Source organism: Microbacterium sp. Leaf320, from assembly GCF_001423485.1.
Classification (GTDB): Bacteria; Actinomycetota; Actinomycetes; order Actinomycetales; family Microbacteriaceae; genus Microbacterium.
Genome location: NZ_LMOD01000001.1, coordinates 740684 through 796264, shown reverse-complemented (window position 1 = coordinate 796264; position 55581 = coordinate 740684). Strand labels below are relative to the sequence as shown.

Genomic DNA, 55581 nt, shown 5'->3' with positions numbered 1-55581 from the left:
CACCTGCAACGTGAACTCGGCTCCCGGAGTGAAACGGCGCTCCGGGTTGTCGGTGTAGAGCTCCAGCTTGAGCGCGCCCTTGAGGCCATGGGCCTTGACGAGACGCCCTACGCGCAGCTGATTCTTGCCCTGGTTGCGATCTTTCGACACCACGTCAGTCGTCCGCGACGTCGACGCGGACGCGACGCCCATCAGCCAGCGCCGAGATGAGCGTACGCAGTGCCTTGGCGGTGCGGCCGCCGCGCCCGATCACGCGTCCACGATCATCGGGGTGCACACGCACCTCGAGGAGATCGCCTCTCGGCGAGGTGGACGAGTTGATACGCACATCCTCCGGGTGATCGACGATCCCCTTGACGATGTGTTCGAGCGCGGCGGCGAGCACGACGGATTACTCCGAGTCGGCGGCGGGAGCCTCAGCGGCCTCCGCGTCGGCCTTGGCGGGAGCCTCCTCTGCGGGAGCCTCCACCTTCTTCTCGGCCTTGGGCTTGACGACGGACTTCTTGGACGCGTCGATCTCGAACGGAACCTTGGGCTCCTTGACCTTGAGCGTGGACTTTGCGTCCTTGTCGCCCTTGAACTTGCCCCAGTCGCCCGTGATCTTGAGAAGGGCGGCGACCTGCTCGGTCGGCTGCGCACCGACGGAGAGCCAGTACTGCGCACGCTCGGAGTCGATCTCGATGAACGAGGGCTCCTCGGTGGGGTGGTACTTGCCGATCTCCTCGATCACGCGACCATCGCGCTTGGTCTTCGAGTCGGCGACGACGATGCGGTAGTACGGCGCACGGATCTTGCCCAGGCGCTTGAGACGAATCTTGACAGCCACGATTCTCCTGAATTGTGTGGAAGTTGACGAACCGATCGCCTGGAGAGTGGGGTGCACACCCGGCGGAAGCTCAAAGAGGGAGGACGAATGCTGGATAGAGGGTCGAGCACGTCGTCCGACCTTCTATTCTGCCAGATCCGCGGCCCAGGAGCGAAACGCGACGACACGGCGGTTGCCGTGTCGTCCACAGCGCGTGTCAGACTGTGCTCGTGAAGCTCGATTTCGCGCCCTCGGCGCGCTCCACCGTCGGCCTGGAGTGGGAGATCATGCTCGCCGATCCGGTGAGTGGTGATCTGGTCGGTCGTGCGCCCGAGCTGCTCTCAGCACTCGAGGTCGAGAGCGAGGATGAGCGGCACACCGTGACCGGCGAGCTGCTCACCAACACCATCGAGGTCACCAGCGGGATCGGCGACTCCGTCGCGCACGCCGTCGACGACATCGCCAATGCGATCGCAGCCGTGCGAACCGCGACCGACCCTGCGGGCATCGAACTGCTCTCTGCCGGGAGTCACCCGTTCGCCCAGTGGTACGACCAGCAGGTGACCGACAAGACGCGGTATCACACCCTCATCGAGCGGACCCAATGGTGGGGCCGGAACATGATGATCTGGGGCATCCACGTGCACATCGGGGTCGAGGACCAGCGCAAGGTGATCCCGATCATCAACGCCCTGTCTGGCTACCTCCCTCATCTCCAGGCGTTGGCAGCGTCGAGTCCGTTCTGGGCCGGGGAGCGCACCGGGTATGCCTCGAACCGCGCACTCGTCTTCCAGCAGCTGCCCACCGCCGGACTCCCCTGGCCGCTTCAGGACTGGTCCGAGTACGAGGCCTACCTCGACGACATGGTCCGCACCGGTGTCATGGCCGATGCCACGGAGGTGCGGTGGGACATCCGCCCGGCTCCGCGCTGGGGCACGATCGAGATCCGCGCATGCGACGGACTCTCCACTCTTCCGGAGCTCGCCGCCGTCGCGGCTCTGGTCCAGGTTCTCGTGGAGCACCTCTCACGAGAGCTGGACGAGGGCCGGACCCTGCCGCAGATGCCGGCCTGGTACCACCGCGAGAACAAGTGGCGTGCGGCGCGCTACGGCCTGGATGCTCGCGTGATCGTGGATGCCGCGGGCACGCAGCGCCCTGTCCGCGACCATCTCGCGCAGGTGATCGAAGACCTGGCCCCGGTCGCCGTGGAGCTCGGCTGCGTGCGCGAGTTCGGGAGCATCGGGACCATCCTGAACGACGGTGCCAGCTACGAGCGTCAGTTGACCATCGCGAATGCGACCGGTGGAGATCTGGGTGCCGTCGTGCAGCATCTGATCCGCGAGTTCCGCTCCGGCCCCGAGGCGTCGACGGAAGAGGGCTGAGCTCAGTCCTCGACGAGCCGCCGTGCCAGGCCCTCGTCGAGGACCACATCGGTGATGAGCTCGGCGGCGATCGCCGCGCGAAGGCTCACGAGCTTGGGCACGCCCGAAACCACGCACACGCGCCTGGGCACACGGCGCAGCCTGTCGAGTCCTGGCCCGGTCGCCCGCGCGTTCACCCGGATGTCCCTCCATGACCCGTCCGCCCGGAAGAACACCGTCGCCACGTCGCCGATCGCGTGATCCTCACGCAGGCTCCGGTAGTCGTCCCGGCCGAGGTAGCCGCCGACGTAGACCCGACTGGGAACCTCCGCGGCGGGCGAGCCGAGGCTGAACACAGCGATGTCCATCTTGGATTGCAGATCCAGCACACGCCGTGTGCTGCGTTCCCGCCACATCGCCTCACGCGTCGAGGGGTCATCGAAGAACGCCGGCACCGGGAACTGCTGCACCTGCGCACCGAACGCGCTGCCGAAGCGCTGCAGGATGTCGCTCGAGTACTCCACACCGCTGGTCTGCGTGTTGCCCGCGCCGTTGAGCTGCACGAATGTCGTGTTGTGCGTCTCCTTCTGCGTGAGACCGCGACTGACAGCACTGATCGTCGAGCCCCAGGCGACGCCGACGATCATGTTCGAGTCGACGAACTGCGACAGCAGCCGCCCGGCGGTCAGCGCGACGCGCTCGAGTCGCTCCACCTCGCTGACGATCTCCGGAATCGGCACGACGTGCGCGACCACGCGGTAGCGGTCCCTGATGTGCTGTTCCAGCATCCCGAGGCGTTCCAGCGGGGAGTTGATGCGGATGTCCACGAGGCCGCTCTCCCTGGCGAAGCTGAGAAGACGCGATACCGACGACCTCGAGGTCTTCAGCTCCTGCGCGATGACCTCCATCGTCTTGTCCTGCATGTAGTAGAGCTGGGCGGCGGTGAGCGCCGCGACCAGCTTCGAATCCCGAGATACTGCATCTGAATGGGTCACGACGACCTCCTCGCCTCGATCTTTGCACATATGTGCAACCGGCTTGCGCGCACTGGCCAGAAGGGTCGAAGCTGGGGGCACGCACAGAGAAGGGTCGAAGATGATCGAGTCGACACACTCATCACCGGAACGCGCCGAAGTCCGCGCGGTCCGTGAATCGGGACGCACGACCGTCCTTGTCATCGGAGCGGGGATCAATGGCATCTCCACATTCCGTGACCTCGCACTGCAGGGCGTGGACGTCCTGCTCGTCGAACGCGGAGACTTCGCCTCCGGCGCGTCGGCGGCGTCGAGCCACATGATCCACGGCGGCATCCGCTACCTCGAGAACGGCGAGTTCCGACTGGTCCGCGAGTCCGTCGAAGAGCGCAACGGTCTGCTCAAGATCGCACCTCACTACGTGAAGCCGCTCGAGACGACGATCCCGATCTACTCGACCTTCTCGGGCATCCTGTCCGCTCCCCTGCGCTTCCTCACACACAAGAGCGGCAAGCCCCAGGAGCGCGGCGCGTTCCTGATCAAGGTCGGCCTCACGATCTACGACACGTTCTCGCGCGACGGCGGCATGGTCCCCCGCCACCGGTTCCTCGGTCGCAAGCGCTCGCTGGCCGAGCTCCCCTCCCTCGACCCGAACATCAAGTACACCGCGACGTACTACGACGCCTCCATGCACGACCCCGAGCGTCTCGCGCTCGACGTCCTGCAGGACGGACGCGCCGCGCATCCGGGCGGTGCCATCGCCCTGAACTACGTCGAGGCCGTCGCACGCGACGGTGCCAACGTCGTGCTCCGCGACCGCGAGAGCGGCACCGAGTTCACCGTCGCGGCCGACGTCGTCGTCAACGCCTCCGGCCCCTGGACCGACCTCACGAACGACGCCCTCGGCACCGACACCCGTTTCATGGGCGGCACCAAGGGCTCGCACATCGTGCTCGACCACCCCGAACTGCTCGAGGCGACCCGTGGACGCGAGATCTTCTTCGAGCACTCCGACGGCCGCATCGTGCTGATCTACCCGCTCAAGGGACGCGTTCTCGTCGGCACGACCGACATCGACGCCGACCCGCGCGAGGTCCCGGTCTGCACGGAGGAGGAGATCGACTACTTCTTCGACCTCATCCACCACGTCTTCCCGCAGATCGATGTGACACGCGAGCAGATCGTCTACAACTTCTCCGGCATCCGTCCCCTTCCCCGCCACGAGGACACGGCTCCCGGGTTCGTCTCTCGCGACTACCGCATCGAGGTCGACGAGAAGGGTGCAGCGCCCCTCGTCAGCCTGGTCGGCGGCAAGTGGACGACCTTCCGCGCCCTCGGAGAGTCGCTCTCCGACGTCGTGCTCGGTCTGATCGGCCGAACCCGCACCGTGTCGACGGCCGGGCGCGCGATCGGCGGAGGCCGCGACTTCCCGCGCACCGAGAAGGCCCGTCGCATCTGGATCCAGGAGAACCTTCCCGGAGCCGGTGAGCGCGCCGAGCGCCTGCTCGCCCGTTACGGCACCCGCGCAGCGCAGGTGTGGGAGTACATCGAACAGGGCGACGACGCTCCCCTCGCCGGTGGCGACCTCTCAACGCGCGAGCTCGCCTGGATGGTGGAGAACGAGATGGTCGCGCGCCTGCAGGATGTCATCCTGCGTCGCACCAGCATCGCATTCACCGGACACGCCGACGCGGATGTGCTCGAAGAGCTTGCCGACGCACTGGCACCTCTGCTCGACTGGGATCGTGCGCGACACGACGCCGAGCTGGATCAGACGCGCACTCTGCTGAACGAGCGACATGGACTGAAGATCTCGTCCCGCACACGCGGCTGACGAGACATCCGAACACCGCCCTCCACGCGGTGTAACTCCCAACAAGTGCCAGGGCTAAGGGGCCCTGGCACTCAAGAAAGGTCAATGAAGACATGACTGATGTGAATCTCGGTCTCTACTTCCTCTCGGAGTTCGTCGGCACAGCGATGCTGATCCTCCTCGGATGTGGTGTGGTCGCCAACGTCGCCCTCGCGAAGAACAAGGGCTTCGGCGGCGGCTTCCTGATGGTCAACTGGGGATGGGGTCTCGCGGTCTTCGTGGGTGTCCTCGCCTCCGCATACTCCGGCGCGATCCTGAACCCGGCCGTCGGCATCGGCCTCCTGGTCGCCGGCAAGATCGACTTCTCGCAGTTCGCCGTTGCGACCGGTGCCGAGCTCCTCGGAGCGATCGTGGGTGCGATCCTCACCTGGCTCGCCTACAAGCAGCACTTCGACGAGGAGCCGGAAGCGGCGAACAAGCTCGGTGTGTTCTCGACCGGCCCCGCGATCCGCTCGTACGGCTGGAACCTCGTCACCGAGGTCATCGGCACGTTCGTGCTCGTCTTCGCGGTCTTCGCCTTTGCGGACTACGGCGTCGCCGACATCGGAACCCCCGGAGGCCTCGGACCGCTCAGCGCGCTCCCGGTCGCCCTGGTCGTCGTCGCCATTGGTGCTTCCCTCGGTGGACCGACCGGCTACGCGATCAACCCTGCACGTGACCTCGGCCCGCGTATCGCCCACGCCATCCTGCCGATCAAGGGCAAGGGTTCCAGCGACTGGTCCTACTCGTGGGTCCCGGTCGTGGGCCCGCTCATCGGTGGTGTCCTCGCCGCCGTCGCCGCACCCGTCCTGCTGAACCTCGCCTGAACCAGAACCTGACTTCAAAGGAGAACACAATGGCCGACTACATCATCGCCATCGATCAGGGCACCACCTCCAGCCGCGCGATCATCTTCGACAAGAAGGGCAGCATCGTCGCGACCGGTCAGAAGGAGCACGAGCAGATCCTGCCGAAGGCCGGTTGGGTCGAGCACGACCCCGCCGAGATCTGGCGCAACGTCCAGGAGGTCATCGGACTCGCCCTGAGCCGCGCCGACCTGACGCGTCACGACATCGCCGCCGTCGGCATCACCAACCAGCGTGAGACCGCCGTGGTCTGGGACAAGACGACCGGCAAGGCGGTATACAACGCCATCGTCTGGCAGGACACCCGCACGCAGGAGATCGTCGACCGCCTCGCGGCGGACGGCGGCGTCGAGCGGTTCAAGCCCGTCGTGGGCCTCCCCCTCGCGACCTACTTCTCAGGCACCAAGATCGCGTGGATCCTCGAGAACGTCGAGGGTGCGCGCGAGAAGGCCGAGGCGGGCGACCTCGTCTTCGGCACGACCGACAGCTGGGTGCTGTGGAACCTCACGGGTGGTGTCGACGGCGGCGTCCATGTGACCGACGTCACCAACGCCTCGCGCACCATGTTCATGGATCTCGAGACGCTCGAGTGGCGCGACGACATCCTCGAGGCTTTCGGCGTGCCGCGCTCGATGATGCCGGAGATCCGTTCCTCGTCCGAGGTGTACGGTGCTGCCGAAGACTCGTCGCTGCTGCGCGAGACGCCGATCGCAGGCATCCTGGGCGACCAGCAGGCCGCGACGTTCGGCCAGGCCGCCTTCAACCAGGGTGAGAGCAAGAACACCTACGGCACCGGTTGCTTCCTCATCTTCAACACGGGCGAGGAGATCGTCCACTCGAAGAACGGGCTGCTCACCACCGTCGGCTACAAGCTCGGCGACGGACCGACGCACTACGCTCTCGAGGGCTCGATCGCCGTCACCGGTTCGCTGATCCAGTGGCTCCGCGACCAGCTCGGGATCATCAGCTCCGCTCCCGAGGTCGAAGAGCTCGCCAAGCAGGTCGACGACAACGGCGGCGTGTACATCGTCCCCGCGTTCTCGGGTCTGTTCGCTCCGTACTGGCGTCCTGACGCACGCGGTGCGATCGTCGGTCTCACCCGCTACGCGAACAAGAACCACATCGCTCGCGCGGCGCTCGAGGCAGTCGCCTTCCAGACCCGCGACGTGCTCGACGCGGTCAACGCCGATGCAGGCGTCGACCTCACCGAGCTCAAGGTCGACGGCGGCATGGTCGCGAACGACGCGCTGATGCAGTTCCAGGCTGACGTCCTGGGCGTCCCGGTGGTTCGTCCGGTCGTCGCCGAGACCACGGCACTCGGTGCCGCGTACGCCGCAGGGCTCGCCGTGGGTTTCTGGAACGGTCTGGACGACCTGTCCGCCAACTGGCAGGAGGACCGCCGCTGGGAGCCCTCGATGGAGGACGCCGAGCGCGACCGCCAGCTGCGCCTGTGGCGCAAGGCCGTCAGCAAGTCGATGGACTGGGTCGACGAGGACGTGAAGTGACCTCAGCGTTCTGAGGAGACGGGCCCGGAGGATTCCTCCGGGCCCGTTTCGTCTCCCCCGAAACCTGTCACGGAGTCGAGGACGCGAAGGAAGGCAGTCGCGACGCTGCGCGGCGCGCGGTCGTCCCACGCGACGTACTGGACTCGAACGGGCCCATCGGCCAGATCGACGGCGATCGCATCCGTGGCTGACGCGGCGATCACGCCCGGCGCGAGCAGGGCGACCGCGAGGCCCTCAGAGACGAGCCCGAGGAGCATCTCCGACGAGTCAGCCTCGAATGCCACATCGCGCGAGATGCCGGATGCCGCGAACGCCGCGTCTCCCTGGGCGCGACCCGACGTGCCTGCCGGGAAATCCGCGAAGACCTCGTCCGTGAGGTCCGCGAGCCGGACTCGTGTCCGACCTGAGAGACGATGCGTCGGGGGCATCGCGACGACCAGGCGCTCGCGACCGAGTTCCCGCGAGGAGACCCCTCTCGGCACGGCTTCCTCGCGGAGGCCCAGCAACGCGACATCGAGGTCGCCCCGCCGCACCGCGTCGGCGAGTGTGTCGCTGTTGCCGACGGAGAGCTCGACGCGAGCATCGGGATGCGCCTCGCGGAAGCGAGAGATGACCCGCGGCACCGAGACCGCACTCGCCGTGGGTATGACGCCGAGTCGGAGCCTGCCCACGACACGGCCGGAAGCCGCAGCCGCGGCCTCACGGGCGTCGTCGGCAGCCATCACCGCCATCTTCGCGTGAATCAGGAAGGCGTCCCCCGCCTCGGTGGTCCGGACGCTGCGGCTCGAGCGGACGAAGAGACGCTGTCCGAGCTCTCGCTCGAGAGCGGCTATCTGATGGCTGAGGGCGGACTGTGTGACGAAGCACCGTTCGGCCGCTCGAGTGAAGCTCGACGCGGATGCCACTTCGACGACGTACTTCAGCTGCTGGAGATCCACACTTCCATGATCTCCCTTCATGAAAGAGGTGACAACTATGCCTTGGACTCATCATGACCAACGGATCAGGCTGAAGACATGAATCGCATCTCCGTTCTGCTCCTCACGGCTCTTGCTCCCCTCTCCTGGGGCACCACCTACCTCGTGACGACAGAGCTGCTCCCCGCAGGCCATCCCCTTCTGGCAGGTCTTCTCCGCGCACTCCCCGCGGGTCTCGTCGCGCTCGCGATCGGCAGGACGCTCCCGTCCGGCGGCTGGTGGCTGAAGTCCCTGGTGCTCGGAAGTCTCAACATCGGGGCGTTCTTCCCCCTGCTCTTCCTGGCCGCCGAGCGGCTGCCCGGTGGGGTCGCCGCTGCCGTCGCGGGAGCACAGCCGATGATCCTCCTCGGCATGAGCGCGCTCGTTCTCCGCGACCGGATCCGCCCGCTCACCGCCGCCGCTGCCGTCGCGGGAACGGGCGGCGTCGCTCTCGTCGTGCTGGGTCCGGCCGCGCAGCTCGACGCCCTCGGGATCCTCGCGGCACTCGGAGGCGTGACCGCCACCGCTCTCGGAATGATCCTCACCAAGCGCTGGGGCCGCCCTGCAGGCGTCGGACCGGTCGCCTACGCGGGGTGGCAGCTGACCGCGGGCGGTCTCGTCCTCCTTCCGCTCACGCTGCTCCTCGAAGGTGTTCCTGCCACCATCGATGGCGGAGCGGTGCTCGGATACGTGTGGCTGGGCTCGGTGGGAGGACTGCTCGCCTACACGCTGTGGTTCCGAGGCATCCAGTTGCTGCCGGTCGTCGCCCCCGGGCTGCTCGCTCTGCTCTCCCCAGTGGTCGCGACGCTGTTGGGCACACTCGTGGCCGGCGAGTCGTTCACACCGCTTCAGGCGCTCGGAATCGCTCTGGTACTCGTCGCCCTCGTCGTGGGACAGCTGGCGGCACTCAGACCGCCGCGTCGGTCATCGACCCCTGCTCGGGAGCCAGCGCTCCCGGCATCCCGAACCTGACGACCGTCAGTTCTTGCCGAAGAGCTTCTGGATCTCGGCGAGGTCGGCCTCGCTGGGCGCCTTCGCCCCGCCCAGCCCGAATCCTGACCCGGTCGGGGTGGACGCGGTCGCGATCCCCGCATTCTCGGCCGCTCGCTTCGCCGGGTTGCCCGAGCGCGAGCCGCCAGACGACTTGCCCTTCTTGCCACGCTTCGACGAAGCCCCGGGCTTGCCCATGCCGGGCATCGATCCCATACCTGGGATGTTCGGGGTGCCACCGCGGGCGACCGTCTTCATCATCTTCGCGGCCTGGTCGAAGCGCTGCACGAGCTGGTTGACGTCGGTCACGGTCATACCGGAACCACGCGCGATGCGCAGACGGCGCGATCCGTTGAGGACCTTGGGGTTGCGGCGCTCGCCGGGGGTCATCGAGCGGATGATCGCCTCGGTGCGATCGATCTCCCGCTCGTCGAAGTCCTCGAGCTGCTGCTTCATCTGGCCCATGCCGGGGAGCATCCCCAGCATCTTCTTCATCGACCCCATCTTCTTCATCTGCTGAAGCTGGTCGAGGAAGTCCTCGAGCGTGAACTGCTCTGTGGCGAGCTTCTCGGCCATCTTGATGGCCTCGTCCTCGTCGAAGGCCTGCTGGGCCTGCTCGATGAGGGTGAGGATGTCGCCGAGGTCGAGGATCCGACTGGCCATCCGGTCGGGGTGGAAGGGTTCGAGATCTTCGAGGCGCTCTCCGGTCGACGCGAAGATGATGGGCCGACCGGTGACCGACGCCACAGACAGCGCGGCTCCACCGCGCGCGTCACCGTCGAGCTTCGACAGGACGACACCGGTGAAGTCGACGCCCTCCTGGAATGCCTTGGCCGTGTTGACCGCGTCCTGACCGATCATGGCGTCGATGACGAACAGGACCTCATCAGGGTCGGTCGCCTTGCGGATGTCGGACGCCTGCTTCATAAGCTCGGCGTCGACTCCGAGGCGACCGGCGGTGTCGATGATGACCACGTCGTGCTGCTGGCGGCGGGCGTACTCGACGCCGTCGCGGGAGACCTTGACCGGGTCGCCGACGCCGTTGCCCGGCTCGGGAGCATAGACGGTGGCGCCGGCCTGCTCAGCCACGACCTGGAGCTGATTGACGGCGTTCGGGCGCTGGAGGTCGGCGGCGACGAGGAGGGGCGTGTGCCCTTCGCCCTCCAGCTGCTTCGCGAGCTTGCCCGCGAACGTGGTCTTTCCCGAACCCTGGAGGCCGGCGAGCATGATCACGGTCGGCGCAGTCTTGGCGAACTGGAGTCGACGCTGCTCGCCGCCGAGGATCTGGACCAGCTCCTCGTTGACGATCTGCACGACCTGCTGCGCCGGGTTCAGCGCCTTGTTGACCTCGTCGCCGAGCGCACGCTCGCGCACCTTGGCGGTGAACTCCTTCACGACGGAGAGCGCGACGTCGGCGTCGAGCAGTGCGCGACGGATCTCGCGCACGGTGCCGTCGACATCGGCCGCAGTGAGCTTTCCCTTCGTGCGCAGATTGCGGAAGGTCTCGGTGAGCCGATCGGAGAGCGTGCCAAAGGTAGCCATGGTGAGACCGAGTTTACGCGAATCTCGCAGGTTCTCCGCGCTCTCGGCGCACTCAGGCGGTTTCGGCTGCACTGTCGATCAGGCGGGTGCGGAACCCCAGGGCAGCCGGTCGATCATGCGCACGGCGTCGGCGAACCTGTCTCCGACCGATCCGCGCCCCGCTCCGCCCTCCGCCCATGCCCGCACGGCGGCGATCACAGCGGCAGACCAGGTCGCAGCCACGATGTCGGCCGGAAGAGGAGCGACGCCCGATCGGCGTGCGAGATCCGCAAGCGCCGCCGCGAGTCGCGCCTGGCGCAGCGCGGCATCCTGTTCGAGCTCGTCGTCGAGTCCCATCGCCGAGGAATTCGTCATCGCGAGCGCGAGGCTGTCGGGAGCGAAGCCGTCGACGAGGCCGGTCAGGATTCGCCGGACCTCAGCCCCATCGCGATCGGCGGGCACCGTGACGAGGTCCTCGACCGCGCTCGAGATGCGGTCGTCCAGCCCGGACCACAGCACGTCGCTCTTGGACGAGAAGTAGTTGAAGAAGCTCGAGCGGCTCACACCCGCGCGCTGAGTGATGTCGGCGACGGATGTCGCGTCATACCCTCGCTCGAGGAACAGCTCGCAGGCAGCCTCGGCGAGGGTCTCTCGCGAAGACGCCTTGGGGCGCCCGGCTCGGCTCGTGCTGTTCATGCTCACACGCTACCGCGCGTCGCTGCGGCGCGCCCCGGATCACGAGGAGGAGTATTCTTAGACGCAATCCATTTATTGAATGAGAGCGACCTGATCATGCTCGACATCCTGACCCCCGGACTCGCTCCGGCCTACGTCCCCTATACGGACGGGTGGGATCTGCAGCGCCGCACCCACGCCGATGTGGTCGACGGCACGCGGCCGGACACCCTCATCCTCCTCGAACACGAAGCCGTGTACACCGCAGGCAAGCGCACGGAGCCCCAGGAGAGACCGCAGGACGGCACACCGGTGATCGACGTCGACCGCGGCGGCAAGATCACCTGGCACGGCCCGGGCCAGCTGGTCGGGTATCCGATAGTCCGGCTGCCGGAGCCGATGGACGTCGTCGCGCACGTCCGCCGACTCGAGCGCATCCTCATCGAGGTGCTTCGACCGCTCGGCGTCGACGGATACCAGGTCGATGGGCGCAGCGGCGTGTGGGTGCGCCGACCGCTCTCCGAAGACAAGGTCGCGGCCATCGGCGTTCGCGTGCAGCAGGGAGTCACGATGCACGGGTTCGCGATCAACTGCGACAACAGCCTGTCGGGATTCCGCGGCATCATCCCGTGCGGCATCACCGACGCCGGAGTGACGACCGTCAGCGAGGTCGTCGGCGCCGACGTCTCCCCCGCGGACATCGTCGACGCAGTCGCCGCCGCCTTCCTCACCGAATACTCGTCCGCCGACCACGCAGGAGTACCCGCATGACCGCCGCACCCGAGGGGCGCAAGCTCCTCCGCCTCGAGATCCGCAATGCCGAGACTCCCATCGAGCGCAAGCCCGAATGGATCAAGACGAAGGCGAAGATGGGGCCCGAGTACACGGCTCTGCACTCTCTCGTGAAGAGCGAGGATCTCCACACGGTCTGCCAGGAGGCCGGCTGTCCCAACATCTTCGAGTGCTGGGAGGACCGGGAGGCGACATTCCTCATCGGCGGCTCGCAATGCACTCGGCGTTGCGACTTCTGCCAGATCGACACCGGCAAGCCCGACGCCTACGACACCGACGAACCGCGACGTGTCGCCGAGAGCGTCGTGCGCATGAACCTGCGCTACGCCACGGTCACGAGCGTCGCGCGGGACGACCTGCCGGACACGGGCGCGTGGCTCAACGCCGAGACGGTCCGCAAGATCCACGAGCTCAACCCGAACACCGGCGTCGAACTGCTCGCCAACGAGCACAACGCCGACCCTGCTTTCCTCGGGCAGATCTTCGATGCCCGCCCCGAGGTGTTCGCCCACAACGTCGAGACCGTGCCCCGCATCTTCAAGCGCATCCGTCCGGCCTTCCGCTACGAGCGCTCGCTCGACGTGATCACGCAGGGACGGAACGCCGGACTCATCACCAAGTCGAACCTGATCCTCGGAATGGGCGAAGAGCCCGAAGAGGTCGTCCAGGCTCTCAACGACCTGCACGACGCAGGCTGCGACATCATCACGATCACGCAGTACCTGAGGCCGTCCCCTCGCCATCTCCCGGTCGCCCGCTGGGTCAAGCCGACGGAGTTCGTGGAGTTCAAGGAAGAGGCCGAACGGATCGGCTTCCTCGGCGTCCTCGCGGGGCCCCTTGTGCGCTCGTCCTACCGCGCAGGACGGCTCTGGGCGCAGTCGATGGTGTCGAAGGGGCGCGAGATCCCCGCGCACCTGGCCCACATCGCGGACAGCGCCGACCTCGGCTTCGCTCAGGCGGTCTGAACCGCCCCATCGGTCATGGGCGTCAGTCGGCGCTCATGACCGATTGCACGCTGCCGTCGGAACCGAGGTTCACGAGCAGCACATCATCGGTGGTGCCGGCGTCGAGCGCGTACTCGAGGACGGCGAAAGGCTCTGATCCTCCGTGCTCATCAGCCAGGATGGTCATACTCATGAGCCGCAGCGAGCGGATGATGTCGACGGCGGCGTCGCCGCTCACATCGACCAGGACGTCTTCGAGCTCGTCTCCGTAGGCCTCCTGCTGCTGCAGGATGTACTCGGTCACCTCGCTCGTGCGATCGTCGACCTCCGAGAGCATGCCACGCCGTGACGTCGCATCGACGTTCTCAAGCCCGGCGATGAGGGACGCCGCGATGTCGAGAGCGTCAGCGGAGACGTCGTCCTGGTCAGGAGCCGTGAGATCGACGGTGACGCTCTGGTCGCCGAGCTCCACCGTCTCAGACCAGAAGATCGAGCCGTCCGGTCCCGAGGACAGGAGTCCGAAGTAGTCGTGTTCGATCGCCATAACGCTATGAAACCAGCCTCGTGCTCGCGGCGGTAGTCCTGTACTCAGCCGACGAGCGACTGGACGAAGACATGGGGGGTGAATCCGGTGAGGTCGTCGATTCCTTCGCCCTGCCCGAGGAGCTTGACGGGGATGCCGGTGCGCTCCTGCACTGCCAGCACGAAGCCGCCCTTCGCGGAGCCGTCGAGCTTGGTCAGGACGAGGCCGGTGACCCCCGCGTGCTCGAGGAACGCCTCCGCCTGCATCACGCCGTTCTGGCCCGTTGTGGCGTCGAGGACGAGCAGCACCTCGCTGATCGGCGCCTGCTTCTCGATGACGCGGCGGATCTTGGTGAGCTCGTCCATCAGGCCGCCCTTGGTGTGCAGCCGGCCGGCCGTGTCGATGATCGCGATCTCGATGCCTTCACGCTGCGCGTATTCGATGGTCTGATACGCGACGGAGGCCGGATCCTGGCCTTCCTGCTGGGGGCGGACGATGGCCGCTCCCCCGCGCTGCGCCCACGTGGCGAGCTGGTCGACGGCGGCCGCACGGAACGTGTCAGCGGCTCCGACGACGACGCTGCGCTGGAAGCCGCGCAGGAACTTGGTGAACTTGCCGATGGTGGTGGTCTTGCCGACCCCGTTCACGCCGACGACCAGCACGACGGCGGGGCGTTCGGTGAGCTTCAGGGTCGTGTCGAACTTGGCGAAGTGCTCCTCGAGGGTCTCGCGAAGCATTCGCTGCAGGTCCTGCGGGTCGGTCGTGCGGAAACGCTCCACCTTCTCGCGGAGCTCGTCGACGACGCGCTCGCTGATGTCGGGGCCGAAGTCGGCGGTGATGAGCGCCGTCTCGAGGTCCTCCCACGTCGTCTCGTCGATCGTGGGCTTGACGAACATCCCGCGCAGCGCACGGGTGAGGGACCAGGACTTCTCCGCCATGACTCCAGCCTACGGGTAGCGCCTCGACCGCTTGCGGCCCACGCCTACGCTCTGAGCACAACTTCGGAGCTCTGCGGAGATTGCCCGCTTCTCGGTTCAGCGGGAGGCCGCGGCGCGGTCCCCGACACGCTGACCGACGACAGCGGATACGCCGTCCTGTCGCATCGAGACACCGTAGAGGGCGTCCGCGATCTCCATCGTGCGCTTCTGATGCGTGATCACGAGCAGTTGCGAACTCTCGCGGAGCTGCTCGAAGACAGTGAGCAGTCGGCCGAGATTCGCGTCGTCGAGCGCAGCCTCCACCTCGTCGAGGATGTAGAACGGGCTCGGACGGGCCTTGAAGATGGCGACCAGCAGGGCGACGGCCGCGAGCGAGCGCTCGCCACCAGAGAGCAGCGACAGACGCTCGATCTTCTTGCCGACGGGACGGACCGAGACCTCGATGCCCGTCGTGAGCATGTTGTCGGGATCGGTGAGCGAGATGCTTCCCGATCCACCGGGGAACAGCAACGGGAAGACCTCTCCGAAGGCGACCCTGGTGTCCTCGAACGCGCTCGCGAAGATCGTCTGCATGCGCTCGTCGAGGTCTGCGATGATCGTCAGCAGATCCTGCCGGGTCTGCGTCAGGTCGGCGAGCTGCTCGGTGAGGAACGCGTGACGCTGTTCGAGCGCCGCGAACTCCTCCAACGCCAGCGGGTTCACGCGTCCGAGCTGTGCGAGCTTGCGCTCGGCATCGGCGAGTCGGCGTTGCTGAATGCGTCGATCGAACGGGATCGCGGTGTCGTCTGCGAGCTCATCTTCGGTGTGCTCTACGCCAGGATCGCGGGGAACCAGCTGGTCGGGACCATATTCCGCAACGAGAATATCTTCGTCGAGCGCGAGCTCAGACGCGACCCGCTCGAGCAGGCTGTTGAGGTGGAGCTTCTTCTCGTGGATCTGCAGTTCGAGTCCGTGCACGCTCTCGGTGAGCCCGGCGAGCCTTTCTCGAAGAGAGGTCTCCTGCGCGCGCAGAGCGGTGAGTTCCTGGTTCTGTGCGGATCGCGCGGACTCTGCCTCGGCCAGGGCGACCCGCGCCTCGGTGACCGATCGGTCGATCGAGTCCAGGATGCGCGGAAGCTCATCGGCGACACCGGATGCCGCTTCTCGTTGTGCACGCCGGATCACCGCGCGGCGGGCGGCCTCGGCGGCCGCATCGCGCTCCTGTTCCCGTTGACGTTCGAGGCTCGCGACACGCGCCTGCGCAGCGCGCACCCGCTCGCGCAGCGTCTCGATCTCGAGTCGTGCTCGGACCTCACCCTCGCGTGCGACTTCGAGGGCGTCGAGCAGCCCGTCACGCGCCGATGCGTCCAGCACCGGTCGCGGCGCCGACACCGCAGCCTCGAGCCCGACCTTCGCTGCCTCGGCCTTCGTCTCAGCGTCCTCGACCGCGGACTGCGCCTGAACGAGGCCGGCTTCCAGACGCTCGCATTCGGCGACGGCGGACTCGTGCATCACCGTGATGCGGTTGACCTGCTCGGCGTGGCTCGCAAGGGCAGCGTCGTGTTCGCGAAGCGATCGAAGTGCATCCTTGGCGTTGCGGCGGGTGCTCTCGACGGCCTCGTTCGCATCCTCACGCGCTTCACGCAGCGAATCGACGATGACCTGCACCTCTGCGAGACGATCGTTCGCGGCATCGCGCTCGGCCGCGAGCTCGAGACGCGATCGCTCTCCTCCGGAGCCGGTGCGCAGCGTCTGGGCCGTGACCACATCGCCCCCGGTCGTGACGATCGTCGTCGTGGTATCGCCGATCGCGTCGAGAGCCTCGCGGGCTGTGCGCGCAGCGTCCAGCCCCTCGGCGATCAGGACGTGCGACAGGATCCCGAGCACTCCGTCGGGAGCGCTCACCGTGTCGATCGCGGGTGTCACTCCTTCGAGCGAGGGCAGATCGACATCGGGTCGCAGGGCACCGGCGACCACGAAGTCGACGACGCCCCTGCGCTGCTCCGCAGCCTCGTTCGCGAGAGCGAACGCATCGGACGCCCTGTCGACGAGCACTCCTTCAGCGAGAGAGCCGAGCACTGCCGCGATCGCTGCTTCGAACCCCGTTCTGACCTGGACGGAGTCACCGACGAGTCCCCGGATGCCTGCACCGCCGGTCTTCACGATCTCGGCCGCGCCGCCCGAGATCGCGAGCGCGCTTCCGAGTGCCGCCGACTTCGCCGTGAGCGAGTCGACCTCGCGCTCGGCCGCATGCAGTCGCTCGCGAAGCGTTTCGCGCTCGGTCTCCGCGGCTGTCGCCGCCCGCTGCGCGGTCTCGTATGCGGCCGAGTGCTCCGCCGCCGTACCCTCGGGGGCCTCGGCCTCATCGATCGACTCGAGTGCCTCAGCGGCCTCGCGGCGACGCGCGTTCGCGGCCTCGAGAGCGTTCTCCTGGCGCAGCACAGCGCCACGCACCGCGGCGAGGGCGGACGCTGCAGCATCGGCCGTCCCGCGGAGCGCGCTGAGCCGCATGTCGTACTCGGACACCAGGGCGCTCTGCTCGGCGATGTCCACATCGAGGGTGTCGAGTTCGGCTCGGGCGTTCACGACCTCGCGGCTCGCGACCGACGCCGCGTCCTGGGCGTCGCCGAGGCCGGCCGAGATCTCGGTGATCTCGTCCTTCGCCTCGTCGATCGTGCTCTGCGTCACCGTGACGGCGGTCACCGCCGCGTCGTCCTCTTCGGATCCGAGGAGCGCGAGCCGCTGGTTCGCGAGGGTGTAGAGCCCGCGCATCCGCTCCTGCACCTGCTCCAAGCCGAAGGCCACTCCCCTCGCCTGGTCGACGGCGACCGAGTTCTGGTCCTGCTCGAGGCGCGCGATGCTCCCGCGCACCGCCTCCGCCTGGTCCGACAGCACCAGACGCTCCGTGTGCCGTTCATGCTCGGTGCGCGTGTGATCGGCGAGAGCAGTGCGAAGCGCCACGACGTCGTCGGCGAAGATTCGCGCCTTGGCGTCGCGAACCACCGCCGCGATGGTCTGCGCTTCGCGCGCGATCTCGGCCTGTCTGCCGAGCGGCTTCAGCTGACGCCGGATCTCTCCGGCGAGGTCGCTCAGACGTGTGAGATTCGTCTCCATCGCATCGAGCTTGCGGAGGGTCTTCTCCTTGCGGCGCCGGTGCTTGAGGATTCCGGCCGCCTCCTCGATGAAGCCCCGACGGTCCTCCGGCGATGCCTGGAGCACGGTGTCGAGACGTCCCTGACCGACGATGACGTGCATCTCGCGACCGAGTCCTGAGTCGCTGAGCAGCTCCTGCAGATCGAGCAGTCGACAGTTCTCTCCGTTGATCGCGTACTCGCTCGCCCCGTTGCGGAACAGCGTCCTGCTGATCGTCACCTCGGCGAACTCGATGGGCAGCGCCCCGTCACTGTTGTCGATCGTGAGCTGCACCTCTGCGCGGCCGAGCGGTCCTCTGGTCGAGGTACCGGCGAAGATGACGTCTTCCATCTTGCCGCCGCGGAGGGTCTTGGCGCCCTGTTCGCCCATGACCCATGCCAGGGCGTCGACGACGTTGGACTTGCCCGACCCGTTGGGTCCGACGATGCAGGTGACACCCGGTTCGAACACGAAACTCGTGGGCTGCGCGAAGGACTTGAACCCCTTGAGGGTCAGGCTCTTCAGGTGCATGCGCGTGCCGCGCTTCGGGGGTGAATCACGCCCATACGCTACCGGAATGACGGCTCAGAACCGGCATCCCGCGCGGGTCCCGATCGAACCGGGACAGGGCGCGACACGCCGATCCACGCCGAAGGTGCTTGACGGACACGCCCGGGCTTCGCTACCGTAACCTCCGGATCGCCACACGAAAGGAGGTTACCGATGATGATCACACTCAACGCACAGGCCACTGGCCTCGCCGCGCCATTCGCGCCGCGTCTTGCGCACTCGGTAACCGCCGGCGTCCGCACCACTGCGCTCTCGTAGAACCGCAGCCCGAGGACTCTGCCCTGCGCCAGCCGCAGGTCGCCGCCCCATGAGGGGCCTCCCTCAGGCGCGTGTCACGGCGCCCACCCTCTGATCCGCCCTCGGATCACGGATTCCCGCCGACCCCGGCGATCGCCTTCTCGCGACCCGGGCTCTCGACTCTCCGCACCCGTCCGGACACCGCTCGGTGGTCTGCGCAGGTGCTCGCTTCACCCATCCACACCACTCTTCTCGAAGGATCATCGTGAATACCACGCTGTACCGCAACATCACCCACCCCCCGGATACCGAGGGCCAGCAGGTCCTCCACATCCCCGCACCCGACGAACTGCGGCGCCTCGCGCTCGCGGACCGTCTCTCCCTCCGGATCGGCCTGTGGCTGCTTCAGAGGGCTCAGCGTCCCCGCCGGGGACGTCGCACCGCGTCTCCTGCCTATTCGGACGGCTCGCCTCTCGAACGCCGAGACCGCGCGGCCGGCGAGACGCTCGCACTGCTCACGTACGACCTGCAGCGTCAGCTGCGCTGACCTGGAGATCACCATGGGCATCCCCCTCACCGATGATGCATCGCTGCATCCGCTCGTGCTGCCAGCACGGGCGGATGCAGCGGACGCGGGCGAGTTCCGCGAACTCGCCCGCGTCCGCAACGCCGTCTACCGGGAACTCACCGGCCGCACCGAGCAGGACCTCACACCTGAGGCGCTGCTGCCTCTGCTGCGTTCCCGCAAGGAGCGCACCACCGTGGTGTGGGCCGTCAGAGTCGGTGACGAGATGGTCGGCCGCGCCGTCGTCGACATTCCCCATGAAGAGGGATCCCGGGTGGCGATCGCGTCGATCGAGATCCATCCGCGGGTCTGGGGGCGCGGGATCGGCACGGCCACCTTGCCTCACATCGAGGCCGTCGCGCGGAAGCACGGCCGCACCGTCATCCAGAACTGGACGGAGCAGCCGGCGAGCGACGGTCCACGGCTCGAGGCGCGGACCGGCTTCGGCAGTGTGCCGGACGACCACGTCGCACGATTCCTCACACGTCACGGCTTCACCCTCGAGCAGGTGTACCGCGTGAGTCGTCTCGATATCACCGCGTCGACTCTCGATCGCGCGCGAGCACTGTACGAGGAGGCCCGCGCGTTCTCGACGGACTACCGCGTGCTCCAGTGGGGGCTTCCCACCCCGGCCGAGCACATCGACGGCTACGCGTGGCTGAAATCGCGCATGTCGACGGACGCCCCGTCCGGCGATCTGGAGACAGACGAGGAGGCCTGGGACGCACAGCGTCTGATCGACGGCGAGAAGCGCATCGAGGAGATGGGCCAGACCATGCAGGTCACGGTCGCCCAGCACATCCCCACCGGTGCACTGACCGCCTTCACCGAACTCGGAATCGGCCCGGTGCTCACCGCGACCACGCACCAGCACGACACTCTCGTGCTGGTCGAGCATCGAGGGCACCGTCTCGGGCAGCTCGTGAAGTGCGCCGCCCTGCTCGCCTGGGGCGACGTCGCTCCGGAGTCCGGCGACGTGATCACGTACAACGCCGAGGAGAACCGTCCCATGCTCTCCATCAACGAAGCCATGGGCTTCACCGCCATCGCCTATGAAGGCGCCTGGAAGAAGGAACTGACATGACGACCATCGCGCTGACGATCTCTGCGCTGACCGTCCCGAAATCACTGGACGATGCCGACGGCGCCGACTTCCGCGCCTACGGAGACCTCAATCGCCAGATCTGCGATGAACTGGTCGGCCTGCCCGATATCGCGCCTGACGCCGCGCAGCTGCTCGCCGGGTGGCAGGACACCACCGACACTCTGCACACCGGGTTTGTCGCCCGCCTCGGAGACGAGATCGTGGGGATGATCACGATCGACTACGCGCAGGAGGAGGACGCCCATGCGGCGGAGGTCGACCTGATGGTGCCGGAGCGCCACTGGGGACGCGGCGTCGAGGATGCGCTGCTCTCGCTCGCGGAGACCGAGGCGCGCGCGCACGGTCGCTCACTTGTGCAGACCTGGACGCTTCACCGCCCGGTCGAGGCCGAGCGGATGATCGTTCCGCGAACCGGATGGGGCCGCATCCCGGCGATCCCGCTCTCCGACGCCCTCGAGGCCCGTGGTTACGAGTTCGAGCAGGTCGAGCGCAACAGCGAGTTCGATCTGCGCTCAGACTCGGCTCCCCTGCGCGAGGCGATGGAGACGGCGCAGGCCGCGGCAGGGCCCGACTATCGCGTTCTGCAGTGGCTTGCTCCGACGCCGACCGAGCACCGCGAGGGCTACGCGGCGATCCTCGCCCGTCTCTCGACGGATGCGCCGAGCGGCGAGATGGATTTCGTCGCCGAAGTCTGGGACGCCGATCGCGTCGTCCGACGGGAGAAGCGTCTCACCGGCGCCGGTCAGGCGCTGTCGGTCGTCGCGGTGCAGCACATCCCCTCCGGTGACCTCGTCGCCTACAACGAGCTCCTGATCGCGTCGGACCGCACAGGGGTGACGCATCAGCTCGGCACTCTCGTCTCTAGCGAGCACCGGGGACACCGCCTCGGCGCGCTCGTCAAGTGCGCCAATCTGCTGCACTGGCGCGAGCTGATGCCCCACTCCCCTGTGGTCTCCACATTCAACGCAGAAGAGAACCGTCCGATGCTCGGCATCAACGAGGCGATCGGTTTCACCGCGGTCTCCTATGCGGGAGCGTGGCAGAAGCGGATCTGACCGAGATCATCCGATCGGTGTATGCGGTTCGACGCGGATCATCCGCCGGGCCGATGCACCGATCGGGGCCGGTCGCGAGGCTGGAAACATGAACTTATCCGTCCTCGAAGCCCGATCCCTCACGAAGTCCTACGGCACCACCCGCGCACTCGCCGGGGTGGATCTCGCCATCCATCGTGGCGAGTCCGTGGCGATCATGGGCGCATCCGGATCCGGGAAGACGACACTCCTCCATGTGCTCGCCGGGATCATCACCCCCGACACCGGCACGGTGAGCTTCCAGCCCTCTACCGGCAGTCCGGTCGAGCTCGCCGGCCTCGGCGAATCGGCACGGTCGCGACTGCGAGGCGAGCGGTTCGGGTTCGTCTTCCAGCAGGGCCTGCTGATCCCCGAGCTCACCGCCGTGGAGAACGTGGCGCTGGCCTCGATGATCAACGGAGTGAAACGGGCGGATGCCGTGGCGCACGCGACGTCATGGCTCGCCGCTCTCGGGCTCGCGGGGATGGAGGACCGACGGATCGGTGAGCTGTCGGGCGGGCAGGCGCAGCGCGTCGCGATCGCTCGTGCCCAGGCCACCGGCGCCGACCTCGTGTTCGCCGACGAGCCGACCGGCGCGCTGGACTCGCGCACGTCGCAGGAGGTGATGAATGCGCTGCTCTGGTCGACCACCGGACAGGGGCGGACGCTGCTCGTCGTGACTCATGATCCGGAGGTCGCCGCGCGCTGCTCGAGGATCGTCTCTGTCCGCGACGGCCAGATCACGGCATCGGCGGTGAAAGCATGAACCCGTCCGTGCTCGGTCTCCTGCTGCGGCCTGCCAAGGGCCAGAACGCCGTGATCGCCCTTCCCGCCACTGCGTTCGCGATCGTCACCGCTCTGGTGCTCACCGTCGTGGGTGGAGCCCAGTCCTTCTGGACGTGGACCGACGGCTACGGTCCTCTGTATCAAGCCCTCGCCGCCATCGCACTGGTGCTACTCGTCGTCCCCCTCGCGAACCTCGGCGGTGCTGCGGCCCGGCTCTCCGCACGGCGACGGGACGAGCGGCTCTCGACCCTCCGCCTTCTCGGTGTCACTGGGCTGGGCGTGAGCGTGGCCACTGTGATCGAGTCCGTCCTCGTCGCAGCCGCCGGTGCGCTCGTGGGTATCATCGCCTACCTCGCGATCTCCCCCCTCATCGGGCTCATCCCGTTCCGTGGAGCGGCGCTGGGCCTCGACGCGGTGCTGCTGCCACCGGTCGGTGTCGTCGCGGTCGTCGGCGGCATACTGCTCGTCGCCGCCGGCAGCGCTGCTCTCGGACTCCGGCGGGTGATCATCTCGCCCCTCGGCGTGCGGCTTCGCACGAGCACCTCGTCCGTGCACTGGTTCCGTGCGATCATCGGCGTCTCGGTGATCGCACTCGTCTTCGTCCTCGTGAAGATCTTCCCCACGATCGCGGGCTTCACCACCACGATCGTCGTGCTCGCGGCCCTGTTCGCGGTCGCACTGGCGATCCTCAATGTGATCGGCCCGTGGGTGCTCAAGGTCACCGCATCTCGTCAGCTGCGGCGCGCTGAGAGGGCGGATCGGCTGATCGCAGCGCGGATGGTGCTCGACTCGCCGAAAGCCGCATGGCGCCAGGTGAGTGGAATCGCGATGGCCAGCTTCATGGCGGTGTTCGCCGGGACCGGCGTCTCCCTGATGAACGTGATGGGAAGCGAGGGGCTCGACGGCGCGGATGCCGCTCTCGCGGCCGACATGCGCACCGGCCTTCTCATCACTCTCGTGGCCTCGTTCCTCATGGTCGCGGCATCGGTCGGAGTGAACCAAGCAGCATCAGTGCTGGACCAGCGTGACCTGCACAGGAGCCTTCACCACCTCGGGATGCCGCTGGAGACCGTCGACAGCGCACGGAGAACAGCGATCATGTCACCTCTGCTGGTCACCGCACTCGGTTCGGCGCTCTGCGCTGCCGTGCTGGTCTTCCCGCTGCTCGGCATCGCTCTCATCACCGCACCCGAGTCGTTGCTGACGATCGCCGTCGTCGTGAGCGTGGGTATAGCCGTGGTCTGGACGAGCACTCGCGTCACCAGGCCGCTGCTCGCGCAGTCCTTCCATGCGGCCTGACAGTACGGTCGGTCAGCGTCGGCGCTGACACCGGGGGCAGTAGTGACTCGATCGGTTCATGAACGCCTCACGCCTGATGAGTCCACCGCACCGAGGGCACGGCTGCCCGCCACGACCGTAGGCGTTGAGCGAGTGCGCGAAGTAGCCCGCCTGACCGTTCACGTTCACGTACTGCGAGTCGAAGCTGGTACCGCCCTCCGCGAGGGCCTTGGCGAGGACTGTTCGAACCTCGGCGAGGAGGCGCATCGCTGCCTGCGTGGAGAGAGAGCTCGCCGGCGTCTCCGGGTGGATCCGCGCCGCCCACAGCGACTCGTCGGCATAGATGTTGCCGACCCCGCTGATCACCTGCTGGTCGAGGAGAACCCGCTTGATCGCACTCCCCCGCCGTCGCAGCGCGAGGAGGAACCCCGTGTCGTCGAAGTGGGGGTCCATCGGGTCGCGAGCGATGTGCGCGACCTGGGTGGGCACGGGAGTCGGCCCGTCGAGCACGAAGCGGTCGACCGCGAGAGACCCGAACGTGCGCTGGTCGGCGAAGACGATCGCGAGCTCACCGTGACGAGGATGCTCGATGTCGATCCGGATCCGCTCGTGCCGCTCTGCGGTGGCATCCGGGGAGCGGAGCAGCATCTGACCGCTCATTCCGAGGTGCGCGATCAGAGCGGAGTCGTCGGCATCGAGCGGGAGCCAGAGGAACTTGCCTCGACGGGAGGCATCGGTGAAGGTGCGACCTTCGAGACGGGCGACGAAGTCGGCAGGCCCCGCGGCATGGCGCGTCAGCGCGCGCTCGTCGAGAACCGTCACCGCGGTGATGACGGCACCGATCGCGGCGGGAGCGAGTCCCGCACGGACGACTTCGACCTCAGGGAGCTCAGGCACGCTCGTTGAGGAAGCGCCATGCGCTGAGCGCCGCCGCCATCTCGGCCGTCTTCTTGCTGCTGCCTTTGCCGGTCATCGCGACGTCGCCGACCGCGACGGTGGCGACGAAACGGCGATCGTGGTCGGGGCCGCTCGCCTCGATCGAGTACGCAGGCGGTGTCGCGCCCAGCTTCGCGGCCAGCTCCTGAAGACTCGTCTTCGGGTCCATGGCCGCGCCGTACCGCTCGGGGTCAGCGAGCAGCGGCTCGGTGAGTCGCAGCACGAGGTCGGTGGCGGCATCGGGACCTGCCGACAGATAGGTCGCCCCGATCACCGCCTCCATCGTGTCCGCGAGGATCGAGTCCTTGTTGCGGCCGCCCGTCTGCTCTTCTCCGCGTCCGAGGAGCAGATGGCTGCCCAGATCGAGGCCTCGAGCGACCTCTGCGAGAGCGACGGTAGACACGACGCTCGCACGCCGCTTCGCGAGCTCACCCTCGTCGAGCCCTGGATGGGTCGTGAAGAGCATCACGGTCACAGCCTGACCGAGCACCGAGTCGCCGAGGAATTCGAGACGCTCGTTGTGCGGGATCCCGCCGTGCTCGTACGCGTAGGAGCGATGGGTGAGTGCCAACTCCAGAAGCTCCGCGTCGATTTCGACGCGGAGCTTCTCTGGGAGCGGTCTCGTCCCCCCAGGGACCTTAGTCACAGTCGTGAAGTCGCGACTCAGACGTCGGCGACCTTGCGGCCCTTGTACTCGAGGAACAGCTCGGTGCCCTGCGAGTCGGTGACGACCTTCGCCTGGTGGGGACGGCTGTAGACGACCTGGCCGTTCTCGATCGTCTTGACGAGCGCGACGGGCGCCGCCTTCCACTGCGCACGGCGCGAGCGGGTGTTCGAACGGGATACCTTGCGCTTCGGGGGGTTACCAGCCATGACTAGCTCTCTTCTTTCTCGACGGCACGAGATTCTTCCGTGCCGTCTCGGTCTGTGATGTTCTGGAGCGCACTCCACCGAGGATCGATGGGAGCGTCCTGCTCCGTTCCGGTGCTCGCGGTCAGTCTCTCGCCCGTTTCCGGGTCGAGCCCGGGGCAATCCGGCTGACACACCGGCTGAAATGGAAGCGACAACACGGCCGCATCCCTGACTAGAGTTTCAAGATCCACGTGGTCGTCTTGAACCTCGAAGTCAGTTTCTTCCTCACCAGGATACGCGAAAAGCTCCTGGAACTCGACTTCGACGGGCCGAGCGATGTCGATCAGGCATCTTCCGCACACCCCGGAGTACTCCGCATCGGCCGTTCCGGACACCAGGATGCCCTCGTGGACCGACTCCAGTCGCACATCCAGGTCGAGCTCGGATCCTGCTTCATACGCCACGATCCCCTCTCCCCACGCTTCGCGCAGGGTCACGGAGAACTCATGCTCGCGCATCTCGCCGGGCTTTCGGACGATGTCGCGGACGGGGAGGACGAAAGGGCCACTCATTCGGGAACGCACCCCGCAATGGTACCGGCTCTGCGTCGTTCGGGGCTGGTTCCGCGCTGTGCGCGCTGCCTCGGACGGGAAGGTCAGATACCGCGCGACCCCGTATCGAGGAATGCCGCGACCGCAGGCGGGACGAACGGTGAGACATCGCCACCGAGCCCCGCTACCTGACGCACCAGCGAGCTCGACACGAGTGCATGCGCGGGATCGGGCAGCAGGAAGACGGTCTCGATGTCGGCGAGGTGACGGTTGACGATCGCCATCGGCGATTCGTAGGCGACATCGATCTGCGAACGGATCCCCTTGACCAGGACCCCCGCGCCGACATCTCGCGCGTAGTCCACCAGCAGGCCCATGCTCCAGGAGCCCACGACGACGTTGGCGCCGATTCCTTCTTCGGCGATCGACTGCTCGATCAGCGACATCCGCTGCGCGATCGGCAGCATCGCCTCCTTGCCCGGGTTGTGAACGACGAGCACATGGAGCTCGTCATACAGCTTGGCCGCACGACGGATGACGTCGAGGTGACCAAGGGTCGGCGGGTCGAAGGAACCCGGGACGACGGCGATCCGGCTGCTCATGCTCCCCAGCCTAGGGCACGCCGTCTGCAGGTCAGTTCTTCGCCAGGGCCGCGCGATCGTCGTCGCTCACGCGTCGCTCGATCGCCGATCGCAGGCCAGGATTCGCCTCGAGATCCGGATCTGCGGTGAGGATTCCCTCGGCCAGTTCGCGCGCCCTGACGATCAGACCGGAGTCCTTCACCACCCGGAGCAGCTTGAGGGACGAGCGGACGCCTGCCTGGGCGGACCCGAGAACGTCGCCTTCACCGCGCAGATCGAGATCGACCTCGGCCAGGGCGAAGCCGTCGAGAGTGGCCGACACCGCGTCGACCCTCTCTCGTGCGACCGATCCCACCTCGGCCTCGGTCACCAGCAGACACAGACCGGGGACTCCCCCTCGACCGACACGGCCGCGCAGCTGGTGCAGCTGCGACACTCCGAATCGATCGGCGTCGAGCACGATCATCGTCGAGGCGTTGGGAACGTCGACTCCGACCTCGATCACGGTCGTCGCGATCAGCAGGTCGATCTCGCCGCGGGCGAACGCCTGCATGATCGCATCCTTCTCATCCGACGGCATGCGTCCGTGCAGGACCGCCCTTCGCAGAGTGCCCAGCTTCGGGTGCGTCTCGAGCGCCTCATCGAGCTGCACCACGCCCCACCGGGGTCCGGATGCCCCCTCGGGCTGGACGAGCGGCTGCTCCCCCGCCTCCGCCGTCTTCTTCGTCGTGTCGATCGCGGCGCACACCGCGAACACCTGGCGTCCCTGGGCGATCTCCTCGGCCGCGCGCTCCCACACCCGGTTGAACCATCCTGGATGCTCGGCCAACGGGGCGACGAACGATTCGATCCCCGCTCGGCCCTTCGGCATCGTCCGGATCACAGAGGTGTCGAGGTCGCCGAAAACGGTCATGGCCACGGTGCGCGGGATCGGTGTCGCGGTGAGCACGAGCGCATGCGGGCTCGACCCCTTCGCCCGAAGCGCCTCACGCTGCTCGACTCCGAAGCGGTGCTGCTCGTCGACGACGACGAGACCGAGGTCGGCGAAGGTCGTCTTCTCGCCGAGCAGCGCATGGGTGCCGACGACGATGAGCGCCTGCCCTGACGCCACTCGGAGCGCGGCCTTGCGGCGCTCAGCCGCCGGCATCTGTCCGGTCAACAGCGTCGGCATGACCAGCGGGCCCAGTTGCGGTCCGAGCATCTTCGCGATCGACCGCAGGTGCTGCCCCGCGAGCACCTCGGTCGGCGCGATGAGAGCGGCCTGTCCCCCGGATTCGGCGACCTGCAGCATAGCCCGCAGCGCGACCAGTGTCTTTCCCGAACCGACCTCACCCTGCACGAGCCGGTTCATCGGCCAGGATCCGACGAGGTCCTCGGCGACCTGCGCTCCGACCGTCTGCTGATCCGGGGTGAGTTCGTACGGCAGCGAGGCGTCGAATCGTTCGAGCAGCCCGCCGGGCATCGCCGGTCGCGCCGTCGCCGAGAGCGCCCGGACGGCATCACGCTGTTGCAGCAGCGCCGTCTGCAGTGTGAGCGCCTCGTGCATGCGCAGCGTGCGGACGGCCGGATCGATGTCGTTGCGCGTCTGAGGACGGTGGATCTGCTCGAGCGCCTCGCGCGCGGTCAACAGCTCCTCCCTGGTACGGACCTCCGCCGTCAGCGGCTCAGGCACCTCTCCGAGTCCGTCGAGCACGCGCGTGATGAACTTCGCGATCTGCCACGTCTGCAGGCTCGCCGTGGCCGGGTAGATGGGTATCAGCACGGCCGCCCGAGCATCGGCCCGACGCCGTGCCGCATCCTCGTCGTCGAAGAGCTCATACTCCGGGTGCGCGAACTGCGTCATTCCGTTGAACTCGCCGACCTTTCCCGAGAAGACGCCTCGGCGCCCGACGGCCAGGTCTTCCGACCGCCATTTGGCGGCCCCCAGGTTCTTCGCGAAGAAGGTGAGAGACATCTTGCCGATGCCGTCGCCGATCACGACGTCGACCATGGCTCCCCGGCGGTTGCGCATGGCCCTGGCGCTCGATGACAGCACCTCGGCGACGATCGTCACCGTCTCACCGAGAGGGAGTTCGCGGATCGGGGTCAGCTCACCGGGATCGGCGTACCGCCGCGGATAGTGCGAGAGCAGATCGCCGACCGTCTTCATGCGGAACGCCCGATCGAGGGTCTTCGCAGGGGTGACGCCGAGCGCCTCCTCCAGAGACGAATCGAGCGTGAGCGACATGCTCCGAGTCTAGGAGGCTGCACGGACACGGCGTGCGCCCCGGCTGTCGTATCGTGAACGGGTGACGAGGATCATCGCCGGGAAGGCACGAGGAGCGCGACTGGACGTGCCGCACGCGGGCACACGACCGACCAGCGACCGCGTGCGCGAGTCCCTCTTCGGAGCGCTGGAGTCGATGGATGCGATCGCCGGAGCGCGCGTCCTCGACCTCTACGCCGGATCGGGCGCGCTCGGCCTGGAGACTCTCAGCCGCGGAGCGGTGAGCGCCGACCTCGTCGAGAAGGGCCGTGAGGCGGCCGTCGTCGTGCGACGCAATGCCGCAGTGCTCGCCAAAGCCGGACTGCCCGCCGCCCGAGTGCACCAGAGCGCGGTGCGAGCCTTTCTGCAGCATGCGACGGGGCCGTACGACCTCGTGTTCTCCGACCCGCCCTACGACATCGACGACGATGCCATGACCGCCGATCTCGTGGCTCTCGCGCCGCTGCTCTCCCCCGACGCCCTGGTCGTCATCGAGCGGGCGCGCCGCTCCACGCCGCCCGATCTCGTCGCGGCAGGACTCGATCTGATCCGTGAGAAGACGTACGGCGACACAGCCCTGTGGTGGGCTGAGCCTGCACAGTCCGCAGACGGCGCTCAGCCCGACGTCGAGTCCCAGTCCCGATAGGGATCCCAGCCGGACACATCGGCGGGACCTCCGTCGACCAGCAGATCATGGTCGCCCCGCGCAGTGACCGCACCGATGATCCGGAAACCCGGGGGCAGCACGCCCGGCGGGAACGTCGCGAGCAGGGCATGGTCCTCGCCACCGGCGAGGGCGCGCAGCGGGTCTCCGCCGAGCGAAGCGCCGTCCAGGGCGATCGTGACCTCGGATGCCGCGGCCATCCGCCGCGCATCGAGAGCGAGGCCATCGGAGATGTCCATCATCGCGGTGGCGCCGGCCGTGGCGGCGAACGGGCCGAGACCGATGGGCGGTGACGGCCTCAGCTGCGCATCGAGGGCGGCTCTCTCCCCCGGGGCCAGCGCATCGGCATCCACCGGCACCGGCTTCTCTCCGTCGCGAAACCTGCCGAAGAGCACCGAGAGCCCGTGCGCGGCGTGGCCGAGCTCTCCAGCGACCGCCACGACATCGCCGACGCGCGCTCCCGAGCGGGTCACGGGCTGCCGTCCTTCGAGGTCGCCGAGCGCGGTGACGGCGACGGTGAGCACGTCCGACACGGTGAGATCGCCTCCGACGACCGCGCACCCAGGAGCGAGAGCGGCGCACGCGTCGCGGAGCCCGTCGGCGAGCCGCTCGACGAACGAGAGCCGAAGGTCGCGGGGAACGGCCAGCGCCACGAGCAGAGCCGTCGGTCGAGCGCCCATCGCTGCGACGTCGGCGAGATTCACCGCGGCGGCCTTCCAGCCGAGGTCGTACCCCGACGACCACGCGAGTCGGAAGTCGGGTCCGTGCACGAGCGTGTCCGTCGTCGCGACCACGGAACCCGACGGGGCCGCGATCACCGCCGCGTCGTCTCCCGGGCCGATCAGCGTGTGCGTGGCCTTCGCGGTCCGCGCGAGGATCGCGCGGAGTATCTCCCCCTCGGACAGTTCGCCGAGGGTCGGATCGTCATCGCGAGGTCGGGAGGGCATGCAGTCAAAGGTAGCCTGGAAGCATGCCCCGTTCTCGCCGTCTCGCCGTCGTCGCGGGCTCGCTGGCCCTCGTCGCGGCTCTCTCCGGATGCTCCACCACCGTCCACCTGGAGCCGGCAGACGACGCGAACGATCCCGCGTGCGCTGAGGTCTCCGTCCTGCTCCCGGATGCCGTCGGGGACCTCGACCGCGTCTGGACCGACGCCCAGGCGACCGGGGCGTGGGGAGATCCGACCGTGGTGCTCCGCTGCGGCGTCGAGCCTCCGGCGCCGTCGACCGAGGTGTGCACCACGATCGGCAGCGTCGACTGGCTCGTCCTCGACCAGGAAGAGGAGCGGCAGCGGCTGGTGACCTACGGTCGCGACCCCGCTGTCGAGGTGATCATCCGGCGCGGTGAGGAGATCGACTTCCGCACCGTCGTCGAGAGTCTCTCCACCAGCATCCAGTCCGGTCTCGAGCCCGCCACCGCGCGCTGCACGGACCGCGTTCCGACGCAGGAAGACTCCGACGAGGGCTGAGCGAACTCGATCGGGCGAACCGACGACGCGCGGAGCAGGCAGCTCAGGCACTGCCGAGAGGCCCCTAGACTCGCCGCATGAACCCCAACCCCTCGCGTAGAACGTCCGTCGTCGCAGCGATCCTGGTCGGGGTGGGGGCGCTGCTGAGCGGCTTCATCACCTATCTCACCCTGCTGTGGGGGCTCCCGAACGTCCCCCGCGTGTTCATCCTGCAAGATCCCATCGGCTTCGCGCTGCGACCGAACGCGCAGCCCATGGCCCTCGTCGCGATGTTCGTCGCACTCCTCGTCCTGACAGGACTGACGTGGATCTTCGTCCGGTCCGTCACTCGTGCTTCGCTGCCGGGCCGAGGCGCCGCGGTCTTCTTCGGCACCTGGGGAGCGGTGATCGTCGCGGCCGCCATCGCCGGGGCCGCACGCGCGCCGCTGGTGGTCATCGCGCTGAGGCTCCCGACGGAGCAGGCGGAGTACGCGATGACGCAGTACTACCAGATCGCCACGGCAGGCGTGTCGTGGGGACTCACCTGGGGGTGGCTGGCCGCGCTCGTCGTCGCGCTGATCCATCGAGCGGCGCCCACTCCGACAGCGCTCGACCGGACCGCCCAGGTCGCAGCGACCGGCCACGCGGCGACGGGGTCCTACGCGTACCCGCCGCACGCGGGCCCGGTTGCCCCGATGAACGGCACGTACCCTCCCCAGCCCCCGCACGCAGGCTAGTCGACGAGTATTCGCACGCGGCGTTGCGGCTGACGGCCGCCGCACGATCAGCGGCGGAGTCCCGCCTCGATCAGCTCCGAGATCAGGTCGCCGTAGCTGAGGCCCGACGCGACCCAGCACTTCGGGAACATCGAGATCGGCGTGAACCCCGGCATGGTGTTCAGCTCGTTGACGACGAGTTCGCCGGAGGGCGTGAGGAACATGTCCACCCGGGCGAGGCCGCGACCGTCCACCGCCTCGAATGCTCGGATCGCGGCGTCCTGGATCGCCGCGATCTCGGACTCCTCGAGCACGGCGGGGCAGACCACGTCTACGCCGTCGCCGCCGAGGTACTTGCCTTCGAAATCATAGAATCCGCGCGAGGTGAGCACGATCTCGCCAGGGAGCGATGCGCGCACACCGTCGGCGCTCTCCAGCACCGCAACCTCGATCTCGCGGCCGACCACGCCGGTCTCGATCAGGACCTTGTCGTCCTCGGCGAAAGCGATCGCAAGAGCGGCATCGAGCTCGTCGGGATGCTCGACCTTCGAGACGCCGACACTCGATCCCGCCCTCGCGGGCTTGACGAACAGGGGCAGTCCGAGCTCCGCGGCAGAGGCCCGGACGGCGGCGGCGTCCTGCGCCCACTGCCGTGCACGAACCGTCAGCCCTGCAGCCACGGAGAGTCCAGCAGCACGCAACGCGATCTTCATGAAGTGCTTGTCCATGCACAGGGCCGAGTCGAGCACGCCGCCGCCGGCGTAGGGAACCTCGAGCGTGTCGAAGTATCCCTGGATCGTGCCGTCCTCGCCGTGCGGACCGTGCAGGATGGGCAGCACGATGTCGATCTCGCCGAAGCTCTCGGTTCCGCCGTCGGGGCGCACCACGCGCAGCGTCCGGTCTCCGCCGGGCTCGGGCCAGAGCACGCGGGTTCCGTTGTCCGCCACCTCGGGAAGATGCGCGGCATCCAGCGGGAACTTCGCCGGGTCGTCGTCTTCGAGGACGAACGCACCCTCACGGGTGATCCCCACGGGGATCACCGCGTAGCGGTCGCGATCAATCGCGCCCAGCACTCCGCCCGCCGTTGCGGAACTGATCGAATGCTCGCTGGAGCGCCCTCCGAAGAGCACCACCACCGTCTGCTTGTCCATGGTTGGTCCTCTCACCCTGGGGGGTGTCGTCGTCCGTCGTCAGGTGGGGTGCGATGTCGCGCGGGTTCATCTTCCCGTCGAGCACCATCTTCACCTGTTCGACGATGGGCATGTCCACCTCGGATTCGCGGGCGAGCTGCAGCACCGGCGCGACGGACGCGAGTCCCTCAGCGGTCTGCTGCATCTGCTTCACGACGTCCTGGAAGCTGTATCCCTGGCCGAGCAGGCGCCCGGCGGTGTTGTTTCGGCTGAGCGGCGACTGGCAGGTCGCGATGAGATCGCCGAGGCCCGCGAGACCCTGCAGGGTCTCGGGGTGGGCGCCGTTCGCAACGGCGAAATCCGTCATCTCGACGAGACCGCGCGTGATGATCGACGCCTTCGTGTTCTCGCCGTATCCGACGCCGTCGACGATCCCGATCGCGACGGCGATGAGGTTCTTCAGCACCCCGCCGAACTCCGTGCCGATCACGTCGGTGTTCACGAAGGTGCGGAAGTAGCTGTTGCGCGCGGCCCTGGCGACCTCTTCGGCCGTCTCCTGGCTGCGCGACGAGATCACGGCGGCCGTCGGCTGCTCGCGGGCGATCTCGAGGGCGAGGTTCGGCCCTGAAGCCACCGCGATACGGTCGGGGTCGCAGCGCAGCTCCTGTTCGATCACCTGGCTCATGCGGAGCCCGGTGGTGCGTTCGACGCCCTTCATGAGGCTGACGATCTTGGCATCGTTGTCGGCCAGCAGCGGACGCAGGGCCTTCAGGTTCTCTCGCAGCGACTGGCTCGGCACCGAGAGGTAGACCTGGTCGACGTCACGCAGTGCGATCGCCAGCTCATGCGTCGCCGCCATCGTGCGCGGCAGATTGATGCCGGGCAGGTAGCGGGAGTTCCGTTTGGCCTCATCGATCTCGTGCGCGAGCTCGGCGCGGCGCGCCCACATAGTGACCTGCGCCCCGCCGTCAGCCAGGATCTTGCCGAATGTCGTGCCCCAGCTGCCTGCGCCGATGACGGCGACCCGCGGGCCCGTGGCGACGTTGCGTTTAGGAGTCAAGTCGACCCGTCTCCTTCTGTCCGTGGGTCGAGGGGTTCCACCGCTCGGCGGGCGCCTTCTCACCTCTCAGCTCTTCGAGAAGCGCCGTGATCGCGTTCATCAGTCGGTTCGTCGCCTCGTTCAGCGCCGATGCCTCGCCTGCCCGCCCTCGGAGGTCGGAGACGTCGACGGGGTCTCCGATTATGACATCCACGGGCTTGCGCAGCGGCCAGAGGCTCAACCCCTTCTGGTAGCGCCCCATGATCTCCTGTGTACCCCAGTGGGCCATCGGGATCAGCGGGATGCCGTCTGTGAGAGCGAGCCGGACGGCTCCGGACTTGCCCCTCATCGGCCAGAGATCGGGATCGCGGGTGAGTGTGCCCTCGGGGTACACGATCACACCGCGTCCGTGTTCGACGAGCTCGGCGGACTGCTTCAGCGTCTGCTTCGCAGCGGAGGCCGACGACGAGCGTGCCACCGGGATCATCCCGGTGCGACGGAGGATCCATCCGAGCACAGGCACCTTGAACAGGCTCTCCTTGGCCATGAATCGCGGCGCACGACCGATGCGCCACACCGCGAGCGCGACGACCAGCGGATCGAACTCCGAATAGTGGTTCGGTGCGAGCACGTACGCACCGTCACGCGGAAGCTTCTCGGCTCCCCTGATCCGCACTTTCGCCACCAGCGAGATCAAGGGCACGGCGATCGCTGCGACCGGCCAGAAGAAGCTCGGCCGCGTGGTCTCCGTCGAGCGGGAACCCACAGCGGTCACCGGATGACGTCGAAGTCGGCACCCACGGCATCGAGCTTGGCGAGGAACTTCTCGTACCCACGGCTCAGGATGTCGACACCGGAGACCCGGGACTCGCCCTCCGCCGTGAGAGCGGCGATGACGTGGCTGTACCCGCCCCGAAGGTCGGGCACGACGATGTCGGCAGCATGCAGGGGCGTGGGTCCGGTGATGACGGCGGCCTGCTCGAGGTCCCGGCGCGGAACGCGGCGGGGGCCGTCCTGCAACCCTCGGGGGTGCACGACGATGTCGGCGCCCATCTTGACGAGGGCCTCGGTGAAGCCCAGACGGTTCTCGTAGACCGTCTCGTGCACGACCGAGCGGCCCTTGGCCTGGGTGAGAGCCACGACGAGAGGCTGCTGCCAGTCGGTCATGAAGCCGGGGTGCACGTCGGTCTCGACGATGACCGGCTTGAGCTCGCCGTCGCGACGGAACAGGATCCCGTCCTCCTGGATGTCGAACCATCCGCCGGCCTTGCGGAACACGTTGAGGAACGTCAGCATCTCCTGCTGCTTCGCCCCGCCCACGAAGATCTCACCGTCGGTGGCGAGTGCGGCAGACGCCCAGGAGGCGGCTTCGTTGCGGTCGAAGATCGAACGGTGGTCGTACCCCCGAAGCGTCTCGACACCCTCGATGAGGATGACGCGGTTCGGCTCGTACGAGATGATCGCGCCCATCTTCTGCAGCACGGCGATCAGGTCCATGATCTCGGGCTCGATGGCGGCGTTTCGCAGCTCCGTGGTGCCCTCGGCACGGACGGCGGTGAGCAGGACCTGCTCCGTCGCTCCGACGCTCGGGTACGGGAGGTGGATGTTCGCGCCGTGCAGGCGTGCGCCGCCCCTCGAGAGGCGGATGCCACTGGGCAGCTTCTCTACGATGGCGCCGAACTTGCGGAGGGCATCCAGGTGGAAGTCGATCGGACGGTCGCCGATGCGGCATCCGCCCAGGTCGGGGATGAACGCCTGGCCGAGACGATGCAGAAGAGGTCCGCAGAAGAGGATCGGGATGCGGGACGCGCCGGCGTGGGCGTCGATCTCCTCGAAGTGAGCGGACTCGACGTCGCTCGGGTCGAAGACGAGTGCACCGGGCTCATCGCCGTCGGAGACGCGGACGCCGTGGACTTCGAGCAGCGAGCGGACGACCGCGACGTCGCTGATGGCAGGAACGTCGCGCAGCACGCTGACGGTCTCGCCGAGCAGGGAGGCCACCATCGCCTTGGTCGCGAGGTTCTTCGCGCCCTTGACGTCGACGCGGCCGCGCAGCGGGCGCCCTCCGCGAATGGCGAGGACGTCTCCGGTGAGTGGGGGAACTCCGTCCGGAAGAGCGTCGCGCACAGGTGTCGTCATTCGGAGCCTCACTTCATTCAACGGAATTCGGGGCGGGGTCGCCCTCGGCTCCCCCGCCCCGCCGTTCACTGCTGAACGGGAAGGGTCCGGGGCCGCCACGACTCGCGACGGGCCTCGAACTGCGCGATCTTGTCTTCGTTGCGCAGTGTGAGCCCGATGTCATCGAGCCCTTCGAGGAGCCGCCATCTAGTGTAATCGTCGATCCCGAGGTCAGCCTGGATCTCACCGATCGACGCGGTCCGCGCCTCGAGGTCGACAGTGATGGATCCCCCGGGATTCCGGTCGATCTCGGCCCAGATCCGCTCGAGATCCTCTTCCGAGATCGTCGCCGCGAGGAGTCCCTGCTTGCCGGAGTTGCCCCGGAAGATGTCGGCGAAACGGGGGCTCAGGACCACCGAGAAGCCGAAGTCGCGCAGCGCCCAGACGGCGTGCTCGCGGCTCGATCCGGTGCCGAAATCGGGGCCTGCGACCAGGACGGATGCGCCCTGGAAGGCGGGCCGGTTGAGCACGAACTCCGGATCCTGGCGCCAGCCGTGGAACAACGCGTCCTCGAATCCGGTCTTCGTGACCCGCTTGAGGAACACCGCGGGGATGATCTGGTCGGTGTCGACGTTCGAGCGCTTCAGCGGAGCGGCGATACCCGTGTGGGTGGTGAACTTCTCCATGGTCAGACCTCCGCCATCTCGTTCAGGTCGCTGGGGCTCGAGAGCGTGCCGCGGATCGCGGTCGCCGCGGCGACCAGCGGTGACACCAGGTGCGTGCGCCCGCCCTTGCCCTGTCGACCCTCGAAGTTGCGGTTGGAGGTCGACGCACAGCGCTCCCCGGGGGCGAGCTGATCGGGGTTCATCCCGAGACACATCGAGCAGCCGGCGAATCGCCATTCGGCGCCGAAGTCCTTGATGATCTTGTCGAGCCCTTCGGCCTCCGCCTCCAACCGCACACGGGCAGAGCCGGGAACGACCATGACGCGCACGCCGTCGGCCTTCTTCTTGCCCTCGATGATCGACGCGAACGCACGGAGGTCCTCGATGCGGCTGTTCGTGCACGAGCCCATGAAGACGGCGTCGACGGGAACCTCTTTGAGAGGCGTGCCCGGTGTCAGATCCATGTACTCGAGGGCCCGCTCGGCTGCCGCGCGCTCGTTGGCGTCGACGATCTCGGCGGGGTCGGGGACGGCGGCGGAGAGGGAGCTGCCCTGACCAGGGTTCGTTCCCCAGGTCACGAACGGCTCGAGCTCGTCGGCGTCGATGAAGACCTCCGCGTCGAACGTCGCCCCCTCGTCTGTGGGGAGAGTGCGCCAGTACGCGACCGCGTCGTCCCAGTCCTGACCCTTGGGCGCGTGCGGGCGTCCCTTCAGATATTCGAAGGTCGTCTCGTCGGGGGCGACCATACCCGCGCGGGCGCCGGCCTCGATCGACATGTTGCAGATCGTCATCCGGCCCTCCATCGACAGCGCGCGGATCGCGCTGCCGCGGAACTCCAGGACGTAACCCTGACCGCCGCCGGTGGTGATCTTCGCGATGACCGCGAGGATGATGTCCTTCGCCGTGACGCCGGGACGCAGGGTTCCTTCGACGTTGATCGCCATCGTCTTGAACGGCTTCAGCGGCAGCGTCTGGGTCGCCATCACGTGCTCGACCTCACTCGTCCCGATGCCGAATGCCATGGCCCCGAAAGCGCCGTGGGTGGACGTGTGCGAGTCACCGCAGACCACGGTGATGCCCGGCATCGTGAGCCCGAGCTGCGGGCCGACGACGTGCACGATGCCCTGCTCGGCGTCGCCGAGCGAGTGCAGACGCACACCGAACTCGGCGGCGTTGCGGCGCAGCGTCTCGATCTGCGTGCGACTGGTGAGGTCCGCGATCGGCTTGTCGATGTCCCAGGTCGGGGTGTTGTGGTCCTCGGTCGCGATCGTGAGATCCAGCCGACGCAGGGGGCGGCCTTCGGAACGCAGGCCGTCGAAGGCCTGCGGACTCGTCACCTCGTGCACGAGGTGCAGATCGATGTAGATGAGGTCCGGCTCGCCGTTCTCGCCCTTGACGACGAGGTGGTCGTCCCAGACCTTCTCGGCGAGGGTCCTGCGGCGTGCGGGAGCAGAGTCTGCTGCGGGCATGTTCATTGCGTTTCTCCTGAAGCTGGCGGTTCGGCCCACGTTGGACTCCGCGACGAGGAGGGGCTCAGAACGAGGTCTCGTCGCGGCCGCTAAGAAGGAGCACGATCCGCATGACGTCAGATTACCACCGCTTCAGCGCGCAGAGTCGCCGCGTGACACGCTACTGTCACCCGCACCTTCGAGAGGCACCCGCATGACCGACGACACCACCGGCTTCGCCACCAGGGCCGTCCACGCCGCCAGGAATCAGGGTGCCGCCTCATCTCGGGCGACTCCCATCTATCTGACCGCGGGCTTCGAGTTCGACGATTTCGATCACGCGGCGAATCACTTCGGAACAGGTGCGGGGTTCGGCTACACACGCACCGGCAATCCCACGATCCATGCCGTCGAACGCCAGCTCGCCGCGCTCGAGTCCGGAGCGGACGCGGTTCTCGTCGCCAGCGGCCAGGCGGCGGTCGTCACTGCACTCCTGACGGTGGCAGGAGCAGGCGACCACATCGTCTCGTCCACGCATATCTACGAGGGCACCCGCGGGCTCCTGCTCGACAATCTCGCCCGCCTCGGCATCGACGCCACCTTCATCGACGACATCGGGAACCCCGAGGCTTGGCGACAGGCCATCCGCCCGAACACCAGAGCGCTGTTCGCCGAGTCGATCGCGAATGCCCGCAACGACATCCTCGACGTCGCAGCCGTGAGCGCCGTCGCCGACGACGCGGCGATCCCGCTCATCGTCGACAACACCCTCGCCACGCCCTTCCTCGTGCGTCCTCTGGAGCACGGCGCCGCGATCGTGGTGCACTCCGCCTCGAAGTTCCTCGCCGGCCACGGCTCCGTTCTCGGCGGCGTCATCGTCGACGACGGACGCTTCGACGCCGAGAAGGCCGGCCACAACGCGCCGCACCTGGTGCTCCCCGGCCGCGGAGGCTTTCCGAGCGTGGCCTCCCGGCACGGCGGCAAGGCCCGCATCGCCTATGCGCGCGAATCCGTGGCACCCCGGTTCGGGGCGTCACCGTCTCCCTTGAACGCCTTCCTGATCGGGCAGGGCGCCGAGACGCTCGGCCTGCGGGTCGAGCGTCAGTCCCGCAGCGCCCTCGAAGTGGCCCGCTGGCTCGCCGCTCAGGACGCGGTCGAGAGCGTCGACTATGTGGGCCTCGAGACGCACCCCGATCACGCGCTCGCCCAGAAGTACCTCCACGGCGGCCACGGCTCGATCTTCACGTTCACCCTCCGCGGCGGACTCGACGCGGCACGCGACTTCGTCGAGAGCGTCGACGTCTTCACCCACATGACGCATATCGGCGATGTGCGCTCGCTCGTGTTGCATCCCGGGACGACGAGCCACGCGCACCGCACGCAGGAGGAGCGGGACCTGCTGGGTGTCCACCCCGGGACCCTGCGCCTCTCGATCGGCATCGAGGACGTCACGGACCTGATCTCGGACCTGGCCCGCGTGCTCGAACCGGCGCGGGAGGCCGTCGCATGAGCAGGCCCCAGCACTTCGGCTGGTTCCTGGCTCGCGGCTTCGGACCGCAGGGCTGGGGATATCCGTCACTGGACTGGGACTACGACTGGACGCGTCCCGAGATCTATCAGGAGGCCGCTCGCACTCTGGAGCAGGCCGGGTTCGACCTCGTGATCATCGAGGATGCGCCCTCTCTCGGATCCGCCGACACCATCGACCTGCGGGTACGCCATGCGTTCGGCGGCCCGAAGCACGATCCCCTCCTCCTCGCCCCCTATCTCTTCCAGGCCACCCGCCATCTCGGTGTCGTGCCGACCGTCAATCCTGCGGCGTACCTCCCCTACACGGCGGCACGACAGTTCTCGACGCTGCAGCACCTCAGCGCCCATCGGCTCGGGCTCAACGTCGTCACTGACACCGGGAGCGCTCGCCACTTCTCCGCAGCGGACCAGCTCGGCCACGACGCCGCCTACGACCGCGCCGAGGAGTGGCTCGACGGCATCCGATCACTCTGGCGGAGCTGGGACCAGGGCGCGCTCGTGCAGGACCGTGAGACGGGGGTGTTCGCCGACGGATCGAAGCTGCACGCAGCCAGACACCGTGGGGAGCACTTCGCGTTCGACGGCCCCCTGAACGCGGTCCCCTTCACGGATGGCGAACCGGCGATCGTCTCGCCCGGGGGCTCTGGACGCGGTCTCGGCTTCGCCGGTGCGAACTCCGATGTGCAGCTCGCACTCGCGCCGCTGGATGAAGCGTCCGTCCGCGCGTACCGGGCGAAGATCCATGAGGCGGCGATCGCTGCCGGCCGCTCCCCCGCCGACATCACCATCCTGTTCGCGATCCAGCCGGTCATCACGTCGTCGCCGGAGGAAGCGGATCGCCTCGTCGCCGCATCCGCCCACCCGGACGACGCGGCCCTGATGCAGATCGCTCGCAAGCAGTCGAGTGATCTCGAGACAGATCTGACGGCGCTCGACCTCGATCGCCCGCTGGACCTGTCGATCTTCGGAGAGCATGTCTCCCAGGGCAGCATCCGGCGCCTGATCGGCGACCGCGGCGACGATGCCCCGCTGCGGGCGCATCTGACGGCTCTCGCTCGCACCGGTCGGATCGCCGACCGATCGGGGTTCGTCGGAACGGCCGAGGAGTTCGCCGACCTCATCGAGGAACTCGGCGACTGGGGCAACGACGGCGTGCTCCTGTGGGGCGACTTCCATCCCGTGTCTCTGCACCGCACGCTCGACGAGCTCGTGCCGGTGCTCCGTCGCCGCGGCATCCTTCGACGTGAGTACGTCGACGGAGGGCTGCAGGCGAATCTGCGCGCGTTCTGAGCGAACGGCGTCCACCGTTTCACCACCCCATGGAGCACTACCAGCCCATGGAGCCGGGTACACCCTTGAACGGCCCGACGACCGAGGACGTCACCCACCCTCCATAGAACCCGCCCGGCTGCGGAACGACGGTCTCGGCCCCGACCGTGCACTCATCCATCGGGCCCGCATAGACTGCGACCCGATCCGCCAGCACCTCGAACCCGGCCGTGGGATTGGGATAGTTCCAGGCCGCTCCCGCCGCCACGAGTGATCCGCCGCGGACGTCGAGGTACCGGGCGGCTCCCTTGAACTCGCAGAACGACGAGCCAGGGGCATCCACGAGCGCTCCTTCGCCGAAGTCGGCGATCGGCAGGTAGAACACGGGCGGATGACTCGTCTCGAGCACCCGCACCGCATCACGGGTGTCGGCGATGAGTGCACCGCCCAGGCGTATGGTGACGCGCTCCGGCACCCGCTCGACCCTCGGCGGCCGAGGATAGTCCCACACGGATTCCTGTCCGGGAGCAGGGGTGATCGGGGCAGGTCTGCGCATGTCCTCACTGTACGGCGCTGTCCATCGCTCGGCGTCGCTCATTGCTCGACGCTGTTCACACGGAGGCGTGCGGTGTTGACTGGGGCCATGGTCGCTCTCCCCATGTTCCCGCTCGGCTCGGTGCTCTTCCCGCACACGCCGCTGCTGCTCCGAGTGTTCGAACCGCGGTATCTGACGATGATCGGGCAGCTCCTCGACCAGGACGATCCGCAGTTCGGCGTCGTGCTCATCGAGCGTGGTCACGAAGTCGGCGGCGGTGATCGCCGAAGCAGCATCGGCGCGACCGCCAGGCTCGCCACCGTCTCGGCGGATGCCGACGTGCTGCACATCGTCGCCATCGGCACCGACCGCTTCACGGTCGAGCAGTGGATGGAGGACGAGCCCTACCCGCGTGCAGAGATCTCGTCGCTGCCCGAGCTGACCTGGAGCGATGCGCTCACCCCGCTGCGCACCGAAGCAGAGGCGATCGTGCGGCGTGTCCTCGCCCGTGTCGAGGGGCCGTGGGATCCCGAGACCGAGCTGTCGGACGATCCGATCGCAGCTTCCTGGCAGCTCGCCGCCATCGCGCCGCTCGGAGAGTACGACCGTCACGCGCTCCTGCGGTCGACGACCGTCGGTGCACTGCTGCGTCAGGTCGTCGACCTCACGCTCGAGGCCGAGACGCTCTGGGCGGCCGAGTGAGAAGCCCCGCCGCTACTCGACGATCGCCGCCTTCTTCGCAGAGGACTTCTCGCGCGATGCCGCTATGAGGCTCGCCACGGTCGCGACCGTCATCGACACGACGATGACACCGAGAGAGACGAGGTTGTCGATCTCGGGCACCCACTCGACGTGCTCACCGCCGTTGATGAACGGCAGCTCGTTCTCATGCAGCGCGTGAAGGATGAGCTTGATGCCGATGAAGCCGAGGATCACCGCGATGCCGTAGTGCAGGTAGCGCAGGCGGTCGAGCAGGTCGCCCAGCAGGAAGTAGAGCTGGCGGAGACCCATCAGGGCGAAGATGTTCGCCGCGAAGACGAGGAATCCGTTGGTCGTGATCTCGAAGATCGCCGGGATCGAGTCGATCGCGAAGATCAGGTCGGTGACGCCGATCGTGATGAACACGATGACCATCGGCGTCCACATGCGCTTGCCGTCGACCGTCGTGCGGAGCTTGGACCCGTCGTACTCCTCGCTGATGTCGATGCGGCGGCGCAGCAGACGCACGATGAAGTTCTCGCGCTTGATGTCGTCTTCGTGCTCCCCTTCCGGCATCGCCTGCTTGATCGCGGTGTAGATGAGGAAGGCGCCGAAGATGTAGAAGATCGGCGAGAAGTGCTCGATGACTGCCACGCCGACGAGGATGAACGCGCCACGCAGCACGAGCGCGATGATGATGCCCACCATCAGCACTTGCTGCTGCAGGCGCCGCGGCACGGCGAACTGCGCCATGATCAGCACGAACACGAACAGGTTGTCGATCGAGAGACTGTATTCCAGGGCCCATCCGGTGATGAAGTCACCTGCGTTGCGCCATCCCGCCACATTGCCGAGAAGCACCGCGAAGAGGAGTGCGAGAGCGACGTAGAACACGACCCACAGCGTCGACTCCTTGGTCGAGGGGATATGCGGGCGGAGTCGGATCAGGAGCAGGTCGCCGATCAGGATGATCGTGAGCACGATCATCGAGGTGATCTCGAACCAGACAGGAATGTCCACGGGTGCTCTGCACCTTTCGGGAGGAGTCGGAAGGGGTCGGAAAAATGCCGAAAGTCTCTCCCACGCACGGAATGCGTCGCACGACCGGAGCAGCGGTGACGGTGCTCGTGATGACGGTGGATGCGCTTGCGGGATACTCCCTCTCGCGTGACCGATTGTAGCGGAGCGAACGCGGCATGGTGGAATGGTGGCGTGACCGCGACTCCCCCCTCCCCTGCCGCAGAACACGGCATCGCTCCCCTCGATACTCCGCCCCGCAATCCGTGGGCGCGGTCGATCGGATCGCTCATCTTCGTCAGCCGGTGGCTGCAGGCCCCGCTGTACATCGGCCTGATCGTCGCCCAGCTCGTCTACGTCGTCGTCTTCATGGTGGAGCTCTGGCATCTGATCGAAGGTGTCATCAGCGACATCTCGCATCTCGACGAGGCTGTCATCATGCTCGCCGTGCTGGGCCTGATCGACGTCGTGATGATCGCGAACCTGCTCATCATGGTCATCATCGGCGGTTACGAGACGTTCGTCTCGCGGATCAACGTCGACGGACATCCCGATCAGCCGGAATGGCTGTCGCATGTCAACGCCAACGTCCTCAAGGTCAAGCTCGCGATGGCCATCATCGGGATCTCCTCGATCCACCTGCTCAAGACCTTCATCGAGGTCGGGGGCATGAGCGAGAGCGGGATCAGCACGGACGGCGAGAAGTACACCCCGACCGGCGTCCTCTGGCAGGTCGTCATCCACATGGTGTTCATCGTCTCGGCGGTCGCGCTGGCGTGGATCGACCGCATGTCGCAGCAGACGCTCGCGAAGGCGCACGCCGCGCCCGCACACTGATCTGAGACGATGGGGCATCCGTCGACACTTCCCAGGTGAGAGACACCGAACGGAAACAGGATGCCCGTGCAGACGAGTGATCAGAAATGGGTGGCGCAGGCCGCGACAGGTGACGAGAGCGCCTTCCGCGAGCTGTACCGCTCACATGTCCGACCGGTCTACTGGATCGCCCACGGCCTGCTCGGCTCACCCGCCGACGCCGAGGATGTGACCCAGGAGACGTTCGTCACCGCGTGGCGCAAGATGCCGGGGCTCGAGCTGCAGAGCGAGTCCCTGCTGCCGTGGCTCGCGACGATCTGCCGATTCCAGGCCGCGAACCGGCTGCGACAGCGCAGACGCGACCAGGCGAACACGACGGACGCCGTCGATGACACCATCCCCTCGACGGTCAGCGTCGAGGAGCAGGTGATCACCGCAGCCCTGGCAGCGCGGATCGCGGCAGAGGTCGGCACCCTGAGCGATCTGGACCGCGAGATCTTCCGCCTCTGCGCCGCAGAGGGGTACGCCTACCAGGCCGCGGCCGAGGAGCTGGGCGTGAGCCACGCGATCGTCCGGAACCGTCTCTCCCGAGTCCGCACCCGACTGCGCGGTGCCGTGAAGGAAGCGAGCGACGCATGAACGACAAGAACACCTCCGACGACCTCCCCGAGCTCTCGGATGCTGCGGTGACCCGCATCGAACGCGCGGTCTTCGCGGAGATCGCGACCGAGCGCCCCCGCGAGACCCCCTCCGCCGCCCGCTCGCGAGCGCGCCGCCGCCGCTGGCTGACAGGCACCGGGATAGCTGCTGCGTTCGTCGTGGGCGTCCTGGTCACTCCACCGATCCTCGGCATCGTGGGCGGCAGCGCGATGAGCACCGCGGAAGGCGGAGGAATGCCCGCCGGCGTCGCCTTGGAGGACTCGCGGTCCGGATCCGTCGATCAGAGCGCGCCCGGAACCGCATCCGACTCGGCGGAATCATCGAGCCTTGTGCCGGGCGCCGTCGACGACACCGACCGCGAGATCATCGCCACCGCGAACGCCACGGTGCAGGTGAAGGACATCGGGGACGCCGCCGCCGCGATCTCCGCACTCGCCGAGTCTCGCGGCGGTTATGTCGAGAGCACCGAGATCGGGCAGAGCGTCGCCATAGACGGCACCTCGGAGCCTGCGCCCTCCGACCCCGGGTACGGCTGGATCAGCATCCGCGTGCCCTCGGCCGATCTCGCCGCCGTCATCGACGAACTCGCCGATTCGGGCGAAGTGCTCTCCTCGTCGATCTCGAAGCAGGATGTCACCTCCACGGCGATCGACCTGCGTGCGCGCGTGGATGCCACCAGGGCATCTGTGCAGCGACTCACCGAGCTGATGTCGCAGACCGGGACGGTCGCGGAGCTCATCGAGGCCGAGGTCGCGCTCACGGATCGCCAGGCCCAGCTCGAGTCCTACGAGCAGCAGCTCGCCTCGCTCGACGACCAGGTCGCCATGTCGAGCCTGCAGGTGCAGCTGACCCGCACCACGCCAGCGACGACAGCCGATCCGGCCGGCTTCGCAGACGGCCTCCTCGCCGGCTGGAACGGCCTCGTGGTGTCGTTGAACGCGCTGGTCGTGGCAGTCGGCTTCATCCTGCCGTGGCTCGCTGTCGCCGGAGCGGTCGTGCTGGTGATCTGGCTCATCCGGCGCGCACGGCGCACTCGTCGGGCAGTCGGTGAACCGCCTGCGGAGGGCTGAGTCGCATCCGCGGAAAGGGCCGCCGCTCCCATTCTGTGGCGGCCCTTTCGTTGTTTTTCCGCGGTATACAAGAACTCTTGTGGGATTTCGTCACCGGTTCTACCGTTGCGTCCATGGAAGACATCTCGGTGATCACGGCGGTGCACCACCCTCTGCGACGCCGCATCTACGACTACCTGCTGCTCTACGGCACCTCGCAGGTCACCACGCTCGCACGATCGCTCGGGAGCCAGGTCGGGAGCATCAGCCACCACCTGAGGATGCTCGAACGAGCCGGGCTCGTCGAACGCGTCGAAGACCCCTCCGGCGACCGTCGTACCAGCTGGTGGAAGCTCGCTCGCCGTGGACTCACCTGGTCGGCTGAGGACTACGCCGACTCCCCCGCAGACGCTCTGCTGGCACGCGAGGCGCAGCGGCAGGGGATCCGGATGCAGATCGATCGTCTTCAGCGGTGGCAGCGACGCCATGGTGACCCCGCCTACGCCGCGTACGACGCCTCGAACACCGAGTCGACCGCGTGGGCGTCTCCTGACGAACTCCGTGATCTGAGTGCGCGCCTTCTGCGCACGATGGAGGAGTGGCGGGCGTCCGTCGACCTCGAGGACGGGCAGGAGCGCACGCCGATCTTCTTCTTCGCGCATGCGTTCCCGACGACGCCATGAGCGCCACAACCGAACCCGTGCAGCTGTCGGCGCCGCCACCGTTCCGACGCGACCGCCGTGTGCACGCCTGGATCGGCGTCAAGGCGCTCTCCGACGCCGGGGATGCCCTGTGGACCATCGCTCTCGCTTGGACGGCCGTGCAGACGGCCTCGCCCGCGGTCGCCGGGCTCATCGTCGCCGCCGGCACGATCCCCCGGGCGATCGTCCTGCTCTTCGGCGGTGTGATCGCCGACCGCTCCGATGCCCGGCGGGTGATGATGCTCTTCACCGTGCTGAGAGTCGGCGTGCTGGTCTCCGTGGCCGTCTGGGTCGTCGCGACCCCGCCGACCGTCGGCGTGCTGCTGTTCGCGGCGATCGCCTTCGGAGTCTGCGACGCGTTCTACGAGCCTTCGGCCGGAACCGTCGCCCGCCAGCTCGTACGCCCGGGTGATCTCCCTTCCTACGGTGCGCTCGCCCAGACCGTGTCGCGCCTCGGCACCATGGCCGGCGCGGCGATCGGCGGCGTGCTCGTCGCCTACACGGGGCTCGTGGGCAGCGCGGCCGTCAACGCCCTCACATTCAGTCTCGTCATCGCCTTCATCGCGATCTGGCTCCGGCCGCGCTTCCTGCTCGCCCGTGCGGCGAAGGAGTCCACCCTGCACGGCATCGCCCGCGGATTCACCCATCTCGGCAGCCACCCGACGACCCGCACCCTCGTCATCGCGCTCTCCGGACTCAACCTCGCTGTCGGTCCAGCGGTGGGGATCGGGCTCGCGCTGCGCGCGCACGACGAGGGGTGGGGCGCCCAGGCTGTGGGACTGTTCGAGGCGCTGCTCGGACTGGGTGCGGCGCTCGGCGCCGTCTCGGTCGTGAAGTGGCGACCGCGAAGAGAGGCGTTCGCAGGCTTCTGGGCGCTCGTCGTGCAGGGAGCAGGGATCATCGCGCTCGGCTGGGGACCGGCGTGGACGGTCGCGACAGCGGCCTTCGTCATCGGCGCGACCGCGGGGTACGCCTCGGTGCTCCTGAGCGCCACATTCTCAGCCACGGTCGACACCGCCTACCTCGGCCGGATGGGCTCGATCACCCGTCTCGGAGACGACTGTCTCATGCCCGTCGCCATGGCGGGATTCGGTCTGCTCGCCTCGATCACGGCGGTCTGGGTGCCGTTCGCTCTCTTCGGCGGCACGATGATGGCGCTCATGGTTCTGCCGCTGAGCAACCGCACGTTCCGGCAGCTCACCCTCTCGCCGACGACCTGACCTCACGCCTGCGGTCGCTCCCGTCGACAGCCTCCCGTCACCGCTAGAGTCATCGGCATGAGCAGCGCCGCCACCGACTCGACGACCCGCACCGTCCCTGCGGGTCGCGATCTGACCCTCGATCTGGCGCGGGTCGTCTGCGTCGTCCTGGTCGTCTTCGTGCACATCCTGTTCACGGGTGTCGGGCGAGCGCCGGATGGAACGCTGCTGATCGAGCGCACCGTCGAAGCGCAGTCCTGGTTCACTGCGGCGTCCTGGATCGCGAACATCATGCCGCTGTTCTTCGTGGTCGGCGGATACGCGGCCCGTGCGGGATGGCGATCGGCGTCGGCACGCGGAGACTCCGCGGAGGACTTCGTGCGCGTGCGCCTCCTGCGACTCGCGCGCCCCGCGCTCCCGCTGTTCGTCTTCTTCACCGTCGTTCTCGGCGCCACGCGGTTGATCGGAGTCGACCCCGCCCTCGTCGACACGGTCGCGATCGGCGTCGGCTCTCCGCTCTGGTTCCTCGCCGCGTACATGATCGTCCAGGCGCTCGCTCCGGCGATGATGCGACTGCACGAGCAGTACGGCGCCTGGGTGCTTCTCGGCCTCTTGGCGGGCGCCGTGCTCGTGGACACGTTCCGGTTCACGGTCATCGGCGGGTTCCTCGGCATCCAGCCTGTCGCCGGAACGGGCTACGGTCTCGGCCAGGAGCTCTTCGGCATCCCGAACATCGTGTTCGTCTGGCTGTTCGCGCAGCAGATCGGGTTCTTCCTGTTCGACGGCTGGTTCGGCGCGCGCCGCTGGTGGCAGCTGATGCTGCTCATCGGCGCCGGCTACGCGGCACTCTGGGGCCTCGTCTCGATGGGCGGCTACTCGTGGAACATGCTCGGCAACCAGTGGCCTCCGACCACAGCCATGGTCATGCTCGCCGTCATCCAGGCCGCCGCCCTCACGCTGCTGCACGCACCCCTGACGGCGCTCATGAGGCATCGAACGGCCCAGGGCGTGGTCTTCCTGATCGGCTCACGACTCATGACCATCTACCTGTGGCATCTGCCGATGATCATGGTGCTGATCGGCATCCAGCTCGCACTCCCCTTCCCGCTCCCGGCACCGGGAAGCGCTGTCTGGTGGTGGACTCGACCGCTGTTCCTCATCGTCGTCCTCGCCGCCGTTTGGGTGCTGTCGCTCTGGCTGATCCGGTTCGAGAAGGCTCCGGCCGCGGGCCCGGCTCGTTTCTCGTCCAAGGCCGCTGTGGTCGCCGCGGTGCTGGTGTTCATCGCGCCGATCATCGCCATCACCGCGTACGGCCTCGACTTCCCGCTCGCCGCGATCGCGCTCGGGTGCACCGCTCTCGCGCTGTGGCTGACGGGGGCACGCCGGAACGCGGCGTGACCTTCCCGCGGGCGAGGATACGCCCTGAGTACCATGCGCAGGGATACGACGAAAGCCCTCGGAGAACCGAGGGCTTTCGTGTGTTGTGTGACCCCAGCGGGATTCGAACCCGCGTTACCGCCGTGAGAGGGCAGCGTACTAGGCCGCTATACGATGGGGCCTTCTGGCGGAACGTTTCCGTGCCGCGACAACTGTTCAAGTATGCCACGACGATTCTCGCGTCGCCAAATCGAGCCCGACCCTGCTCGATTCCCGGGCGTGGCGCGTCCGCTCGACGGTTTGCCAGGGACGCCGCGAAGGAGTTGACTCATCCCATGCGCGTCACGAAATTCGAACATGCCGCTCTTCGCATCCAGCAGGGCGATGACATACTCCTCATCGATCCGGGTTCGTTCACGGCTCCTCTGAACGATCTCGCCGGCCTCGTCGCCGTCGTCATCACCCACGAGCATCCGGATCACTGGACCCCAGAGCACCTCGACCGCATCCTGCGCGCGGCTCCCGGTACGCCGATCTACGCGCCGGCCGGCGTCGCGCGCGCGGCCGAGGGCTACGAGATCTCGATGGTCGCACCGGGCGATACCGTGGAGGTCGGAGCGTTCTCGCTGCGCTTCTTCGGCGGCACGCACGAAGTGATCCACTCCTCGCTCCCGACCGTCGAGAACGTCGGGGTGCTGGTGAACGATGAGTTCTACTACCCCGGAGACTCCTACGCCGTGCCCGAGGGGATCGAGGTCGGCACCCTCGCCGCTCCCCTCGGCGCTCCGTGGCTGAAGATCGGTGAGGCGATGGACTACGTCCTTGCCGTGAAGCCGCGTCGCGCGTTCGGCACGCACGACATGACGCTCTCCGTGGCAGGCAAGACGATGCACCGTCAACGACTGCAGTGGGCGACCGAACAGGGCGGCGGCGAGTTCTCGGTGCTCGAGCCGGGCGAGTCGCTCGACATCTGAGCATGGCCGACTCCCCCTCGGCCGAATACTCTCTCGACGAGGACGGCCTGCGCACGCTGCTTCGCACCGCGGCGCCGCAGCTGGCCGATCGTCCGCTCAGTCTCCTCGCCGAAGGATGGGACAACGCGATGTGGCGACTGGGTGCGGACCTCGTCGTGCGGCTGCCCAGGCGCGCTCTCGCAGTGCCGCTCATCACGAACGAGCAGCACGCCCTGCCCGAGATCGGGCCGGCGCTGGCGGCGCTCGGCATCCGGACTCCTGTCCCCGTGCTCGCCGGAATGCCGAACGACGTCTTCCCCCGGCCGTGGTCGGTGATCCCCTGGATCGACGGGTCGAACGCGCTCACGTCGTCGCGGGTCGAGAACTCCTCCTGGGCGCCACGGCTCGCCGAGGCGCTTCGGGTCCTGCACGCTCCGGCCCCTGACGACGCCCCACTCAATCCCGTGCGCGGTCGAGAGCTGGCCACACGCGATGGCGCCATGCGCCCTCGCCTCGATGCCCTCTCGAACCGGTCGGCGCTGCGCGCGGCCTGGGACGAAGGACTGGCAGCCGCGCCGAGTTGCGAACGGGTCTGGATCCACGGGGACCTCCACCCCGGCAACATCCTGGTTCACGAGGGCTCGCTCGCGGCACTCATCGACTTCGGCGACGTCACCGTCGGCGACCCCGCCTACGACCTCGCGTCGGCATGGATGCTGTTCGATGTGTCGGGGCGCGAGGTGTTCCGGGCTGCGACAGGCTCTCGGTACGACGACGCGACATGGGTGCGCGCGCGAGCGTGGGCCGCCTACATCGCGCTCGTGCTGCTGACGCAGAGCGACGACCGACCCGACCACTTCGCCGTGGGTCAGAGCACCGCCGATGAGCTCGAGTCCGACTGAGCTTGCGCTGCCCGCACTCTAAGATCCCGCGCGAGGTGATCGCGCTGCTCGACGAGGATCCGTCGCAGAGCCGCGGGAGCCGACGAATTGCCGGCGATCCAGGCATCCACCGACTCGAGGCTCGGCGCAGCCGGGAACAACCCCACAACCAGGCGCCGGGCCAGCTCGATGCTCCGCTCCGACCAGGCGTCGCCGATCCTTGCGAAGTACTCGTCGTCGAAGCCCGCGATCAGGTCGCGTCGTCCGCCTGCACGGAATCCGCTGATGACCGCGTCGAGATGATCGTTGCTGAGCGACTCGTCGTTCCACGCCTGCCCCCAGGCCTCGGCGCGCACGGCGGCGTCCGGGACCGATGCGAGGGCGCGGCGCGCGGCGGTACGGCCGCTCCCGGTGTCATCGGCCTGCTGCTCCGCCTCGATCTCCTCCACGCCGGCATGACCCGTCGTCACGAGAGCGGTCAGCAACTGCCACCGGAGGTCCGGGTCGACGACGAGCCCGTCGGGCCTCTCCCCGTCGAGGATCGCGCGGATGTCCCGGGAACGTGCGTCATCGAAGGCGGAGGCCGCCGCAAGGGCGCGTGCCCACGAGAGCTGCGCATCACTGCCGGAATCCGCTGACTGGAGTGCGCTCCACGCCGCCTCCACCCACTGCCTCTGCTCGTGCGCCCGGTTCTCGTCGGCGACGTAGTGCCGGATCGCGAAGAGAGCGTTCGCGAGCACTCCACTCAGGAGACCGATGTTCGACTCGTGAGGCGCGTGCGCGCGCACGATCGACGTGTACCGGGTCGCCGCGAGCTCTCCGTCCCTGGTGGCGTTCCAGAGAGACGACCAGATGACCGCTCGCGCGAGCGGATCCTCGACGGCGGAGAGCGAGTTCTGCACGGTCGTCAGCGATGCCTCATCGAGGCGCACCTTGGCGTAGGTGAGGTCGTCGTCGTTGAGCAGCACGAGGGCAGCGTCGGGCAGCTCCACCGGAGTGTGCTCGTCGTGGATGTCGAGCGCGATCTGGTCACGGCGCACGACGCGGCCGTCGATGTCGTCGTACAGTCCGATGCGCAGGCGATGAGGGCGCGGATCGGACTGCACGAGCACGGATGCTCCATCTGCATCCTTCTCGATCCAGAGCGTCGAGACGCCGGTGGTCTGCAGCCAGGCGCGCGACCACCCGGACATGTCACGACCGGACACCGCACTGAGCTGCACGAGGAAGTCGTCGAGTGTCGTGTTCCCGAACGCGTTCCGGGCGAAGTACCTGCGAGCACCGTCGAAGAACGCGTCATCGCCGACGAAGGCGACCAGCTGCTTGAGCACCGCTGCACCCTTGGCGTAGGTGATCCCGTCGAAGTTCAGTTTGGCCGCTTCGAGATCCGAGATGTCGGCGACGATCGGGTGGGTGGTCGGCAATTGGTCCTGTTGGTACGCCCAGGCTTTGCGGTTGGCGGCGAACTTCACCCAGGCGTCGTGGAAGCGCGTCGCGACTGCGGACGCGTGCGAACCCATGTAGTCGGCGAAGGACTCCTTGAGCCAGAGGTCGTCCCACCACTTCATGGTCACGAGGTCGCCGAACCACATATGGGCCATCTCGTGCAGGATCGTGTTCGCCCGAGCCGCCCGCTGGGCGTCCGTCGCAGCACCTCGAGAGAGATACGCCTCGGTGAAGGTGACGAGACCCGGGTTCTCCATCGCACCGAGGTTGTACTCGGGGACGAAGATCTGGTCGTACTTGCCCCAGGGATACGGGTACGCGAAAGCATCCGTGAAGAAGTCCAGGCCCTGACGCGTGATCTCGAGGATCTCGTCGGACTCGAGGTACTGCGCGAGCGACTGTCGCGCGAACACGCCGAGCGCGATGCGCTGATCATCACGCGCCCACTCCCCCTCGACTCGGGCATACGGCCCGGCCGCCACGGAGGTGATGTAGCTCGAGATCGGCAGCGTCGGGGCGAACTCGACGCGCTGCACCCCGACGCCGGCATCGACGGCAGCGGCGGACTGGTTCGAGAGAACCTCCCACCCTGCCGGCGCGTCGATCACGAACGTGTAGGGAGCCTTGATGTCCGGCTGCTCGAAGCACGCCATCACACGCCGCGAGTCGGCGGGCTCGTACTGCGTGTAGAGATAGGTGCGGTCATCGACAGGATCGTGGAAACGGTGCAGCCCCTCACCCGACCGACTGTAGGCCCCGACCGCCTCGACGCGGATCGTGTTCGAGTCCGCGAGATCGCGCACGGCGATCCGGGCCCCGTCGTAGACGACCTCCTGTTCGACGCCGTTGACGACGAGCCGCTCCACGCTCTCGCCGATGAAGTCGAGCCAGGTCGACGAGGTCGTCGATGCGAAGTCGAGCGTCGTGACCGTCGGGAACCCACTGCGAGCCCGCTCGGGCGCTCCGGTCAGATCGAGTTCGACGCGGATGCTGCGAACGGAGATGGCGGCGGATCGCGCCGCGGTCTCCTCTCGCGTGAGGTTGGCGGTGTGCATGTCTCCCATCCTTTCATCCGGCGCCGAAGATCACGCTCCACCGTGCGCCTGCGTTGCATTATGCAACAGACAGGTCTAGGGTTGCAGTATGCAACAAATCGACGAGGCGGACGCACGAGGTCAGGACAGCGCGACGGTGCTGCGGTCCCTGCTGGCGATCACCCGCCGGGGTCTGGTCGATGCCCGGTCCGGCGAGACGCGACTCTCCATCACAGACCAGTCGATCGTGATGGCCATCGCCGATGAGCCGGGCATCCGCTCGACGGACATCGCGCAGATGTTCCGGCTCAACCGTTCGACGGTGTCCCGGCAGTTGTCGTCCCTCATCGCTCTCGGGCTCGTGCAGGAGATGCCTGCGACGGCGGGACGCGGGCGCCCGCTCGCACTCACCCCCGAAGGCGAAGAAGCCTTCCGAGGAACGCTCGACACGCTGCAGCACGTGATCGACACCCATCTCGCGCAGTGGTCGGATGCGGAGGTGTCGTGCTTCGCGCACGACCTGCAGCGCTTCGACCGCGGCGACGCCGCATCATGACCCCGGCCCACAAGGCCATCAGAGAAGGAAGAGAAATGAAGAACATCACCGTTCTCGGCACCGGCGTCCTCGGATCGCAGATCGCGTTCCAGACCGCCTTCCACGGATTCGACGTCGTCGCGTACGACATCGATCAGGCTGCCCTCGACCGCGCAGCCGAGCGCTTCGAAGCGCTCGCGGCGCGCTACGTCGCAGACGGCGCCGAGAACGCGGCTGACGGTGGCGCGCAGACGGCCGTCGGCCGCATCCGCCTCACCTCCGACCTCGCGGATGCCGCTGGCAACGCCGACCTCGTGATCGAGGCCGTCCCGGAGAGCCTGGAGCTCAAGCAGGGCATCTACCGCACGCTCGCGGACGCGGCACCCGCCACGACGATCTTCGCGACGAACTCCTCGACTCTGCTGCCCAGCGCCCTGTCGGAGTCCACCGGACGCCCCGATCGCTTCCTCGCGCTGCACTTCGCGAATGAGATCTGGTCGCACAACACCGCCGAGGTGATGGGCACGCCCGACACCGACCCCGCCGTCTATGAGACGGTCGTGGAGTTCGCCACGCAGATCGGCATGGTCCCGATCCAGATCAAGAAGGAGAAGGCAGGATACCTGCTGAACTCCCTCCTCGTGCCGTTCCTCGAGGCGGGCGCCGAACTCCTCGTCGACGGGATCGCCGAGCCTGAGGCGATCGACGCGACCTGGCGCATCGGCACCGGTGCTCCCGCCGGCCCGTTCGAGATCTACGACATCGTGGGTCTGACCACGGCCTACAACATCTCGCGCATGGGCGGCAAGAAGCAGCAGCGCTTCGCCGATCTGCTCAAGGAGCAGTACATCGACAAAGGCAAGCTCGGCGTCGCCACCGGCGAGGGCTTCTACACCTACCCGCGCGAGAGCTGACCAGTCGTCAGCGTCCGAGCAGCCGGCGGATCGCAGTCTCGGGTGACACGGTGAGATCGAGGGTGCGACCCCGCGCGTAGAGCCGGAACACGCGAGGGTCGATGTAGCTCCCTCGCGCCACCGCGAGGGTGTTGCCGAGCGCCGAGGCCGTGGCCTGCACGGCGAGGCGCTCGGCACGCCGCCTCTCGTTCTTGGTCTCGAGCCGACCGATACGGGCCAGCGCGTCCGCCGCGAGGATGGTGCCGTGCAGCGTGCGGAAGTCCTTCGCAGTGAAGGCGGCTCCCGCCACCTCGCGCAGATAGTCGTTGACCTCGCTCGAGGTCAGGCGCACCCTCCGCCGCCCCTTCCGGTAGGCCAGCAGCGGCGCACGCGGGGATCCGACGGAGAACTCCGACAGGGCCTCGGCCAACGGAGCGTCGGTGATCTCGATCGACGCCAACTGCTTGCTCTTCGCGGGGAAGCTCAGGGCGACCGTGCTTCCGTCTATACGGACGTCGCGGCGCCGAAGCGTGCTGAGGCCACGACTGCCGTGCTTCACGAGGTAGCGTTCCGAACCGATCCGCAGGGCGGCGTCGTCGAGCAGCCGGAAAGACACCGCGAGTGCGCGTCCGCGTGTGAGACCGGACTCCCCGATCGCGCGCGTCACCTTGGCCCTGGCCGCAGGCAGCGCCTCGGCCAGCCGCAGCGCGCGGGCGAACTTGCGCTGATCCCTCCCTGTCCGCCACAGCGGATGGTAGAGATACTGCCGTCTTCCCGCGTCATCGGTGCCGACAGCCTGGATATGCGCCAGCGGATCGGCGGCGATCCAGACATCCGTCCATGCGGGAGGGATCGCGAGGTCATGGATCCGCTCACGATCGGCCTCCGACACCGTCTCATCGCCGGCATCGAGGTAGCGGAAGCCCGACCCCGAACGTCGACGACGGATACCGGGTTCTTCTCCCGGCACGACTCTTCTGAGTGCCATCGGTCTGACTCCTGTCGGCAGTGCGGGCGCGCGTGCGACCACGATGCCGCGACCGACCCGGCGTGTGAAGGGCATGGCGCTGCGGGGACGCGACCTGCTAGGCGAACCCCGCGCGGATTGTCGACCGGTACATAGGTCTGCCATTCTCTTGACTATGACGATGTCACTCGAGGAATTCCGTGA

General features: G+C 67.6%; 56 protein-coding genes and 1 tRNA gene (2 of these 57 only partly in view). 29 read left to right on the top strand and 28 right to left on the bottom strand.

Annotated elements, in window-relative coordinates:
• The 3 genes in view from rimM to rpsP are tightly spaced (at most 6 nt apart) and all read right to left on the bottom strand, a layout consistent with a single transcriptional unit that may run on beyond the window.
• Positions 1–153, bottom strand: the 5' portion of a protein-coding gene (gene rimM, locus ASF63_RS03760) for a ribosome maturation factor RimM (RefSeq protein WP_056509727.1). The gene continues 450 nt to the left of window position 1, outside the view; only the first 153 of its 603 coding nucleotides appear in the window; it begins with the start codon at positions 151–153; its stop codon lies off the left edge, out of view.
• 1 nt (position 154) lies between these two features.
• Positions 155–385, bottom strand: coding sequence for an RNA-binding protein (locus tag ASF63_RS03755; protein WP_056307930.1), 231 nt, complete (start codon positions 383–385; stop codon positions 155–157).
• A gap of 6 nt (positions 386–391) precedes the next feature.
• Positions 392–826, bottom strand: a complete 435-nt coding sequence (gene rpsP / locus ASF63_RS03750) for a 30S ribosomal protein S16 (protein ID WP_056307932.1) — start codon at positions 824–826, stop codon at positions 392–394.
• A gap of 209 nt (positions 827–1035) precedes the next feature.
• Between rpsP and ASF63_RS03745 the strand changes: the two genes are divergently transcribed.
• On the top strand, positions 1036–2187 hold the full coding sequence (locus ASF63_RS03745; protein ID WP_056510221.1) for a glutamate--cysteine ligase: 1152 nt from the start codon (positions 1036–1038) through the stop codon (positions 2185–2187).
• Between the two features lie 2 nt (positions 2188–2189).
• On the opposite strand, the gene ASF63_RS03740 is transcribed toward ASF63_RS03745, so the two are convergent.
• Positions 2190–3089, bottom strand: coding sequence for a sugar-binding transcriptional regulator (locus ASF63_RS03740; protein WP_235560697.1), 900 nt, complete (start codon positions 3087–3089; stop codon positions 2190–2192).
• A gap of 172 nt (positions 3090–3261) precedes the next feature.
• Here ASF63_RS03740 and ASF63_RS03735 point away from each other — a divergent pair, with 172 nt between their 5' ends.
• The 3 genes from ASF63_RS03735 (at position 3262) to glpK (ending at position 7363) form a co-directional block, all read left to right on the top strand.
• The gene (locus ASF63_RS03735; protein WP_056509725.1) at positions 3262–4974 is read left to right on the top strand and encodes a glycerol-3-phosphate dehydrogenase/oxidase; all 1713 of its coding nucleotides are present in this window, start codon (positions 3262–3264) and stop codon (positions 4972–4974) included.
• Positions 4975–5066: 92 nt separating this feature from the next.
• A complete protein-coding gene (locus ASF63_RS03730; protein ID WP_056509723.1) occupies positions 5067–5819 on the top strand; it encodes an MIP/aquaporin family protein in 753 nt (250 codons plus the stop codon).
• A gap of 29 nt (positions 5820–5848) precedes the next feature.
• On the top strand, positions 5849–7363 hold the full coding sequence (gene glpK, locus ASF63_RS03725; protein WP_056509721.1) for a glycerol kinase GlpK: 1515 nt from the start codon (positions 5849–5851) through the stop codon (positions 7361–7363).
• A 2-nt stretch (positions 7364–7365) separates the two neighbouring features.
• Here glpK and ASF63_RS03720 read toward each other — a convergent pair whose 3' ends face one another.
• Positions 7366–8301: a LysR substrate-binding domain-containing protein gene (locus ASF63_RS03720; protein WP_056509719.1), complete on the bottom strand. Its 936-nt coding sequence runs from the start codon at positions 8299–8301 to the stop codon at positions 7366–7368.
• A gap of 78 nt (positions 8302–8379) precedes the next feature.
• On the opposite strand from ASF63_RS03720, the gene ASF63_RS03715 reads away from it, so the two are divergent.
• Positions 8380–9291: an EamA family transporter gene (locus ASF63_RS03715; protein ID WP_056509716.1), complete on the top strand. Its 912-nt coding sequence runs from the start codon at positions 8380–8382 to the stop codon at positions 9289–9291.
• Between the two features lie 6 nt (positions 9292–9297).
• Here ASF63_RS03715 and ffh read toward each other — a convergent pair whose 3' ends face one another.
• Positions 9298–10851 (bottom strand): signal recognition particle protein, encoded by a 1554-nt coding sequence (gene ffh / locus ASF63_RS03710; RefSeq protein WP_056509713.1) that lies wholly within the window; start codon positions 10849–10851, stop codon positions 9298–9300.
• Between the two features lie 78 nt (positions 10852–10929).
• A complete protein-coding gene (locus ASF63_RS03705; RefSeq protein WP_056510217.1) occupies positions 10930–11526 on the bottom strand; it encodes a TetR/AcrR family transcriptional regulator in 597 nt (198 codons plus the stop codon).
• A 96-nt stretch (positions 11527–11622) separates the two neighbouring features.
• On the opposite strand from ASF63_RS03705, the gene lipB reads away from it, so the two are divergent.
• Positions 11623–12276 carry a lipoyl(octanoyl) transferase LipB gene (lipB, locus tag ASF63_RS03700; protein WP_056510216.1) on the top strand — a complete coding sequence of 218 codons (654 nt, stop codon included), beginning with the start codon at positions 11623–11625 and terminating at the stop codon, positions 12274–12276.
• The gene (gene lipA, locus ASF63_RS03695) at positions 12273–13262 is read left to right on the top strand and encodes a lipoyl synthase (RefSeq protein ID WP_056509711.1); all 990 of its coding nucleotides are present in this window, start codon (positions 12273–12275) and stop codon (positions 13260–13262) included. The genes lipB and lipA overlap by 4 nt, the downstream gene beginning before the upstream one ends.
• A gap of 22 nt (positions 13263–13284) precedes the next feature.
• Here lipA and ASF63_RS03690 read toward each other — a convergent pair whose 3' ends face one another.
• The 3 genes from ASF63_RS03690 to smc form a co-directional block, all read right to left on the bottom strand.
• On the bottom strand, positions 13285–13785 hold the full coding sequence (locus ASF63_RS03690; protein WP_056307950.1) for a DUF2004 domain-containing protein: 501 nt from the start codon (positions 13783–13785) through the stop codon (positions 13285–13287).
• A 44-nt stretch (positions 13786–13829) separates the two neighbouring features.
• Complete coding sequence (ftsY, locus tag ASF63_RS03685) at positions 13830–14702, bottom strand: signal recognition particle-docking protein FtsY (RefSeq protein WP_056509708.1); 873 nt, start codon at positions 14700–14702, stop codon at positions 13830–13832.
• A 96-nt stretch (positions 14703–14798) separates the two neighbouring features.
• Positions 14799–18344, bottom strand: a complete 3546-nt coding sequence (smc, locus tag ASF63_RS03680; protein WP_056509706.1) for a chromosome segregation protein SMC — start codon at positions 18342–18344, stop codon at positions 14799–14801.
• A gap of 541 nt (positions 18345–18885) precedes the next feature.
• Here smc and ASF63_RS03675 point away from each other — a divergent pair.
• From ASF63_RS03675 to ASF63_RS03655, 5 genes are all read left to right on the top strand, one after another.
• Complete coding sequence (locus ASF63_RS03675; RefSeq protein ID WP_056509704.1) at positions 18886–19167, top strand: hypothetical protein; 282 nt, start codon at positions 18886–18888, stop codon at positions 19165–19167.
• Between the two features lie 13 nt (positions 19168–19180).
• The gene (locus tag ASF63_RS03670; protein ID WP_056509701.1) at positions 19181–20269 is read left to right on the top strand and encodes a GNAT family N-acetyltransferase; all 1089 of its coding nucleotides are present in this window, start codon (positions 19181–19183) and stop codon (positions 20267–20269) included.
• Positions 20266–21345, top strand: coding sequence for a GNAT family N-acetyltransferase (locus ASF63_RS03665; RefSeq protein ID WP_056509699.1), 1080 nt, complete (start codon positions 20266–20268; stop codon positions 21343–21345). The genes ASF63_RS03670 and ASF63_RS03665 overlap by 4 nt, the downstream gene beginning before the upstream one ends.
• Positions 21346–21433: 88 nt before the next feature.
• Positions 21434–22129: an ABC transporter ATP-binding protein gene (locus ASF63_RS03660; protein WP_056509696.1), complete on the top strand. Its 696-nt coding sequence runs from the start codon at positions 21434–21436 to the stop codon at positions 22127–22129.
• Positions 22126–23448 (top strand): hypothetical protein, encoded by a 1323-nt coding sequence (locus ASF63_RS03655; protein ID WP_056509694.1) that lies wholly within the window; start codon positions 22126–22128, stop codon positions 23446–23448. The genes ASF63_RS03660 and ASF63_RS03655 overlap by 4 nt, the downstream gene beginning before the upstream one ends.
• Before the next feature lie 12 nt (positions 23449–23460).
• Here ASF63_RS03655 and mutM read toward each other — a convergent pair whose 3' ends face one another.
• From mutM to ASF63_RS03625, 6 genes are all read right to left on the bottom strand, one after another.
• A complete protein-coding gene (mutM, locus tag ASF63_RS03650) occupies positions 23461–24324 on the bottom strand; it encodes a bifunctional DNA-formamidopyrimidine glycosylase/DNA-(apurinic or apyrimidinic site) lyase (protein WP_056509692.1) in 864 nt (287 codons plus the stop codon).
• Positions 24317–25009: a ribonuclease III gene (gene rnc / locus ASF63_RS03645; protein WP_056509690.1), complete on the bottom strand. Its 693-nt coding sequence runs from the start codon at positions 25007–25009 to the stop codon at positions 24317–24319. The genes mutM and rnc overlap by 8 nt, the downstream gene beginning before the upstream one ends.
• A 17-nt stretch (positions 25010–25026) precedes the next feature.
• Complete coding sequence (gene rpmF, locus ASF63_RS03640; RefSeq protein ID WP_017830754.1) at positions 25027–25236, bottom strand: 50S ribosomal protein L32; 210 nt, start codon at positions 25234–25236, stop codon at positions 25027–25029.
• A 2-nt stretch (positions 25237–25238) separates the two neighbouring features.
• Positions 25239–25787 (bottom strand): YceD family protein, encoded by a 549-nt coding sequence (locus ASF63_RS03635; protein WP_056509688.1) that lies wholly within the window; start codon positions 25785–25787, stop codon positions 25239–25241.
• A gap of 83 nt (positions 25788–25870) precedes the next feature.
• Entirely contained in the window at positions 25871–26368 is a 498-nt protein-coding gene (gene coaD, locus ASF63_RS03630; RefSeq protein ID WP_056509687.1) for a pantetheine-phosphate adenylyltransferase, read from the bottom strand.
• A 31-nt stretch (positions 26369–26399) separates the two neighbouring features.
• Positions 26400–28574, bottom strand: coding sequence for an ATP-dependent DNA helicase RecG (locus ASF63_RS03625; RefSeq protein WP_056509684.1), 2175 nt, complete (start codon positions 28572–28574; stop codon positions 26400–26402).
• A gap of 61 nt (positions 28575–28635) precedes the next feature.
• Here ASF63_RS03625 and rsmD point away from each other — a divergent pair, with 61 nt between their 5' ends.
• On the top strand, positions 28636–29238 hold the full coding sequence (gene rsmD / locus ASF63_RS03620) for a 16S rRNA (guanine(966)-N(2))-methyltransferase RsmD (RefSeq protein ID WP_056509682.1): 603 nt from the start codon (positions 28636–28638) through the stop codon (positions 29236–29238).
• Here the strand turns inward: rsmD and thiL are convergent.
• The gene (gene thiL, locus ASF63_RS03615) at positions 29208–30203 is read right to left on the bottom strand and encodes a thiamine-phosphate kinase (RefSeq protein WP_056509679.1); all 996 of its coding nucleotides are present in this window, start codon (positions 30201–30203) and stop codon (positions 29208–29210) included. The genes rsmD and thiL overlap by 31 nt on opposite strands.
• Before the next feature lie 23 nt (positions 30204–30226).
• Here thiL and ASF63_RS03610 point away from each other — a divergent pair, with 23 nt between their 5' ends.
• Entirely contained in the window at positions 30227–30721 is a 495-nt protein-coding gene (locus ASF63_RS03610; protein WP_056509677.1) for a DUF3515 family protein, read from the top strand.
• A gap of 77 nt (positions 30722–30798) precedes the next feature.
• The gene (locus tag ASF63_RS03605; protein WP_056509674.1) at positions 30799–31437 is read left to right on the top strand and encodes a hypothetical protein; all 639 of its coding nucleotides are present in this window, start codon (positions 30799–30801) and stop codon (positions 31435–31437) included.
• Between the two features lie 47 nt (positions 31438–31484).
• Here the strand turns inward: ASF63_RS03605 and ASF63_RS03600 are convergent, their stop codons facing one another.
• From ASF63_RS03600 to leuC, 6 genes are all read right to left on the bottom strand, one after another.
• Positions 31485–32567, bottom strand: coding sequence for a D-alanine--D-alanine ligase family protein (locus tag ASF63_RS03600; protein WP_056509670.1), 1083 nt, complete (start codon positions 32565–32567; stop codon positions 31485–31487).
• A complete protein-coding gene (locus ASF63_RS03595) occupies positions 32473–33606 on the bottom strand; it encodes an NAD(P)H-dependent glycerol-3-phosphate dehydrogenase (RefSeq protein ID WP_056509667.1) in 1134 nt (377 codons plus the stop codon). Before ASF63_RS03595 ends, ASF63_RS03600 begins: the two co-directional genes overlap by 95 nt.
• Positions 33596–34360: a lysophospholipid acyltransferase family protein gene (locus tag ASF63_RS03590; protein ID WP_056509660.1), complete on the bottom strand. Its 765-nt coding sequence runs from the start codon at positions 34358–34360 to the stop codon at positions 33596–33598. The genes ASF63_RS03595 and ASF63_RS03590 overlap by 11 nt, the downstream gene beginning before the upstream one ends.
• Positions 34357–35724 carry a UDP-N-acetylglucosamine 1-carboxyvinyltransferase gene (murA, locus tag ASF63_RS03585; RefSeq protein WP_056509649.1) on the bottom strand — a complete coding sequence of 456 codons (1368 nt, stop codon included), beginning with the start codon at positions 35722–35724 and terminating at the stop codon, positions 34357–34359. Before murA ends, ASF63_RS03590 begins: the two co-directional genes overlap by 4 nt.
• A 65-nt stretch (positions 35725–35789) precedes the next feature.
• Positions 35790–36389, bottom strand: coding sequence for a 3-isopropylmalate dehydratase small subunit (leuD, locus tag ASF63_RS03580; RefSeq protein WP_056509646.1), 600 nt, complete (start codon positions 36387–36389; stop codon positions 35790–35792).
• A 2-nt stretch (positions 36390–36391) separates the two neighbouring features.
• The gene (gene leuC, locus ASF63_RS03575; protein WP_056509643.1) at positions 36392–37843 is read right to left on the bottom strand and encodes a 3-isopropylmalate dehydratase large subunit; all 1452 of its coding nucleotides are present in this window, start codon (positions 37841–37843) and stop codon (positions 36392–36394) included.
• Positions 37844–38030: 187 nt separating this feature from the next.
• On the opposite strand from leuC, the gene ASF63_RS03570 reads away from it, so the two are divergent.
• The gene (locus ASF63_RS03570; protein WP_056509640.1) at positions 38031–39326 is read left to right on the top strand and encodes an O-acetylhomoserine aminocarboxypropyltransferase/cysteine synthase family protein; all 1296 of its coding nucleotides are present in this window, start codon (positions 38031–38033) and stop codon (positions 39324–39326) included.
• The gene (locus ASF63_RS03565) at positions 39323–40636 is read left to right on the top strand and encodes an LLM class flavin-dependent oxidoreductase (protein WP_056509637.1); all 1314 of its coding nucleotides are present in this window, start codon (positions 39323–39325) and stop codon (positions 40634–40636) included. Before ASF63_RS03570 ends, ASF63_RS03565 begins: the two co-directional genes overlap by 4 nt.
• A 37-nt stretch (positions 40637–40673) precedes the next feature.
• Here the strand turns inward: ASF63_RS03565 and ASF63_RS03560 are convergent, their stop codons facing one another.
• Positions 40674–41171, bottom strand: a complete 498-nt coding sequence (locus ASF63_RS03560) for a DUF427 domain-containing protein (protein ID WP_056510214.1) — start codon at positions 41169–41171, stop codon at positions 40674–40676.
• Between the two features lie 87 nt (positions 41172–41258).
• On the opposite strand from ASF63_RS03560, the gene ASF63_RS03555 reads away from it, so the two are divergent.
• Positions 41259–41852 carry an LON peptidase substrate-binding domain-containing protein gene (locus tag ASF63_RS03555; RefSeq protein ID WP_056509635.1) on the top strand — a complete coding sequence of 198 codons (594 nt, stop codon included), beginning with the start codon at positions 41259–41261 and terminating at the stop codon, positions 41850–41852.
• A gap of 12 nt (positions 41853–41864) precedes the next feature.
• Here ASF63_RS03555 and ASF63_RS03550 read toward each other — a convergent pair whose 3' ends face one another.
• A complete protein-coding gene (locus tag ASF63_RS03550) occupies positions 41865–42869 on the bottom strand; it encodes a TerC/Alx family metal homeostasis membrane protein (protein ID WP_056509632.1) in 1005 nt (334 codons plus the stop codon).
• Positions 42870–43061: 192 nt separating this feature from the next.
• Here ASF63_RS03550 and ASF63_RS03545 point away from each other — a divergent pair, with 192 nt between their 5' ends.
• From ASF63_RS03545 to ASF63_RS03520, 6 genes are all read left to right on the top strand, one after another.
• Entirely contained in the window at positions 43062–43703 is a 642-nt protein-coding gene (locus ASF63_RS03545; protein ID WP_235560681.1) for a TIGR00645 family protein, read from the top strand.
• 60 nt (positions 43704–43763) lie between these two features.
• Positions 43764–44321, top strand: coding sequence for an RNA polymerase sigma factor (locus ASF63_RS03540; protein ID WP_056509631.1), 558 nt, complete (start codon positions 43764–43766; stop codon positions 44319–44321).
• Positions 44318–45412, top strand: coding sequence for a DUF4349 domain-containing protein (locus ASF63_RS03535; protein ID WP_056509621.1), 1095 nt, complete (start codon positions 44318–44320; stop codon positions 45410–45412). Before ASF63_RS03540 ends, ASF63_RS03535 begins: the two co-directional genes overlap by 4 nt.
• 113 nt (positions 45413–45525) lie before the next feature.
• Positions 45526–46074 carry an ArsR/SmtB family transcription factor gene (locus ASF63_RS03530; RefSeq protein WP_056509619.1) on the top strand — a complete coding sequence of 183 codons (549 nt, stop codon included), beginning with the start codon at positions 45526–45528 and terminating at the stop codon, positions 46072–46074.
• Positions 46071–47312, top strand: a complete 1242-nt coding sequence (locus ASF63_RS03525; RefSeq protein ID WP_056509615.1) for an MFS transporter — start codon at positions 46071–46073, stop codon at positions 47310–47312. The genes ASF63_RS03530 and ASF63_RS03525 overlap by 4 nt, the downstream gene beginning before the upstream one ends.
• 57 nt (positions 47313–47369) lie before the next feature.
• Positions 47370–48689, top strand: coding sequence for an acyltransferase family protein (locus ASF63_RS03520; RefSeq protein WP_056509609.1), 1320 nt, complete (start codon positions 47370–47372; stop codon positions 48687–48689).
• Between the two features lie 88 nt (positions 48690–48777).
• Here ASF63_RS03520 and ASF63_RS03515 read toward each other — a convergent pair.
• Positions 48778–48850, bottom strand: a tRNA-Glu gene (locus ASF63_RS03515).
• A gap of 153 nt (positions 48851–49003) precedes the next feature.
• Between ASF63_RS03515 and ASF63_RS03510 the strand changes: the two genes are divergently transcribed.
• Together ASF63_RS03510 and ASF63_RS03505 are read left to right on the top strand one after the other, a co-directional pair.
• Positions 49004–49642, top strand: a complete 639-nt coding sequence (locus tag ASF63_RS03510; protein ID WP_056509607.1) for an MBL fold metallo-hydrolase — start codon at positions 49004–49006, stop codon at positions 49640–49642.
• A 2-nt stretch (positions 49643–49644) separates the two neighbouring features.
• Entirely contained in the window at positions 49645–50523 is an 879-nt protein-coding gene (locus ASF63_RS03505) for an aminoglycoside phosphotransferase family protein (RefSeq protein WP_056509604.1), read from the top strand.
• Here the strand turns inward: ASF63_RS03505 and pepN are convergent.
• Positions 50490–53003, bottom strand: a complete 2514-nt coding sequence (gene pepN, locus ASF63_RS03500) for an aminopeptidase N (protein WP_056510209.1) — start codon at positions 53001–53003, stop codon at positions 50490–50492. The two genes, ASF63_RS03505 and pepN, sit on opposite strands and share 34 nt — an antisense overlap.
• Positions 53004–53091: 88 nt before the next feature.
• Between pepN and ASF63_RS03495 the strand changes: the two genes are divergently transcribed.
• Together ASF63_RS03495 and ASF63_RS03490 are read left to right on the top strand one after the other, a co-directional pair.
• Positions 53092–53538: a MarR family winged helix-turn-helix transcriptional regulator gene (locus ASF63_RS03495; protein WP_082477802.1), complete on the top strand. Its 447-nt coding sequence runs from the start codon at positions 53092–53094 to the stop codon at positions 53536–53538.
• Between the two features lie 35 nt (positions 53539–53573).
• Complete coding sequence (locus ASF63_RS03490) at positions 53574–54431, top strand: 3-hydroxyacyl-CoA dehydrogenase (RefSeq protein ID WP_200933961.1); 858 nt, start codon at positions 53574–53576, stop codon at positions 54429–54431.
• 7 nt (positions 54432–54438) lie between these two features.
• Here the strand turns inward: ASF63_RS03490 and ASF63_RS03485 are convergent, their stop codons facing one another.
• Positions 54439–55398, bottom strand: coding sequence for a DNA topoisomerase IB (locus ASF63_RS03485; RefSeq protein ID WP_056509595.1), 960 nt, complete (start codon positions 55396–55398; stop codon positions 54439–54441).
• Positions 55399–55558: 160 nt separating this feature from the next.
• Here ASF63_RS03485 and ASF63_RS03480 point away from each other — a divergent pair, with 160 nt between their 5' ends.
• On the top strand, positions 55559–55581 hold the start of the coding sequence (locus ASF63_RS03480; RefSeq protein WP_157534219.1) for a hypothetical protein. 895 nt of this gene lie beyond the right edge of the window; only the first 23 of its 918 coding nucleotides appear in the window; it begins with the start codon at positions 55559–55561; the stop codon falls past the right edge of the window.

Coding starts and splice junctions, on each gene's coding strand:
- ASF63_RS03530 (WP_056509619.1), top strand. CDS start 45,526: ATGGAAGACATCTCGGTGATCACGGCGGTGCACCACCCTCTGCGACGC.
- ASF63_RS03520 (WP_056509609.1), top strand. CDS start 47,370: ATGAGCAGCGCCGCCACCGACTCGACGACCCGCACCGTCCCTGCGGGT.
- ASF63_RS03560 (WP_056510214.1), bottom strand. CDS start 41,171: ATGCGCAGACCTGCCCCGATCACCCCTGCTCCCGGACAGGAATCCGTG.
- ASF63_RS03600 (WP_056509670.1), bottom strand. CDS start 32,567: ATGGACAAGCAGACGGTGGTGGTGCTCTTCGGAGGGCGCTCCAGCGAG.
- lipB (WP_056510216.1), top strand. CDS start 11,623: ATGCTCGACATCCTGACCCCCGGACTCGCTCCGGCCTACGTCCCCTAT.
- leuD (WP_056509646.1), bottom strand. CDS start 36,389: ATGGAGAAGTTCACCACCCACACGGGTATCGCCGCTCCGCTGAAGCGC.
- ffh (WP_056509713.1), bottom strand. CDS start 10,851: ATGGCTACCTTTGGCACGCTCTCCGATCGGCTCACCGAGACCTTCCGC.
- murA (WP_056509649.1), bottom strand. CDS start 35,724: ATGACGACACCTGTGCGCGACGCTCTTCCGGACGGAGTTCCCCCACTC.
- ASF63_RS03705 (WP_056510217.1), bottom strand. CDS start 11,526: ATGAACAGCACGAGCCGAGCCGGGCGCCCCAAGGCGTCTTCGCGAGAG.
- ASF63_RS03715 (WP_056509716.1), top strand. CDS start 8,380: ATGAATCGCATCTCCGTTCTGCTCCTCACGGCTCTTGCTCCCCTCTCC.
- ASF63_RS03625 (WP_056509684.1), bottom strand. CDS start 28,574: ATGTCGCTCACGCTCGATTCGTCTCTGGAGGAGGCGCTCGGCGTCACC.
- ASF63_RS03565 (WP_056509637.1), top strand. CDS start 39,323: ATGAGCAGGCCCCAGCACTTCGGCTGGTTCCTGGCTCGCGGCTTCGGA.
- rpmF (WP_017830754.1), bottom strand. CDS start 25,236: ATGGCTGGTAACCCCCCGAAGCGCAAGGTATCCCGTTCGAACACCCGC.
- ASF63_RS03505 (WP_056509604.1), top strand. CDS start 49,645: ATGGCCGACTCCCCCTCGGCCGAATACTCTCTCGACGAGGACGGCCTG.
- ASF63_RS03690 (WP_056307950.1), bottom strand. CDS start 13,785: ATGGCGATCGAACACGACTACTTCGGACTCCTGTCCTCGGGACCGGAC.
- thiL (WP_056509679.1), bottom strand. CDS start 30,203: ATGCCCTCCCGACCTCGCGATGACGATCCGACCCTCGGCGAACTGTCC.
- ASF63_RS03635 (WP_056509688.1), bottom strand. CDS start 25,787: ATGAGTGGCCCTTTCGTCCTCCCCGTCCGCGACATCGTCCGAAAGCCC.
- ASF63_RS03660 (WP_056509696.1), top strand. CDS start 21,434: ATGAACTTATCCGTCCTCGAAGCCCGATCCCTCACGAAGTCCTACGGC.
- ASF63_RS03665 (WP_056509699.1), top strand. CDS start 20,266: ATGACGACCATCGCGCTGACGATCTCTGCGCTGACCGTCCCGAAATCA.
- ASF63_RS03490 (WP_200933961.1), top strand. CDS start 53,574: ATGAAGAACATCACCGTTCTCGGCACCGGCGTCCTCGGATCGCAGATC.
- leuC (WP_056509643.1), bottom strand. CDS start 37,843: ATGAACATGCCCGCAGCAGACTCTGCTCCCGCACGCCGCAGGACCCTC.
- ASF63_RS03605 (WP_056509674.1), top strand. CDS start 30,799: ATGAACCCCAACCCCTCGCGTAGAACGTCCGTCGTCGCAGCGATCCTG.
- ASF63_RS03735 (WP_056509725.1), top strand. CDS start 3,262: ATGATCGAGTCGACACACTCATCACCGGAACGCGCCGAAGTCCGCGCG.
- ASF63_RS03610 (WP_056509677.1), top strand. CDS start 30,227: ATGCCCCGTTCTCGCCGTCTCGCCGTCGTCGCGGGCTCGCTGGCCCTC.
- ASF63_RS03655 (WP_056509694.1), top strand. CDS start 22,126: ATGAACCCGTCCGTGCTCGGTCTCCTGCTGCGGCCTGCCAAGGGCCAG.
- ASF63_RS03495 (WP_082477802.1), top strand. CDS start 53,092: ATGCAACAAATCGACGAGGCGGACGCACGAGGTCAGGACAGCGCGACG.
- glpK (WP_056509721.1), top strand. CDS start 5,849: ATGGCCGACTACATCATCGCCATCGATCAGGGCACCACCTCCAGCCGC.
- ASF63_RS03570 (WP_056509640.1), top strand. CDS start 38,031: ATGACCGACGACACCACCGGCTTCGCCACCAGGGCCGTCCACGCCGCC.
- ftsY (WP_056509708.1), bottom strand. CDS start 14,702: ATGGCGGAGAAGTCCTGGTCCCTCACCCGTGCGCTGCGCGGGATGTTC.
- ASF63_RS03670 (WP_056509701.1), top strand. CDS start 19,181: ATGGGCATCCCCCTCACCGATGATGCATCGCTGCATCCGCTCGTGCTG.
- ASF63_RS03485 (WP_056509595.1), bottom strand. CDS start 55,398: ATGGCACTCAGAAGAGTCGTGCCGGGAGAAGAACCCGGTATCCGTCGT.
- coaD (WP_056509687.1), bottom strand. CDS start 26,368: ATGAGCAGCCGGATCGCCGTCGTCCCGGGTTCCTTCGACCCGCCGACC.
- ASF63_RS03510 (WP_056509607.1), top strand. CDS start 49,004: ATGCGCGTCACGAAATTCGAACATGCCGCTCTTCGCATCCAGCAGGGC.
- ASF63_RS03555 (WP_056509635.1), top strand. CDS start 41,259: ATGGTCGCTCTCCCCATGTTCCCGCTCGGCTCGGTGCTCTTCCCGCAC.
- lipA (WP_056509711.1), top strand. CDS start 12,273: ATGACCGCCGCACCCGAGGGGCGCAAGCTCCTCCGCCTCGAGATCCGC.
- smc (WP_056509706.1), bottom strand. CDS start 18,344: ATGCACCTGAAGAGCCTGACCCTCAAGGGGTTCAAGTCCTTCGCGCAG.
- ASF63_RS03525 (WP_056509615.1), top strand. CDS start 46,071: ATGAGCGCCACAACCGAACCCGTGCAGCTGTCGGCGCCGCCACCGTTC.
- ASF63_RS03540 (WP_056509631.1), top strand. CDS start 43,764: ATGCCCGTGCAGACGAGTGATCAGAAATGGGTGGCGCAGGCCGCGACA.
- ASF63_RS03740 (WP_235560697.1), bottom strand. CDS start 3,089: ATGCAGGACAAGACGATGGAGGTCATCGCGCAGGAGCTGAAGACCTCG.
- ASF63_RS03730 (WP_056509723.1), top strand. CDS start 5,067: ATGACTGATGTGAATCTCGGTCTCTACTTCCTCTCGGAGTTCGTCGGC.
- ASF63_RS03535 (WP_056509621.1), top strand. CDS start 44,318: ATGAACGACAAGAACACCTCCGACGACCTCCCCGAGCTCTCGGATGCT.
- pepN (WP_056510209.1), bottom strand. CDS start 53,003: ATGCACACCGCCAACCTCACGCGAGAGGAGACCGCGGCGCGATCCGCC.